Raw genomic sequence first — 55,481 nt, 5'->3', positions numbered from 1 at the left:
GCTCCTCGAGGATGTCTCGGACGCGCAAAGATGCGAGACGTACCGCGTCGACTGTCCACCGCCAGCCGAGGGCTGCCTCGGAGCACGGCCAGTGCCAGGCGAGCTCCAGGGGGTCCTCGACGCGTCCGGGCACGAACCGAGGGCGGAGGGGGCGCGTCCGGCGGGCGGCACCCGTCCGGGTGATCGCCGAGCCGGACGGGTCACGCGGGCGTCCGGTGCTCAGGTCGGGCCGGGGACGACCGATGATCAGGTGTGTCGTCAAGCCGGTGGTGCGAGCCGCGCGACCGGGTCGCCGCTGCCCGGTCCGCCGCGGTGCTCATCCTCGTCGGCGCCGTCGTCATCCTCACGTTCGCCGCGGTCGACCCGAGCATCGCGTCGGGCTGGGAGCGCGTCGCGGTCCTCGCGGCCGCCGCCACGGCCATCCCGCTCGCGGCGCTCCTGTACCGGCGCGGTCACCGCGCCCCGACCTGGCTGTGGGTCACGATGCCCGCCGGCGGGGTCGCCCTCATCACCGCGCTCGACTTCGCGACGCGCGACGCGAGCGCCGCCGGGCAGGTCTTCCTCGCGTTCCCCGTGCTGTTCGCCGCGTCGCAGCTCCGCCGGCGGGCCGCCGTCGGCATCACCGTGCTGACCGTCGCCGCCGACGCGGTGCTCGCCCTCGCGCTCCTGCCCGTCGAGCGCGCGGTCACGGACGTCGCGTTCGTCGGGGCGACGCTCGGGGTCATGACCGTGCTGCTCGTGGTCTCGGGCGAGCAGCGCGACGCGCTCGTCGCCCGGCTGACCCTGCTCGCCGCGATCGACCCCCTGACCGGCCTCGCGACCCGACGCGTGCTGGACGAGGCCGGGCACGCCGCGCTGGCCCGCGAGGGCGCGGGGACGGCGCTGCTCGTGCTCGACCTCGACCGGTTCAAGTCGATCAACGACAGCCGCGGGCACCCCGTCGGCGACGACGCGCTGGCCCACGTCGCGGCGCTCCTGCGCAGCCGCGAGCGCCCCGGGATGGTGCTGAGCCGGCTCGGCGGCGACGAGCTCGCGGTGCTCGTGACCGAGCGCGCGGGCGGGACCGCCGAGAAGCTCGCCGAGGAGGTCGTCGCGCTCGTCCGCACCCGCCCGCTGCCGACGCCCGAGGGGCCGCTGCCGCTGTCGGTGAGCATCGGCGTGGCGTACGCGCGGGAGGGCGTGACGACGCTGCGGGCGCTGTACGCCGCGGCGGACGAGGCGCTCTACCGGGCCAAGTCCGGCGGGCGCGACCGGGTCGCCGTCAACGCCGGCGCCGCGCCTGAGCTCTGAGCCAAGCCCGTCAGGACGCGATCGGGGTCCCCGGTTCGCCCGGGCCGCGCGTCGCGCGGTGCACGTGCTTGATCCGGTACATCGCGGTGTCCGCGCGCGTGAACAGCGTCGTGGGCTCGGTCGCCGGGTCGGTCGTCACGGCCGCGCCGATGCTGACGCCGACGCTGACGACGCCGCCGGTCACGCGGATCGGCCGGGCGACGGTCTCCTCGAGCCGCGCGACGAGCTCGGTGATCTCGATGTCGTCGCGCACCTCGACGAGCACGGCGCCGAACTCGTCGCCCCCGAGGCGCGCGAGCACGTCGCCGTGCCGCAGGTGCGTGCGCAGCCGCCGGCCGACCTCGATGAGGACCTCGTCGCCGGCGGCGTGCCCGTACGTGTCGTTGACCGCCTTGAACCGGTCCAGGTCGACGAAGAGCACCGCGAGCGCCGCCCCGGGCCCGACGGCGCGCAGCCCGAGCCCGAGCAGGCGCAGGAGCTCGCGCCGGTTGGGCAGCCCGGTGAGCTCGTCGTGCGACGCGGCGTGCGAGAGCTGCTCCTCCTGGTAGCGCCGGTCGGTCACGTCGCGCTGGTCGACGACGAGCCCCTGCACGAGCGGGTCGGCGAGGAGGTTGTGGACGTTCCACTCGTACCAGCGGGACTCGCCGTCGGCGTGGGTGAGCGGCACGTCGACGGTCCGGCGCGCACCGGGGACGGCCATGACGTCGCGGAGCTGGCGGGCGGCCTGGGCGCGGTGCTCGGGGCGGACGAGGTCGAGCAGGTAGGTGCCGGTGAGGCTCGCGGCGGGGTGGCCGGTCGTGCGCTCGGCGGCGGGGCTCACGTAGGTCAGCACGCCGTGCGCGTCGCTGACGGTGAGCACGTCGGTCGCGGAGTCCATGAGCGCGCGCAGGCGGGCCTCGGTGCGGGCGAGCGCGTCGGTCACGGACGCGTCGGCGGCGACCGAGAGCCCGACGTCGGCGAGGGTGAGCCACGCGACGAGCAGGAGCCAGCCCGCCGCGACGTGGCTCGCCCAGACCGGGAGCGTGCTCGCGACCCAGCCGAGCTGCGTCGCGCCCTGGCCGGCGAGCGTGAGGAGCGTGACGGCGGCCCCGGCGTGCGGCCACACCCGGCTGCCGGAGCGCTGGACGTGCGCGACCGCGACGAGCAGCGTCGTCGCGGGCACGAGCGCGCTCCAGCCCGCGGTCCACGCGAACGCCGCGATCAGCGTGAACGCGACGGCCAGGGTCAGGAGCGGGCGCGCGCCGGGTCCGGTCCGGCGCACGAGGCGCTCGACGCGGTCGCTCAGCAGGACGACCTGGAGCAGGACGAGGCCCGTGAGCACCCACGGGGAGCCGAGCACCCAGCCCTGCGCGTGGAGCGCGAGCAGGACGGGGAGCGCGACGACGAGCGTGCCGAGCACGGCGAGGGGGAGGGGGATCCGCGCGAGGACGCGCGACGCCGACGCGTTGGCCCGGCTGCGGCGCGACCCGGAGGCGCGGTGCGGGGAGGGCCCGGCGGGCTGACCCGGCGCGGGCGCAGGGACCGGCGAGCCGGCCGCGGGCTCCCCGCGGCGCGCGTCGTGCCCGTCCGTCGTCCGTTCCACCTGTCTGCCCTCGTCGTCCTGGTCCCGACCGACCCATCGGCTTTCGCGGGGCGGTGATGACGGGTTCGCGCGGGTGGAGCGCGGCGCGGTGCGGGGCCGGTCAGGCGTCGGCGTCGCGGTGCCGGCGGTAGTGCCGGGCGGCGCGTGCGCGGTTGCCGCACCCCGCGGAGCACCACTCGCGGCGGGGGTGGTCGCGGACGAAGTACAGGACGCAGCGCGGCCCCCCGCACGCCCGCAGGGCCGACGCCGCGGGCCCGGCGAGCAGGTCCGTGGCGTCGGCGCTGACCTGCGCGAGGCCGTCCGCGACGCCGTGCGCGGGCCGGGGCTCCTCGCGGCGCAGCCCGCCGTCCCCGAGGACGAGGCGGTCGGCCGGCGTGCTGACGCGGTGGGCGTTGACGACGTCGACGGCCCGGCCCAGGTCGTCCATCGGGGGGCGGGCGGCGGGGCGGGTGTCGCCGGTCACGAACGCGGCGAGCGTGCGCAGCGCGTCGCGCAGCTCGCGGGCGTCGCGCAGGTCGCCGGCGCCGGCCCGGACGGTGCCGAAGCCGGCCGAGGCGAGCCAGGCGGCCAGGTCCGCGGGGGTCCCGAGGTCGTCGTGCAGCGTGCCGCGCTCGGCCCGGAGGGTGTTCATGAGCCGCACGGGCAGGGGCTCCTCGGGCAGGACCCAGGAGCGGTCGTCGTCCGCCATGCCCCGGACGTTATCACGGTTGATGGGCCTTGCATCCGTTAGAGGCGGCTGCTAGACCTTCTAACGTCACAGTCCATTGGTTCCCGTTAGAACGACCCACCACCCGAGGAGCTCCCGTGTCTCTGACCCCGCACCGCACCACGCCCGTGACCCACCACCGCACGGCCACGATCGACGGCCGGACGGTCTTCTACCGCGAGGCCGGGCCCGCCGGCGCGCCCGTCGCCGTGCTGCTGCACGGCTACCCGTCCTCGTCGGCGATGTTCCGCGACCTCATCCCCCGGCTCGCGGAGCGGTACCACGTGCTCGCGCCGGACTACGTCGGCTTCGGGCACTCGGACGCACCGTCCGTCGACGACTTCGCGTACACGTTCGACCACCTCACCGACGTCGTCGAGGCGTTCCTCGCCGGGCTCGGGGTCGAGCGGTTCGCGATCTACGTGCACGACTACGGCGCGCCCGTCGGGTGGCGGCTGTACCTGCGGGCCCCCGAGCGCATCACCGCGGTGGTCTCGCAGAACGGCAACGCCTACGAGGAGGGGTTCGTGGAGACGTTCTGGGCGCCGCTGTGGCGCTGGTCCGCGGACGGCAACGCGGAGGACGAGGCGACCGTCCGCGAGGGCGTGACCGCCGAGGCGATCCGCTGGCAGTACACGCACGGCCTCGCCGACCCGAGCGTCGTCGACCCCGACACGTGGTCCCGCGACGCGGCCCAGGTCAACCGGCCCGGCCTGCCCGAGGTCCAGCTCGCGCTGTTCGCGGACTACCCGGGCAACCGGCCGCTCTACCCCGTGCTGCACAAGGCGTTCCGCGCCCACCCCGTCCCGCTGCTCGCGGTGTGGGGGGCGAACGACGAGATCTTCGGCCCCGACGGGGCGCGAGCCTTCGAGAAGGACCTGCCGGACGCGCGCATCGAGCTCGTCGAGGGCGGGCACTTCCTGCTCGAGTCGCACCTCGACGAGGTCGCGACCGCGATGCTCACGTTCCTCGACGAGCACCTCTGAGCGGTCCGGGCGCGACCCGGCCCCGCCGTGCGGGTGCACGACGGGGCCGGGTCGGTCCGGTCCGGGCGTCCGGCGCCGGGCGCTCGGCGCGGGCCCGGCGGCGGCTCAGGTGCGCCGGTGCGGGCTCACGCGAACGTGCGCAGCCGCAGCGAGTTGCCGACGACGAGCACCGACGAGAACGCCATCGCCGCGCCCGCGATCATCGGGTTGAGCAGCCCGAGCGCCGCGAGCGGGATCGCCGCGACGTTGTACGCGAAGGCCCAGAACAGGTTCTGCTGGATGACCCGCAGCGTCCGGCGGGACAGCCGGATCGCCTGCGCCGCCGAGCGGAGGTCGCCGCGCACGAGGGTCACGTCGGCCGCCTCGATCGCGACGTCCGTGCCGGTGCCCATCGCGAGCCCGAGGTCGGCGGCGGCGAGCGCGGCGGCGTCGTTCACGCCGTCCCCGACCATTGCGACCCGCCGACCCTCGGCCTGGAGCCGCTGCACCGCGCTGACCTTGTCGGCCGGCAGCACCTCGGCGACCACGTCGTCCTCGGGGATGCCGACCGTGCGGGCGACGGCGCGGGCGGCACCCGCGTTGTCGCCGGTGAGCAGCACGGGCCGCAGCCCGAGCGCCCGGAGCTGGCCGACCGCGTCGGCGGACGTGTCCTTGACGGGGTCGCGCAGCACGAGGACCCCGCGCGCCGAGCCGTCCCACGCGGCCATGACCGCGGTCGCGCCGTCCGCCTCGAACGCCGCGAACCGCTCCGCGAGCCCGTCGGTCCGCACGCCCTGCTCCGCGAGCCACACCGGGCGCCCGACGAGCACGCGCCGCGCGAGGCCGACCCCCGAGTGGGCGGTGCGGACGACGCCGGAGACGCCGCGGCCCGGCTCGTTGCGGAACTCGCGCACCTCGTCGGAGCCGATCTCGACCCCGTCCGCGCCGACCTCCGCCGAGCCGGCGGACGTCGTGCCGGACGCCGCTGCGGTGGTCGCCGCCTCGTCGGCCGCGTCCGCGACCGCGCGGGCGATCGGGTGCTCCGACATCCCCTCGACCGCACCCGCGTACCGCAGCACGTCCGCGGCGGACGTGCCCTCGGCGGGCACGACGTCGACGAGCCGCATGCGGCCCTGCGTGATGGTGCCGGTCTTGTCGAGCACCACGGTGTCGACCCGGCGGGTCTCCTCGAGGATCTGCGGGCCCTTGATGAGCACGCCGAGCTGCGCGCCGCGCCCGGTGCCGACCAGCAGTGCCGTCGGGGTCGCGAGGCCGAGCGCGCACGGGCACGCGATGATCAGCACCGCGACGGCCGCGGTGAACGCTGCCTGCACGCCGCCGCCGGTGGCGATCCACCCGACGAGCGTCGCGACGGCGAGCACGAGCACGATCGGCACGAACACCGCCGAGATCCGGTCGGCGAGCCGCTGCACGGGCGCCTTGCCGGTCTGCGCGGCGGCGACGAGCCGGCCGATCTGCGCGAGCTGCGTCTCCTCGCCGACCCGCGTCGCGCGCACCACGAGGTGCCCGGACGTGTTGACGGTCGCGCCGGTCACGGTGTCGCCGGGGCCGACGTCGACGGGTACGGGCTCGCCGGTCAGCAGCGAGGCGTCGACCGCGCTCGTGCCCGAGACCACGACGCCGTCGGTCGCGACCTTCTCGCCCGGCCGGACGGCGAACTCGTCGCCCGGGTGCAGGCGGTCGACCGGCACGCGCTGCTCGGTGCGCCGGCCGTCGGGGCCGGTCACGAGCAGCGCCACGTCCTTGGCGCCGAGGTCGAGCAGCGCACGCAGCGCGTCCCCGGCCCGGCGGCGCGAGCGGTGCTCGGCGTACCGGCCCGCGAGCAGGAACGTCGTGACGATCGCCGCCACCTCGAAGTACAGCTCGGGCATCGCCATGCCGTGCCCGGCCGCGTCGGCGGGGAACAGCGTCGGCTCCATGCGCATGCCGAGCGTTCCCGCGCCGCCGAGCAGCAGCGCCCACAGCGACCAGCCGGTCGCCGCGACGATGCCGATCGACACGAGCGTGTCCATGGTCGACGCGCCGTGCCGGGCGGCCTTCGCGGCGGCCCGGTGGAACGGCCACGCGGCCCAGGTGGCGACGGGCAGCGCGAGCGCCGCCACGACCCACTGCCAGCCGCGGAACTGCATCGCCGGGATCATCGAGAGCACGAGGACGGGGAGCGACAGGACGGCCGCGACGACGAGCCGGCGCCGCAGGTCGGCCCCGCGGTCCGGCGTCGGCGCGGACATGTCGGCGCCCGGGTCCATGTCGTGGCCGTCGCCCATCGCGTGGCCGGAGAGCGCGTGCTCGAACGGGTCCGTGCCGTGCGCGTCGTGCTGGGCGGGGGAGTCCGCGCCGCCGTCGTGCGCGGTGGCGTGCCCGCCGTCGTGCGCCGCGGCGTGCCCGCCGTGGTGCGCCGGTGCGGGGACGGTCTCCGCCGGCGGGACGGCGTCGTTGGCGGTGAGGGCGTCGTGCGCGACGGCGGCGGTGTGCCCGGCGGAGGTGCCGAGGGCGCCCGACGCGTTCGGTGCGTGCGCGTCCGTCGCGGAGGTGCCGGTCGCCGAGGTGCCGGTCGCCGAGGTGCCGGTCGCCGGCGCGCCTGTCGCGGGCTGCTCGGTCGCCTGCCCCGGACCCGGGCGCCGCCCGGTGACCCGCGCGTCGTACCCGGCCTTGCGCACGGCCTCGACCAGCGCGGCCTCGTCGGCGGCGGCACCGTCGTCGGGCACGCGGATCTCGACGTGCGCCGACTCTAGCGGCAGGTTCACGGTCGCGGAGACCCCGGGCAGCCGCCCGAGGCGCTTCTCGACGCGCGCGACGCACGACGCGCACGTCATGCCCTCGACCGCGAGGTCGACGGTCGCGACGGGCAGGTCGCGGGGCGCACCGGGGCGTGCGGTGCTGGGGGCGCTCACAGCAGCGACCCCCGCGGGGTCACCGCGTACCCCGCCTCCTCGACGGCCGCGCGCACGGCGTCGTCAGCGAGGGGCTCGTCGGACACCACGGTCACCGGGGAGGACGCGCCGGCGTGCAGGTCGACGGTCACGTCGCGGACCCCGGGGATGGTCTGGAGCTCCTCGGTCACGTGGCGGACGCAGTTGCCGCAGGTCATGCCGTCGACGGAGAAGGTGGTGGTCTGGCTCATGGGAGTGGTCCTCTCGGGGTGGTTCACGGTGGGTGGGTGGTCAGCTGCGGACGAGTCGGGCGATGGCGTCGGCGGCCTCCTTGACCTTCGCGGCGCCGTCCTCGGGGGACTGGCGGGCCGCGTCGACGACGCAGTGCGCGAGGTGGTCCTCGACGAGGCCGATGCTCACGGCCTGCAGCGCCTTGGTCACGGCGGCGACCTGCGTGAGGACGTCGATGCAGTAGACGTCCTCGTCGACCATGCGGGCGATGCCGCGGACCTGGCCCTCGATGCGCCGCAGCCGCTTGAGGTAGTCGTCCTTGTCTCCGGTGTAGCCGTGCACGATCGCTCCTCGGGTCGGTGCCGTGTCGTCCTGCCCAACACGGTACCCCCTGGGGGTATTCCCGACAGGGTCGGAGGTCCCGGCGCCCCCTCGGCCCGGCTGCCGAGGGCCGATGGGGCACGGATCGGTGGCCGCCCGGGCAGGACCGGCACACGCTCGCCGCCCTCGGCCGACACTGGTGAGGTCGCGAGCGAGTCACCCCCGGGAGGACCAGATGCGGGAACGGGAGACCGCCGGTGGGCGCCGGCCTCCGTCGCCCGAGCGCCCGGAGGAGGCCGAGTCGCCGGCCGCTCCGCGGTCCCTGCTGGCCCTGCAGACGACCGCGGGCAACCAGGCCACCGTCAGCTGGGTGCGGGGAGCCGAGCAGCGCACGCGACTGGTCCCGGTGGTGCAGAGGCTCGAGCCGGAGTGGACCGACGACACCGGTGACCAGGGCGAGGCCGGCGAGGCCCAGGAGCTCCAGGACCGTTCGCGGCCCCGGACCAAGGACCAGGCCCGCGCCATGGTCGACGGCCACGTCCAGCCCCGGAGCTGCTTCATCGAGTACGAGGGCTCACGGGCCGGGTGGAGGGCCATCCCGGGTACCGGGTGCGCCCACTGGGTGGCCCACCAGCGGGGCGGACCCACCGGCACCAGCAACGTGTGCGAGCTCGGTTTCAAGTACCGCGTGACGGAGCTCCTCGCCTCCCTGACACAGCGCTCGGCCGACCTCCAGAGCGCCCGGGTCGGTGACGTCTGGTCGGCGAGCGGCTCCTCCCACGTCGGGATCATCCGAGCCGTGACCCGGGAGGACGGGGGCGCGCGCGTCGTCTCGGTGAGCGTCGAGAACGACAGCTCGGCCAGCGGGGGAGTCGTCACCCAGACCAAGACCGACGGCTCCGTCTACGGCGGCGCGTGACCCACGTCCGGGCGGGGTCCCCGGGTCGGAGCGGACCGGCGAGCCGAGCCCGTCCTCAGAGGGCGATCCAGTAGCGGCGGACGTGGTCGTCGGGGCGGGGCGCGTCCTCGAGTGCCCCGCCGAGCGCCTGGATCGTGGCGGCGGAGGCGGTGTTGCCGACCTCGCACACCAGCAGGACCCGGTCCAGTCCCTGCGAGGCGGCCTCGGTGAGCATCTGGCCGAGGGCCCACGCGGCGACGCCCCGTCGTCGCGCGGAGGGCCGGATGCCGAAGCCGATGTGCCCCATCCGCAGCACGAGGTCGCGAGGTCCGGTGCGCAGGGCGATCCCGCCGAGCACCTGGTCGCCCTCTACGACCCAGCGGTACGTGGAGCTCGTCGCGCCGGGGCCGGCGACACCCGCGGGCGCGGAGCCGCTGGTCAACCGGGCCACCCAGGCGTGGAACCCGGCGGGGGACCGCACGTCGTCGGACGCCGTCAGCCCGAAGCCGTCCTCGTGCAGGCCCGGTCCCCACTCCTCGTGGGCGGCGAGCCACGGGGCGTGCAGCGCGGTCGTGGGCTCGATCAGCGCCGGCATCCGGCCACGGTAGTGGACCGGGTCCGGCGCCACCGACGTTCAGCCGTCGCCGTCGCCGTCGCCGTCGCCGTCGTCGTCGTCGTCCTCGTCCTCCGTCGCGAGCTCGAGCGCAGCGACGAAGGCGGCGAACGAGGGCGCGACCTCGCGCGGCACCCGGTCCTCGTCGACGTGCACGACGGCGGGCTCGCCGGTCGGGCCGCAGCGGCGGTAATCGAGCATCACGGTGTCGTGCCCGCCGGACGGGGTGTCGAGGAGGACGACGCCGACGTCCGGGTAGTCCCACTCAGCCACCATGTACGCGCTGCCGGACGCGGAGTCGATGCCGTCGTCACCCCGACGCCCAGGAGCCGGGACACCTCGACGTGGTCGTCCGGACCGGACGAGCACCACCGGCGGTCGGCGGCGCCGCCGGTCGGGTCGCTCGGCGGCCACGCGCGTACGGCTCCTGGCGTGCGGTGGCTGCTCCGAGTCGGGCTGCTGGCCCGGGGAGATGACCGTCTCGCGAGCGGACGGGGTGGTGGAGTGGGCCGACTTCCGCAACCCGCACCGCCGCGACCGGGACTACACCGGACTCGGGCCGTACACGTTCGACGAGCGGCAGGCCGTCGCCGCGATCAGCGAGCTGCGGCGCGCCCTCGTCGCCCACGGCACCTGAGCTCCCGGCGACCCTGCGCCGGAACGCTCGCCCCGGTCGAGGCACACGCGAGGGCAGGTCAGGTGCCCGCTCGCGGTCGTCGGCAGACCGCGTCCCAGAGCGCGTCCTCGAGCCCGGGCAACCGGCGAGCGACACCGGCGGCGGCCTGCACGAGCGCGACGTCGGAGCGGGCGTCGAACGGCGCACCTGGTCGTGTCGCGTTGTACGCGACCTTGCACGCCAGCTCTGCCAGAGCCAGAGGGCGTCCTCGTCCGTCCCTGCGTCGTCCAGGGCGAGGCGCAGCCCGCGGACCTCCTGGAACAGCCCGTGCGCACCCGCCGCGCTGCCGACGGCCAGCGCGGCCACGCGCTCGACGGTCGGCCTCAGGTCGCTCCGAGCGGCGAGTCCCGGGAGGACTGCTGCCGCGAGCGTGCTCGCCCACGCGACGCGCGCCGGCTCGGGGACCTGGGCGGCCGCCTGCTGGGCCACCTCCACCCGGCCCGCGCGCCAGGCGTCACGGGCGAGGGGATCCCGGTGGAACCTCACCGCGACGGTCGAGCGGCGGTCGGGAGCATCCTCGGGGCGAGCACGCCGCTCACGGTAGCGACCACGGCAGAGCCGGGCTCGGCGCGCCGACGCTGCTGCTCGCTACGGTGACCGCATGCAGACCACCAGGAGTCGCACGGCCCTCGCGCACGCCGTCGGGGCGTCTGCCGTCGTCGTGCTCGCCGCCGGTGGGTGCGCCGCACCCGAGCCGCCTCGCCTCGCGGTCTTCGACCGGCCGGCGGAGGCGCAGGACGCGCTCCCCCGCGGGATCGACGCGGGGCAGGGGCGCGGCGAGACGCGCTTCCTCGGCGAGGCCGGGGACGGTCTGGCGTACGTGGCGCGCGGCTCCGGCGACGAGCCCTGGTGCGTGCTGCTCGTGCTCCCCGCCGGCGAGGGTGCGGACGGGGCGGTGGGGTCGTCGTGCGCGGACGACGAGCAGTTCGCCGAGCGCGGGGTCTGGGTCTCGACGGGCGACCGGGACGGTCGCGGCGGCGCCGCACTCGTGCTCCCCGACGACTTCACCGGCCCGGTGGACGAGTCGGAGTGGCGGCTGGTGGGGGCGAACCTCGCGGTGGCGGCGCACTCGTCGCCCTGAGCGCACGGACCGCGAGCCGTGCGTGCGACGACGGACCCACGGCAACCCGCGCGTCCGTGCCAACGGGGAGCAGCGTCATGCGTCGGCGCGCGAGAGGGTCGACGACCCGGCGGTCGTGACGGCGACGACTTGTCCGTCCGGGCGGCGCATCCACCAGTTGTCCACGGAGTCGTCTGCGCTGCGCTGCGACTCGACGCCGAAGGTGCGCAGGAGGACACCGGAGAAGTCGAAGACCGTGTCCAGCGCCGGACCCGTCGCGACGATGGAGGACAGCGGGCGTCGATCGAGGAGGGACAGGGCGGCGCCGATCACCTGCCGGTCGTCCTCGCAGGCGGCCAGCACCCGGTGGGCGTCCTCGATCCGCCATGCGGCCATCTGCACCCACAGGTGCCACTCACCGTGCTCGTGGCCGTCCCTGTCGCGCCGCTCACCGAACTCGAACGTCAGGAAGCTGCCGTGCCCCTGGCGGGGGAGCCACGCCGGCAGACCGAGGACGCCCCGCACGTGCTCGACGAGCTCTCCCTCGCCGCCGTGCGCTGCCACGTGCCGACTCCCGGTGCCTCGGTCCGCTGCCACAGGTCGATGTGGCCGCACCTCGTGATCCCGGACCTGCACCCTCACCACAGGCCGGCGAGCCAGCGGACTACTGTGACGGCTCCGACGGCCACGAGCACCAGCAGGAGCGCGACGGCAGCGCACCCGAGCGCGAGCTGCCACGACACCGCGCTCGGATCGGGCTTCTCCCACGAGAGCCATCGCCCGGTGCGGTCGCGGGCCTGCACGCGCAGGGCCCGCAACTGTTCCTGCGCGAGCTCGGTGGCGGCGTCGTCCTCCGACCCCGTCCTGGCAGGACCGGGCGAAGGCACGGATCTCGGCCGGGTCGGTGTGCTCCGCGAGGTAGCTCCACCGGCCGGCCCGGGAGGCGTTGCCCTCCGCCCGGTACACGGCGGCGAGCTCCTCGCGCAGGTCGAGCCGTCGGGGGGTGGAGCGGACCTTGTCCTTGAGCCAGCGGCGTCGCCGCCGGAGCCGCTCCGGGTCGTCGCCGAGCGGCTCGGTGCTCTCGTGCTCGCCGTCCACGCGGGAAACCTACGGGCCGGGCCGGCGCACGGCGAGGACATTGCTCCGTCCGGGTGCGGCTGCAGCTGGAGTCGGGCTCGGACGGCGGTCCGGGTACCCGCGGAGGACGGCGGTCGAGCGGGCCGGGCACCCGCGGAGGTCGTCGGTCAGGCTGTCCGGGCGGCGGTGATCGCGTCGTCGAGCATCTCCTGCAGCTGTGTGCGGCCGCTCGTGAGCCCGGGGACGTCCGCCCGGTCGGCCCACCCGCCCTCTCGCAGGCGCAGCAGCGCCGGCAGGAGCGCGCGGTCGGGCAGGGGGCGCGCGACGCCGTAGACCCAGAGGTCCGCCACGTCGTCGTGCGCGAGCTTGCTCAGCGCGACGGGGATCACCCGCACGTCCCCGCGGTCGGCGAGCGCCGCGCCCGCCTGCCCAGCGGCCGGCTCCTCGGTGGTCGCGCACAGCGTCAGGAGCTCCGCACGGATGACCGGGGAGTCCATCGAGCAGATCGTGAACGCGAAGGACGCGAAGTCGCGGACGTCGGTGTCGGGGTCGTTCAGCAGCCGCACCAGCACCTCCGCGGCGGGGTCGTCCGGCGCCGCGTCGTCCCCGAGAGAGAAGGCCAGCGTGTACGACACCTGGAGGCGGACGTCGCCGTCCTCGTCGTCGGCGAAGCGCATCAGGAGCTCGATCGCCCGTCCGTCCTCGTCGAGCTCGGCCACCAGCCGCAGGGCTCGGGCCGCGATCCAGCGCAGGTACTCGTCCTCGTCGTCCGGCGAGACCGAGCCGGCCTGCTCGACGACGAGCCGGATCGTCCCGGCGTCGGGGCCGACGTCCGGCGACGCTTCCCAGGCCGCGTCCAGGACGGCGACCAGCAGGTCCAGGGCGGCGCACCGGACGTCCGGGTCGCTCGCCCGACCCCACGACACCGCGAGCTCGAGGGCTGCCCGCTCGCCCACAGCGGCCCGCACCTCCGCGGCAACGGCGTTGGGCTCGTCCGCCTCGACCAGGCGCGTCAGGTGCGTCTCCGCCGGGTCCACGGCACCAGTGTGCCGTGCGACCGAGCAGACCCCTCGACGGTCCCGGCGTCCGTGGCCGGCCCCTGAGCACCGTGGCGGTGCGTCTCTCGCGGGCGGAGCGGGTGACGTATGGTCCGGCGATGGCCGACGAGGCGCCCGTCGCGCGCTTCCGGGAACCGGACGCCCTGGCGTGGCGTGATCCGGTGCTCGTCGTGTGCCCTCGCTGCGGCGCGTGCGCGATCGCGCGGGAGACCGCGCGCGGAGCAGCGCGGCTGACGTGCCCAGCGTGCGCTCTCGTCCGGCGGTGGCGCGGCCGTGAGGCGTTCCCCGGCGACGGGGAACCCGACGGCCCGGAAGGGATGGATCCCCGGTTCGGCGTCCCGCTGTGGCTGCGAGGGGAGTGCTGCGGGGGTCGCCTGCTGTGGGCGCACAACGTCGCGCACCTGGACTACCTCGAGTCGTACGTCGGCGCGACGCTCCGAGAACGACCGGCCCCGCCGTCGCGGCTGGCGTGGTACCTCCCACGCTGGATGACGGCGGCCAAGAACCGCGACGAGGTCGTGCGCACGATCGCACGCCTGCGCGCGTCCCTGCCCGAGCAGCCGCCAGGCCGTGGACGCACCCCGGGCGAGGGACGGCGGGGGTGACCGGTGCGCGCCGCGCCGCGCACCGTCGTGTCCTCGTCGGCGGTGAAGGTCGACCCTCGGGGTCCGGCCGTGCTCGCGGTCGACGTGGGCGACCCGTGCGCGACGGGCCGAGTGTCCGGCGTCGTCCCCACGACGTGAGCCGACCCGACCGAGGCCGTCCCAGCGCGTGCCGTCCTCGCCGGCGATGTGGACCGCGACCGACCGGCCGAGGGCGCTGGGTCAGCGTCGCGCGTGGAGGACGACCTGGTCGACGCCCACCCACGCGTGCCAGGTCGGCCAGCCGTGGTCGCGGGCCTGGGCGACGAGGACGGCGCGGCGAGTGCGGCCGACGACGTCGAGCTCGAGCGTGACGGTCCGGCCGCGATAGGTGCGGGCGGTCACGTGCGCCCGTCGAGGTGGGGCCACGGGACGCCAGCGGCGCGCAGGCCGGTCGCTGTCGACCACGAGGTCGAGCCAGTCGTGCTCACGCGACGCGTCGACGATGTCGTCGTCGCCCGGGACCGTGCGCAGGGGGACGTGGTCGGCCGGTCGCTCACAGCAGACGGAGAAGCCGCTGTGCCGCGGGCACTCGACCGCTCCGGCGACGGGGCAGAAGCACAGGTCCGGGCACCCGCAGTCCAGGTAGTCGTCGCCGAACGCGTGCGCCGACGGGAGGCTGACGCCGTCGAGGTCGTGCACCCGCCACGCCGCGAGGTCGTCGCGTCCCCGGCGCACGCCCCGCAGCGCGACGACCGCCAGGACGAGGCCCAGGGCTCCGGTCGCCGCCGCCCACCTGGTCGCGATCCGCACGACGTCAGGGTGGCACACGCCCGAGCTGCGGCTGCGGGCCCGCGCACCCGGACACCGTGGGGCACCGACTTCCGGCCCGCGCGCGCCGAGCGGTGGTGGCCGTCCCGATGGCACGGCACGGCACGAGCGCCGACGATGGGATCGACCTGGTCCGCGAGGGTCCGGGCACGGCAGGGAGGACGACCATGAGCGACGCACCGCAGGACCCGGACGCCGGGACGCAGGAGAGCGGCTACGGATACCCGACCCTCGAGCAGGAGGTCACCCCGGAGGTGCTGGAGGGCGGTGCCGCGTCCGAGGGCTCGGGTGGCTCCCCGGAGGCGGGCGCCGGGTCCGCCGAGGACAGCGACGACCACGCTCCGACGCCCGGCGAGCTCGTGGAGGACCCGTCGGCGGTCGAGCCGACCGACTGAGCAGGTCGCACCGGGGCCACGTGGTGAGGGCGGCCCGGCAGAGGTGGCCGTCGGGCGCGGCGTCCGTGCGACGCTCACCCGGTGCGGAGCGACGAGCTGAACGAGCGGATGGCGCCGCTGCTGGCGACGGCGCGCGCTGGTGGAGCGGGGGACGGAGCTCGACCCGCGACTGGGTGCGTTCGTGCTGCCCGGCGTCGTGGTCGACGACGACCGCCTGTACCTGCGGGCGCTGCTCGAGCGGCGCGACGGCGAGCGTGAGCGGTTCGACAGGTCCGGTCACGAGTCGTGGGTGAACTCCCTGCACCTCGACGAGGTGGTCGACGACGGCGCCGACCAGTGGGGCGCCCTCTGCGTCGCGCAGGGTCTCCTGCTCGCGGAGCAGGTGCACCAGTCGATCCCGCAGCAGCGGGACAGCGTCGTCGTGGACTACGTCATCTCGGTCGACTTCGGCGAGGCGCGCGGCACCTACCCGTCGTCGTCGTTCCGCTTCTACCGGCACCGGCCCGACGAGCCGCCGATGCTCGCCGAGATCAGCACCTTCGCCCAGCCGCTGCTCCGGATCCGGCGCAGCCGGTAGCCCAGCGGCTCAGGCGCGTCCGACGTCATGACAGCATCCGCACATGACCGAGAGCAGCTCGAGCCCGTCCTGATCACGCCGAGCGTTGACGGTCGACCTCGGGTGAGGCGTACCGGGACGGTCGCTCAGGCGCGGCGGTGCGCCTGGCCCGCCCGGATGACGTCGTCCAGCTTGTCCCGCGTCGCGGTCAGCTCGTCGAGCTGGACCTGCACGCGCGCGCGCTCGGCGAGCAGCCGCTCGTGCATCTCGTCGGTGAGGACGCCGTGCTCCATGCACGGCAGGATCCGCAGGACGGCCTTGCTGCCGAGCCCGGCGGCGTACAGGTTCTGGATGAACCTGACCCGGTCGACCGCCCCGGGCGGGTAGTGGCGCTGCCCGCTGGCGCTGCGCTCGGCGACGAGCAGACCCTGCTCCTCGTAGTAGCGCAGCGCCCGGACGCTGACGCCCGCCCGTGCGGCGACCTCCCCGATGCGCACCCGTTCCTCCGACCGCTCGCCCTGCACTTGCCCCTGACGTCAACGTCAGGTTATAGCGTCCGGCGCATGACAACCGCACTCATCACCGGGGCCAACCGCGGCCTCGGCCGCCACTTCGCCGCCGAGCTGCTCGCCCGGGGGGCGACGGTCTACGCCGCCGCCCGCGACCCGCAGACCCTCGACCTGCCCGGCGTCCGCCCGGTCACCCTGGACATCACCGACCCCGACGCCGTCGCCGCGGCCGCCGCCCTGGCCGGCGACGTCGACCTGTTGATCAACAACGCCGGGATCTCCACCGGCGCGCCGCTGCTCGGCGACCTGGACGGCGTGCGCGCCGAAATGGACGTCAACTTCTGGGGCACGCTCGCGATGGTCCGCGCCTTCGCCCCCGTCCTCGCGGCCAACGGCGGCGGGACGATCGTCAACATCGCCTCCGCGCTGTCCTGGTTCTCCGCCCCGGGCGCCGGTGCGTACGCGGTGTCCAAGGCCGCGAACTGGAACATGAGCAACGCGCTGCGTCTGGAGCTCGCCGCGCAGGGTACCCAGGTCACGTCCGTCCACCTGGGCCTGGCGGACACGGACATGGCCCGCGGGATCCAGGGGCCCAAGACCGACCCGGCCGTGGTCGCCCGCAGGACGCTGGACGCCGTCGAGGCCGGTGACCTCGAGGTGGTCGTCGACGAGTGGAGCGCGATGGTCAAGGCCTCGCTGGCCGAGGACCCCCGCGCCTTCTACGACCGCTTCCTCACCGTGTAGGGCCGCACGGTCACGGTCATGGGCCGGCACCGCCCGGCGGGCGCCGCCGGGCGGCACGGTCAGGCCGCGTCGCGCGAGCGCAGCGCCTCCGGCAGCGGCTCGTGGCGCACGACGACGAGCCGCGACACCGCGCGCGTCAGCACCACGTACAGCCGGTGCAGCCCGCGGGCCTCCTCGGCGACGACCCGCGCGGGCTCGACCGCGACGACGTGGTCGTACTCGAGGCCCTTCGCCAGGGACGCGGGCACGAGCGTGACCCGCCCGGTCGGCACCTCGGCGTCGGTCCCGTCCCACGCGAGCCCCGCGGCGTCGAGCGCCGCCGCAGCGTCCTCGACGAGCGAGTCGGGCACGATCAGCCCGACCGACCCCTCGAACGCCAGCGCGGCCCGGCATTCCTCGGCGGCCCCGGCCACGAGGTCGTCGGCCTGCCGCACCCGCAGCGAGCCGTCCCGCCGCAGCGAGGACGTGACCGGCAGGTCGAGGCCGAGCGACGGGACGAGCCCGTTCGCGTACTCCATGACGACGCGCGGCACGCGGAACCCGGTCGTCAGCGGGACGACCTGCGCGTCGGCCTTGCCGAGGTGCCCGAGCGTGTGGTGCCAGCTGGGCGCGGCCCACGGCGTCGTCCCCTGCGCGAGGTCGCCCAGCACGGTCACCGACCCGTGCGTGCTCCGGCGGGCGAGGGCACGGCACTGCATCGGGGACAGGTCCTGCGCCTCGTCGACGATGAGGTGGCTGTACGCGCGCGGCCGGTTCAGCAGCCCCGCGACCTCGTCGAGCAGCACCGCGTCGTGCTCGCTCCACCGCACGGCCCGCGGCGACCGGGCCGGCCTCGTCCAGAGCAACAGCTCCTGCTCCGCCTCGTCGAGCACGCCGTCGACCGCCGCGGCGAGCGCCGCACGGTCGGAGAGCAGCCCGTGCACGAGCGCCTCCGGGGTCGTCGGTGGCCACACCGCGTCGAGCGCCTGGGTGACCGGGCGGCTGCGGCTCGTGCTGCGGAACCACGACTCGCTCGGTGCCTCGGCGCTGCGGTTCTCGACCGTCCGCATCAGGGCGGCCGCGATCCGCGACCGCAGCCGCTCCCGGCCGCCGCCGTAGGTCGTCGCCTGCGCGCGTGCCTCGGCGACGAGCTCGTCGAGCGCGTCCGGGGAGAGCGTGTAGCGGTAGGAGCCGTGCGGGACGGTCACCGGCGCCGCCGCGGGCGTGATCCGCGACCACAGCGCGCGGTGCAGCACGGCCGCCATGCGCGCGTCGTGCTTGAGCACGGCCACGTCCGGCGCGTCGGTCGCCCGGACGTCGAGCGGGTACAGGTCGCCGACGCTGACCTGCTCGGCGTCGAGCTCACCGAGGGAGGGCAGGACCTGCGCGATGTAGCGGATGAGCGTGCGGTTGGGCCCGACGATGAGAACGCCCGCGTGCTGCAGCCGCTGGCGGTGCGTGTAGAAGAGGTACGCGGCGCGGTGCAGGCCCACAGCCGTCTTGCCGGTGCCCGGGCCGCCCTGGACGCACAGCGACACCGACAGGTCGGCGCGCACGAGCTCGTCCTGCTCGGGCTGGATCGTCGCGACGATGTCGCGCATGGGCCCGACGCGGGCGCGCTCGATCTCGGCGGTGAGGATGCTGCTCGGCCCGCCGGCCCCGTCCCCGGCCGCGCCGGCACCCGCGTCCGCCCCCGCCCGGTCGAGGTGCTCGTCCTCGAAGCTCGTGAGCGCGCCGCCCGACGAGCCGAACCGCCGACGCGTCACCACGCCCTGCGGCTCGCGGGCGCTGGCCCGGTAGAACGCGCGCGACACCGGCGCACGCCAGTCCAGCACCAGCGGGTGGCTCACGTCGTCGGTCACGTGCCGGCGGCCGACGTAGAACCGCGTGGAGTCGTCGTCCGGGTCGTCGTCGGCCGGCTCCGCGAGGTCGAGCCGCCCGAAGAACAGGGGCGTGTCGTCGTCGACGGTGAGCTCCCGGACGCGCCGGACGAGCGCGACGCCGAGCCGCTCGGCGGCGTAGGCGTCCCCGACGGTGCCGGCCCCGACCTCGAGCAGCGCCTCGGCGCGGTCCCGCATCCGCCCGAGCGCGGCCCGGGCGTCCGCGAGGTACCGGCGCTCGTCCTCGAGCTCGTCGACCAGGGCCGTCTGCGCGTCGGTCCCGGGCGTTTTCACGTCCGGCAGGCTACCGCCCTGCGCCGCTGGGTCCCGGACCGCTGCGCGCCCCGCCCGGGCCCCGTCGCCGGGCGGGCCGGAACCTCAGCGCGCCGGCGGGGTCGCCGCCGCGGCCGCCTTCGCCGCCGCGGGCAGCGCGTCGATGACCCGGTTGACCGCGTCGTCGTCGTGCGCGGCCGAGACGAAGAACGCCTCGAAGCCCGACGGCGGCGCGTACACCCCGTGGTCGAGCAGCGCGTGGAAGAACGCCGGGTAGCGCCACGACTCGCTCGCCTGGACCTGGGCGTAGTCGCGCGCGCCGTGCTGGGCGGCGTCCTCGCCGAAGAACGTGCTGAACAGGTTCCCGGCCCACTGCACGACGTGCGGGACCCCCTCGGCGGCGAGCGCCTGCGTGAACGCGCCGCGCAGCACGCCCGCGACGGTGTCGACCCGGCCGTAGACCGCGGTGTCGGCCGCCCGCAGCGTCGCGAGCCCGGCGGCGGTGGCGACCGGGTTCCCCGAGAGCGTGCCCGCCTGGTAGACGGGGCCCATGGGCGCGAGGCCCTCCATGACGTCGCGCCGGCCGCCGACCGCGGCGACGGGCAGCCCGCCGCCGACGACCTTGCCGAACGTGAGCAGGTCCGGGTCCCAGCCCTCGACCGAGCCCTCGAGCCCCCACCAGCCCGACGGGCCGACGCGGAAGCCGGTCAGCACCTCGTCCTGGATGAGCAGCGCGCCGTGCTCGTGCGCGATCCGCGACAGCGCCTTGTTGAAGCCGGGCAGCGGCGGGACGACGCCCATGTTCGCGGGCGCCGCCTCGGTGATGACCGCGGCGATGGTGTCGCCGTGCTCGGCGAACGCGGCCTCGACCGCGGCGAGGTCGTTGTAGGGCAGCACGATCGTCTCGGCGGCGACCGCGGCGGTGACGCCGGCCGAGCCGGGCAGCGCGAGCGTCGCGAGGCCGGACCCGGCGGACGCCAGCAGCGCGTCGACGTGCCCGTGGTAGCAGCCGGCGAACTTGATGATGCGGTCGCGGCCGGTCGCGCCGCGGGCGAGGCGGATCGCCGTCATCGTCGCCTCGGTGCCGGTCGAGACGAGCCGCAGCCGCTCGACGGCGGGCACCCGGTTGCGGATCTCCTCGGCGAGCTCGACCTCGGTGAGCGTCGGGGCGCCGAACGACAGCGCGCGGTCGGCGGCGGCGTGCACCGCGTCGAGCACGGCCGGGTGGGCGTGGCCCAGGATCGCCGGACCCCACGAGCACACGAGGTCGACGTACTCGCGCCCGTCGACGTCCGTGATGTGCGGGCCCTTGGCCGACGCGATGAACCGCGGCGTGCCGCCGACGACGCCGTACGCGCGCACCGGGGAGTTCACGCCGCCCGGGATGACGCCGCGTGCACGCGCGAAGTACCGCTCGGAGGTCTCCGGCGTGTGCCCGCTCATCTGTTCTCCTCCTGCAGCCATCCGGCCAGCTCCACCGCCCAGTACGTCAGGACATGATCGGCACCCGCACGCCGGATGCTGAGCACCGACTCGGTCACGGCGCGCCGACGGTCGATCCAGCCGTTCGCCGCAGCGGCCTCGACCATCGCGTACTCGCCGGACACCTGGTACGCCGCGACCGGGACGGTCGACATCGCGGCGACGTCCGCGAGCACGTCGAGGTAGGCCAGCGCGGGCTTGACCATGACGACGTCGGCGCCCTCGGCGATGTCGACCATGACCTCGCGCGCGGCCTCCCGGCGGTTCGCCGGGTCCATCTGGTACGTCCGGCGGTCGCCCTCGAGCGTCGACTCGACGGCCTCCCGGAACGGTCCGTAGAACGCCGACGCGTACTTCGCGGCGTACGCGAGCACCGCGGTGTCGAGGAACCCCTCGCCGTCGAGCGCGTCCCGCACGACCGCGACCTGCCCGTCCATCATCCCGCTGAGCCCGACGAGGTGGGCGCCGGCCCGGGCCTGCGCGAGCGCCATCTCCGCGTAGCGCACGAGCGTCGCGTCGTTGTCCACGGCGCCCGACGCGGTCAGCACGCCGCAGTGCCCGTGGTCGGTGAACTCGTCGAGGCACAGGTCGGCCTGCACGACAAGTGCGTCGCCCACCTCGGCGACGACGTCCGCGATCGCGAGGTTGAGGATGCCGTCGGGGTCGGTCGCCCCGGTGCCCGTCGCGTCGCGGCGCTCGGGGACGCCGAACAGCATCACGCCGCCCAGCCCGGCCTCGGCGGCCTCGACCGCGGCGCGGCGCAGCGAGTCGCGCGTGTGCTGCAGGACGCCGGGCATCGAGGTGATGGGCCGCGGCTCGGCCAGGCCCTCCTTGACGAAGGCGGGCAGCACGAGCTCGGCGGGGTGCACGCGCGTTTCGGCGGCCAGGCGGCGCATCGCCGGGCTCTGGCGCAGGCGGCGCAGGCGCGTGCGGCCGGGGGTCGGGACGGCGCGCGGGGTGGTCGACTGGGTCATGCGGGTCACCTCGGGTGACGGGGGGCCGGCAGGGCGGACGGGTCGGGCTGGGGTGCGTCGGTGGTCGGTGCGTCGCCGGCGGGCGAGCCGCTGACGTGCTCGGCCGCGGGATGGTCCGACGCGGGGCCGTCCGACGCGGGTTGGGCCGACGCCGGGTGGGCCGACGCCGGGTGGTCCGGTGCGGGCGGTGCGGGGACGTGCGGGTCGCCGGCCCGGGCGGCGAGCACGCCCGCCAGGGACGTCACCAGCCCGGCGGGCGTCTGCTGCTCCGCGACCGCGTCGACGTGCAGCCCGACGCGCGCGGCCTCGGCGGCCGTCGACGGCCCGATGCAGCACACGAGAGTGCCCGCGGGCGGCGCACCGAGCAGGTCGAGCAGGTTGCGGGCGGTGCTGCCGGACGTCAGCAGCACCGCGTCGATGCGGCCCGCTGTCCAGTCCTCGTGCACCACGGGGTCGGGGTCGGGACCGCGCACCGTCCGGTACGCGACGACGTCGTCGACCTCCCACCCGCGGGCGCGGAGCCCGGTCGTGAGCGTCGGCGCGGCGAGGTCGGCGTGCGGGACGAGGACGCGACCGGGGTCGTGCTCGGCGGCGTGGGGGTCGGACGAGCCGCCGTCGGGCGCGTCGGCGGCAGGCGCGTCGGCGGCGGCCGACGGCAGGGCCGGCCAGACGGCGAGCAGCGTCGCGGCCGACGAGGCGCCCGACGGCACGAGGTCCACCTCGACGCCCTCGGCACGCAGCGCCCGCGCGGTGGCGGGACCGACGGCGGCGACGCGGGTGCCCCGGACGAGCTCCGCGAGCGGTGTGCCGACCTCCTCGGCGCGGTCCACGAGCACCGGCACGGCAGCCGCGCTCGTGATCGCGAGCCACGTGTACCAGCCCGACCCGAGCGCGAGCAGCAGGTCGTCGAGGTCGGTCGGGTCCTCGGGCGGGACGGTCTGGATGAGCGCGACCGGCACGGGCTCGGCGCCCGCCGCGGTCAGGGCGATGACGAGCGGGTCGGCGCCGTCGTCCGCGCGCGGCACGAGCACCCGGGAGCCCGTGAGCGGGCCGGCGAGGCGCGCCGGGTCGACGTCGGTGCGCAGGACCCCGTCGGGGATGCGGCCCGGCATCAGCGGGGCCCGAGCTCGGCGAGGCCGGCCGCGCCCGCGTCCAGGAGCTCCTCGGCGAGCGTCCGGCCCAGCGTCTCCGCCGCGGCGTGGCGCTCGGGGTCGACGTGCCCGACGAGGCGCCCGGTGCCGCGCGGGTCGGCGGGGACGTCGGTCACCGAGTCGACGGTCGGCTGCTCCGGCGCGAGCGCCGTGCGGGCCGAGCGGCGCAGCTGCTGGGAGCCGTCGGTGCGGACCACGACGGCGTCGAGCGTGAGCACGTGCCCGGGCGCCCCGTCGAGCCGGGAGTCCGCCGCGGCGGGGTCGTCGGTGGGGGCGGCGTCGAGGCGGGCGAGCGCGCCGACCGGGGCCGCGCAGCCGGCCTCGAGGTGCCCGAGCAGCGCGCGCTCGGCGGCGACGGCGAGGCGCGAGGCCGGGTCATCGAGCGCGGCGAGGGCGGCGGCGAGCTGCGGGTCGGTCACGCCCGCGCGGACCTCGACCGCGAGCGCGCCCTGACCCGCGGCGGACGTCATGACCGCGGGGTCGAGCTCCTGCGTGACCGCGTCGAGCCGGCCGAGGCGCGCGAGCCCGGCGCGCGCGAGGACCACGGCGTCGAGGTCGCCGGGCGCGACGCGGCGCAGCCGGGTGTCGACGTTCCCGCGGATGTCGACGACGTCGAGGTCGGGCCGGGCGGCCCGGAGCTGCGCGGCGCGGCGCGGGGACCCGGTGCCGACGCGGGCGCCGGGCGGCAGGGTCGTGAGCGTCCAGCCCTCGCGCGCGCACAGCACGTCGCGCGGGTCCTCGCGGGGCGGGACGGCGCCGAGCACGAGCCCCTCGGCCGGGCCGGTCGGGAGGTCCTTGAGCGAGTGGACGGCGACGTCGCACCGGTCGTCGAGCAGCGCGTCGCGCAGCGCGGTGACGAAGACGCCCGTCCCCCCGAGCGTCGCGAGCGAGCCGGTGAGCCGGTCGCCCTCGGTGCGGACGTGCACGATCTCGACGTCGAAGCCGCCGAGCCGGGCCAGCGCGTCGGCGACGTGGCCGGTCTGGGTCAGCGCCAGGGTGCTCGCGCGCGTGCCGATACGAACGGTCGAGGGCATGGCTCCAGTGTCGTCCACCCGGCGGGGGTTGTCGAAAAGTGGGAGGGGCCGTGCGCTGCGGGCGAAATACCGGGGAGCGGTCGCGGCGGCATTCCTGCAGGAAATGTGACGGGTTCGTGACCGACTGTCAGAACAATTCCCGGACGAGCCAGTGTGGCACGCGTCACGCCTTTTCCGGGAGCCCATTCCCGAGCAGCGAGCGGGCGGCCCGGCGGGCGTCGGGCACGACCGACGCGAGCCCGTTCCCCGCGACCCACGCCCCGCACACCGCGAGGCCCGGGAGCTCCTCGACGGCGACCCGCACGCGCGTGACCACGTCCCGGTGCCCGGCGCTCGGCCGCGGCAACGACTGCGACCACGCGACCCGGGCCGTCCCCAGGACCTGCTCGGGCCGCAGCGGGACGCCGAGCAGCGTCGCGGCGTCCCGCAGCGCGAGGGTGGTGAGGGCGGCGGGGTCGAGGTCGCGCGGGTCGTCCGCCACCGTGCCGGCCGGCCGGTCGGCGACCCCGTAGGACAGCCGGACGACGTGCCGCCCCGGACCGGCCGCGCGCGCGACCCACGCCCACTTCGCCGACGCGTGCGTGAGCGCCTTGGCGCGCACCCCCGGCACGTCCGGGGTCACGAGGACGCCCGTGCCGCGCGGCGCGGCGTCGAGCTCCGGGGCGTCGAGCACGAGCGTCGCGAGCACGACGTCGGCGCCCGGGTCGGGTCGGTGGCCCGCGAGCCCGGGCGCCAGTCCGGCCGCCAGCAGCTCGGGGGCGGCGGGCGTCGCGAGCACGAGCCGCTCCGTGGTCACCGGCGGCTCCCCGCGCAGCGCGACCTCGAACGCCGTGCCTCCGGAGCCGGCGTCGCCGCCGGAGGTGACTCCGCGTCCCCGGGTCGCCGACGGGTCCGGGTCGAGCGCGTTGGTGCCCGTCACCTCGGTGCCCCCCGCACCGACGCCCCGCACCGCCGTCACGTCCGCCCGGGTCCGCACGACCCCGCCGTGCGCGACGACGTCCGCCACGAGCGCGTCGACCAGCACGTGCATGCCGCCGTCGAACGACGCGACCGCCGACCCCGCCGGTGCGAGCGCCCGCAGCGACCGCACCGCGCCGCCGAGCGACCCCTCGCGGGCGAGCGCCGCGCGCAGCCCGGGCGACGCGGCGTCGGCCGCGAGGTCGTCGGGGTCGGCCGCCATCACGCCCGCGACGACGGGCCGCACGAGGCGGTCCAGCACCCGGCGGCCGAACCGCACCCGCACGAGCGCACCGAGCGTCGCGCCGTCGCCCCGTGGCGCCCACCACGCGGGCAGGACCCGGTCGAGGCTCGCCCGCAGGGCGCCCGCCCGGCCGATCGTGCGCCGCACGTCCTCGGCCCACGGGTCGGCCGGGATGCCGAGGTGCCCCGCGCGCGGCAGCGGGCCGGCGAGCCCCGGGAGCTGCACCCACGCACCGAGCGGCTCCGGCAGCACGACGCGCGCGGCCAGCCCGAGCTCGCCGGCCAGCTCCGCGACCGAGCCCCCGCGCGTCGCGAACGACTCGGCCCCGGTGTCGAGCGTCAGCCCCGCGACCTCGTGCGCGCCGACCGCACCCCCGGGCGCCGGACCGCGCTCGAGGACGAGGACGGCGACGCCGGCGCGCGCGAGCTCCCGCGCGGCGACCAGCCCGGCGACGCCCCCGCCGACGACGACGGCGCCCCAGGTCGCGGAGTCCGCCGCGGCCACGGCACGCAGGCCGGTGGGGTGCGGCGCGGCGCCGTCCCCGCCGATGGTCGCCCGCCCGTCGGCGTCGGCGACGCCGGCCCGGGCCGCGGTCGCGTCGCGCTCCACGTCGGGGCCGGTCAGAGGGAGTGCACGAGCTCGACGACCCGGGTCAGCACGTCCGGGTCCGTCTCGGGCGGCACGCCGTGCCCGAGGTTGACCACGTGCGCGGGCGCCGCGGAGCCGCGGGCGACGACGTCGCGCACGTGCGCCTCGAGCGCCGGCCACGGCGCACCGAGCAGCGCCGGGTCGATGTTGCCCTGGAGCGGCGTCCGGCCCCCGAGGCGGCGGTTGGCCTCGTCGAGCGGGATCCGGTAGTCGACGCCCACGACGTCCGCGCCGACGTCCCGCATCGCCGCCAGCAGCTCGCCGGTCCCCGTGCCGAAGTGCACGGTCCGCACGCCGAGCCCGCTGACGTAGGCGAGCGCGCGGGCCGACGACGGCGCCGCGTGCCGGGTGTAGTCGGCGAGCGAGAGCGACCCCGCCCAGGAGTCGAACAGCTGCGCCGCGCTGGCCCCCGCGAGCACCTGCGCGCGCAGGAACGCGCCCGTGACGTCCGCGGCCCACTCGGTGAGCTCGCGCCACGTGTCGGGGTCCGCGTGCATGAGCGTGCGGGCGCCAAGGTGGTCGCGCGACGGGCGGCCCTCGACGAGGTAGGCGGCGAGCGTGAACGGCGCGCCCGCGAAGCCGATGAGCGGCGTCGACCCGAGCTCGGCGACCGTCAGCGCGACGCCCTCGCTCACGGGCGCGAGCGCCTCGGGGGTCAGCGGGCCGACGTCCCGGAGGCGCGCGACGTCGTCGGCGGTGCGCACGGGCGAGCCGAGCACCGGCCCGACGCCGGGCTCGATGTCGACGTCGACCCCCGCGAGGCGCAACGGCACGACGATGTCGGAGAAGAAGATCCCCGCGTCGACCCCGTGCCGCCGGACCGGCTGGAGCGTGATCTCCGAGGCCAGCTCGGGGCGCAGGCACGCGTCGAGCATCGCGACGCCCTCGCGCACCCGCAGGTACTCGGGCAGCGAGCGGCCGGCCTGCCGCATGAACCACACCGGCCGGCGCTCGGGGCGGCGCCCCGAGAATGCGCTCACGAGCGCAGAATTCGTGGTCCGGCCGTCCACGAGCGGGTGTGTCGAGGGGAGAGTCACCCCTCGATTGTGCCGGACATTCCCGAGGGTGATTCAATCGTGACTCGTGGTGCTGCTGTCATTGATCGCCAGCCACCACGACCTCGACCTCTCGGTGCTGGAACGGCTCTCAGCCGACACGCATGCGGTCGGACGCGAGATCGTGGCCGGCTGCCCCGCCGTGTCCGGTGCCGTCGTGCTCGCGACGTGCAACCGGTTCGAGCTGTACCTCGACGTCGACGACGCCGAGGCGCTCGACCACGCCCGCTCGGGCGCCGCCCACGTCGTCGCGGCCCGCTCGGGGTACGCGCCCGAGCGCGTCGCGGACCAGGTCCACGCCGCGACGGGCGCCGAGGTCGCCGAGCACCTGTTCTCGGTCGCGTCCGGCCTGGAGTCGATGGTCGTCGGTGAGCGGGAGATCGCCGGGCAGGTCCGCCGTGCGCTCACGGCGGCCCGGCGCGACGGCACCACGACCTCGGCGCTCGAGGCCCTCTTCCAGGCGGCCTCGCGGGCGTCCCGCGCCGTCGGCGCGACCACCGGCCTGGGCGCCGCCGGGCGGTCGGTCGTCTCCGTCGCGCTCGACCTCGTCGAGGACGGCCTCCCGGCCTGGCCCGACGTGCGGTGCGTGCTCATCGGCACCGGCTCCTACGCGGGCGCGAGCCTCGCGGCCCTCAAGGCCCGCGGCTGCGGCGAGGTCCGGGTGTACTCCGCGAGCGGCCGGGCCCGCGCGTTCGCGACCGCCCGCGGCGTGCGCGCCGTCACCAGCGAGGACCTGCACGCCGAGCTCGCGGACGTCGACCTCGTCGTCGCGTGCAGCGGCGCGGCCGGGGCCGTCCTCGAGGTCGAGGCGCTCGCCGCGGCGCGGGCGGGCGTCGAGCGTCCGCTCGCGGTCGTCGACCTCGCGCTGCGCCACGACGTCGACCCCGGCGTGGGTGAGCTGCCGGGCGTCCGGCTCGTCGGCCTGACCACCGTCGCCGAGTACGCGCCGGGCGAGCACTCCGCGCCGGTCGAGGCCGCGCGCGCGATCGTCGAGCGGACCGCCGCGGAGTTCGACGCCGAGCGGCGCGTGCGCGAGTGGAACCCCGCGGTGGTCGCCGAGCGCCGGCGGGTGCTGGGCGGGCTCGACCAGGCCCTCGTGGACGGCGCGGAGCAGGCCGAGGCGATGGCGGCGGCGTGGGCCCTGGCCCGGGCGGCCGTGCGGCTCGACGCTCGGTCGCGGGCTGCTGCTGCTGCGGCGTCCGCCCCCGGGGAGTCGGACGCGTCCGGCGACGGTGAGCCCGACGTCGCACCGTTCGTCGCGGTGGCGCTCGACGAGCGGGCCGCGCGCTCGCTGCGCCGGCGGACCCGGGCCGCGCTGCACGGGCCGACCGTCCGCGCGCGCGAGGCCGCACGTGCGGGCGACGAGGTGGCGTACCGGGCGGCGCTGGCCGAGCTCGCGGCGATCCCGGTGCCGGACGTGTCCGGTGTCTTCCGGCCGCAGGCCGCGTCGGCCTGAGCCGGTGCTCCCGATGGCGCCGGCGTGAGCCGGCGGGACCTCCCGGCGACGTCCACGTGCGGTGACGTGGGTCGCGGGGTCCCGGACAACGAGGTGCGCGCCGGGCCTGAACGGGGGGGAGTCAGGCCCGGCGCGCGGTTCGGGGGTGCGGCGTGAGCCGCTAGACGAACGCTCTCATGCCCACGCGCGCTGTGCGGGGCCGGGCGCCCAGGTCGCGGGGACGACCTGGTTTGTCTGGATATCTGTCAGTTCAGCAGCATAGACGATCGCCTCGTAGACGCCAGCCTCGATGCGGTCGAGTCGCAGACGCTCGGCGCGCTCGATGTCGTCGCCGAGGTGCGAGATGCGGGCGACGACGTAGCGCTGGGCGTCCTGCCACTGGTCGACGACGCGGACCTCGAGCCCGTTCCAGCGGGCCGTCAGGTCGAGCTCGAACAGCTCGCTGACGTCCTCGCGGGGGACCCGGCGGAACCAGCGGCCCGAGGGCGCCTGCTGGAAACCGGTCTCGGAGAGCGGCGGGTTCGCGAGCGCCAGGGTGACCGTGCGGCCCTCGTCGATCACGTCGGCCTCGAGGTAGGCGCCGTGCCACTTTGCGACGGGGCCGACGCAGCGGGACAGCGACGCGAGCGCGGGGCGGTGGGCGCCGATCTGCGTGACGCTCCACCCGGTGCCGACGTCGCCGTAGCGGCCGAGGAGGATCGAGGTGCCGTCGGCGAAGACCCGGACGAGCTCCGCGCCCGGGGGGATGCGGGAGTGGCGGAGCCACCACAGCGGGACGATGTAGCCCGGCACGTCGCGGTACTGGAGCTGCGGCGAGGACTCGAACCGCAGGACGTCGATCGACGGTGCGTACGGGCTGAACGGGGTGCCCGGGTAGCCGAGGCCGTGGACCTCGAACAGCTGGGCGGGGGTCGTGGCGAACGCCACGTCGTCGGCGCGGACCACGTAGCCAGCCACCCGGTCGTGACCGACGCTCAGGTGAGCGCGGGTCAGAGCGGGGGTGATCGCCTTCTGCATGAGCGTCACGTGGGCAACCTCGCCGGGAATCGGATGTAACCGGACGAACCGGATCGAGTCACGATTGTGCAGGCGAACCGGTCGGTTGTCCAGGTTTCACCCATTCGCCCTAGCCCGTCCGGTGGCGCTCCGGCGGGCCGTCTGATCATGCGCGACGGGTCGAACACCAGGTGAGAGGGCTCTCACATGCCCTGACCTGCGGCGATACGAACCGTTCGGTCAGTCCTCGAGATAGGCGACGAGCTGCGCGGCCAGGCCGGTGTACGTCGCGGGGGTGAGCGCGGCGAGGCGCGCGGCCACGTCGTCGGGCAGCCCGAGGCCCGCGACGAAGGTCCGCATGTCCTCCGCGGTGAGCCGGCGACCCCGCGTGAGGTCCTTGAGGCGCTCGTACGGGTTCTCCATCCCGGCGACCCCGGCGACCGCCGCGGCACGCATCGCGGACTGCACGGGCTCCCCCAGGACCTCCCAGTTGGCGTCGAGCTCGCGCTCGAGGCGCTCCCGGTCCACCGCGAGGCCGCCGAGGCCGCGGCGCACGTTGTCGATCGCCAGCAGCGAGTGCCCGAACGCGGGGCCGATGTTGCGCTGCGTCGTGGAGTCGGTGAGGTCGCGCTGCAGCCGCGACGTGACGAGCGTCGAGGCGAGCGTGTCGAGCAGCGCGCTCGACAGCTCGAGGTTCGCCTCGGCGTTCTCGAAGCGGATCGGGTTGACCTTGTGCGGCATCGTCGAGGACCCCGTGGCGCCCGCGACGGGGATCTGCACGAAGACCCCGTTCGAGATGTACGTCCACACGTCGGTCGCCAGGTTGTGCAGCACGCGGTTGAACCGCGCGAGGTCGCTGTACAGCTCGGCCTGCCAGTCGTGCGACTCGATCTGCGTCGTCAGCGGGTTCCAGGTCAGGCCCAGGTGCTCGACGAACGTGCGGCTCACCTCGGGCCAGTCCGCGCCGGGGACGGCGACGACGTGCGCGCCGAACGTGCCGGTCGCGCCGTTGAGCTTGCCCAGGAACTCGGCGCCCTCGATGCGGCGGAGCTGGCGGCGCAGGCGGTGCGCGAGCACGGCGAGCTCCTTGCCGAGCGTCGTCGGCGTCGCGGGCTGGCCGTGGGTCAGCGCGAGCAGCGGGACCTCGGCGTGCTCGCGCGCCAGGGCGGTGAGCTGGTCGACGAGCGCGCGGGCGGCCGGCAGCCACACGTGCTGGACGGCGCCCCGGACCATGAGCGCGTAGCTCAGGTTGTTGACGTCCTCGCTCGTGCAGCCGAAGTGCACGAGCTCGCTCAGCGCCGGCAGCACCGTGCCCTCGCCCAGCACCGACGGCGCCGCGGCGATGCGCTCCTTGAGGAAGTACTCGACGGCCTTGACGTCGTGGACCGTCACGCGCTCGATCGCGGCGAGCTCCTTGACGTCCTGCGCGCCGAAGTCCGTCACGACCGCGCGCAGGTAGGCGACGTCCGCGGCCGACGGCACCGGGGCGCCCGGCAGGACCCGCTGCGTCGCGAGGTGCACGAGCCACTCGACCTCGACGTGCACCCGCTCGCGGTTGAGCGCCGCCTCGGACAGGTGGTCGACGAGCGGGGAGACCGCCGCGCGGTAGCGGCCGTCGAGCGGCCCGAGCGCGATCGGCGGCTGCACCTCGGCGAGCGAGGTCCGGGCGTGAGGCGTCGAGGCGTCAGCGGGCATGGCACCCATCATCCCAGAGCAGCGCGGTGGCGGACGGCCGCATCCGCTCCCAGAGACACGTCAGTAGGGTGGGCGCCGCACCGCCCGCGCGAGGCCGAGGAGGGTCATGGGGACGACGCCGACGCGGCTCGCCGTCCGCCGCGTCGCACCGGTCGCGGTGCTCGTCGTCGGCGTGGTGCTCGCGGCGGCCGCCGCCGGGCCCTGGACCGTGACGGGCCGGCCCACGGCGTGGGAGCTGTTCCCGCCGCCCGCGCTGCCGCCCGACCGGCCGCTCCCCACGACGCCGCCGGTCGACCTGCGGCCCGGCGCCCTCCCGCCGGCGCTCGTGACCGGCGCCGGGTGGGTCGTCGCGGCGCTCGGGGTGCTCGTGCTGCTCGTCGCGCTGGCGCTGCTCGTGCGGTACGCGCTCGCGGCCCTCGCCCGGCGGGGTGCGGTGCCCGAGGGGGACGCGCCGACGGTGGGCGCGGTGGACCTCGTCGAGGGCCTGACCGTGCCGCAGCTGCGCGAGGGGGTCGCGGCCGCGGGCCGCCGGCTCGACGAGGACGTGCCGCCGGGGGACGCGGTCGTCGCCGCGTGGGTCGCGCTCGAGCAGGCGGCCGCCGCGACCGGGATCGTGCGGGAGCGCTCGACGACCGCGACGGAGCTCACGGTCGAGGTGCTCGGCGCGACGCGGGCCGACCCCGCCGCGACCCGCGCGCTGCTCGACCTCTACCTCGCCGCACGGTTCAGCGAGCACCCGGTGACCGCCGCGGACGTCGTGGCGGCGCGGCGCTGCCTCGACGTGCTCGCGGACGGGCTGGCGCGGGACGTCGCAGGGCACGTCAGCGGGCGCGGCACGGGGAGCGGACCTGTGACGCGCGGGACCGGGCACGGGCCCGAGGTGCGCCCGTGAACGACGTGCACGCCGGGCTGCTCGGCGACGACCGGGCAGCGCGTGCCGCCCGCGCCGCGCGCCGCCGGGCCGTGGCTGAGAGCGTGCGTCGTCCGGTCCTGAGGGCGCTCGCGTGCGGCCTGGTCGTGGGGGCGGTCGGGTGGTTCCTCGGGATGCACACCCACCACGCGGTGCTCACCGGCCTGGGCGTGGTCGGGCTCGTCCTCGTCGCCGTGACGTTCGACCCGCGGCCCGACGAGCGCTGGTCGCGCGAGCCCTCGCCCGACCGGCACGGCGCCCGCACCGAGCTCGCGCACCTGTCCTGGACGATGCGCGGGCGCGACGGCCGGGTCGGCGAGCGCGTCGTGCAGCGCCTGCTCCGGACGGCGACGAGCCGCCTCGCGCGCGTCGGGCTCCGGCTCGACGACCCGGACGACGCCGCGCGCGCCGCCGAGCTGCTCGGGCCGCGCGCGTGGTCGACCCTGCACCCGGGCGGCGGGCGGATGCCCCGGCTCGCGGACGTCGAGCACACGGTCGCGCGCCTCGAGGCGCTCGTGCCCGCCGTCCCGCCCGACCCGACGACCCGCACCGGCACGTCGTGGACCGCCGCCGACCCGGCCGCTGCCGTCGCCCTGCCCGCGGCCCCCGACCCCGAGGCCGGCCGCTCCGCTGTCACCGACCCGCCCCCCGCCACCCGCCCGTGACCCGCCCCCCGACGTCGGAGGACCCATGACCACGCCCGCCCCGCTGTCCGTCACCGAGGTCGCCGCACGCAGCGACGCCGTCCTCGCGGAGGTCGGGACCGTCGTCGTCGGCATGCAGGACGCGCTGCGCACCGCGCTCGCGGCCGTCCTCGCGGGCGGCCACGTGCTGTTCGAGGACGTCCCCGGCCTCGGCAAGACGCTCGCGGCGCGCAGCCTCGCGAGCGCGCTCGGCCTCGACTTCCGGCGCGTGCAGTGCACGCCGGACCTGCTGCCGTCGGACATCACGGGGTCGAGCGTGTTCGACCCGGCGACGGCGTCGTTCGCGTTCCGGCCCGGGCCGGTGTTCGCGGGCCTGCTGCTCGCCGACGAGATCAACCGCACCGCGCCCAAGACGCAGTCGGCGCTGCTCGAGGCGATGGCCGAGCGGCAGGTCACCGTCGACGGCGAGACGTACCGGCTGCCCGAGCCGTTCCACGTCATGGCGACGTCCAACCCGGTCGAGTACGAGGGCACGTACCCGCTGCCCGAGGCGCAGCTCGACCGGTTCATGGTGCGCCTCGCGGTGGGCTACCCGGGGCGCGACGGCGAGACCGACGTGCTGCTGCGCCGGCTCGACCGCCGCCACGAGGCCGCGCCCGTGCGCACCGTCGTCGACGCCCCGACGCTGCTCGCGATGCAGGCCGGGGTCGAGGCCGTCCCGGTCGACGCCGACGTCGTGCGCTACTGCGTCGACCTCGCCGCGGCGACGCGCGAGCACGCCGCGGTCGAGGTCGGGGCGTCGCCGCGCGGCTCGCAGGCGCTGCTGCTCGTCGCGCGCGCGCTCGCGGTGCTGTCCGGCCGGGACTTCGTCGCGCCCGAGGACGTCAAGGCCGTCGCGGTGCCCGCGCTCGCGCACCGGCTGACCCTCACGCCGCAGACGTGGGCCGCCGGGGTGCAGCCGCAGGACGTCGTGCGGGACCTGCTCGACCGGGTCCCGGGGCCGACGACGGCGCGCGCGGGGGCGGGGGCGGGGGCGGTGCGCTCGGGCGTGGGGACGGCGTGAGCGAGCCGACCGGGTCCCGCCCTCGGGCGGCGGCGGACCCGCCCGCGCTCGACCCGTGGCCCCGCACGAGCGCGTGCGCCATCGCCCTGACCGCCGGGTTGCTCCTGCTGCTCGTCGGGGCGCTCGGCGGCCGGCCCGACGTGGCGCTGGTCGCCGCGGCACCGGTGGTGGGCGCGGCGTGGGACCTCGCGCGTCGGCCCGCGGGCTCCGTGCGCGCGAGCGTCCGGCCGGCCGACGAGGGGCAGACCGGCGGCGAGCTGCGTTCGGTGCTGCGCGTCGAGGGGCCGCCGGGGACCGACGCGGCGCTGCTGCGCGTGCGACGCCCGGGGTCGGGGACCGTCGAGGTGCTCGTCCGCGTGACCGGGACCCGCGAGCTCCCGGTCACGGTGCGCACGGTGCGGACCGGCCCGCAGGACCTCGTGCACGCCGACGTCCAGGCGCTCGGGGCCGGGCTCGCGACGATCGCCGAGCCGGTGCGCACCGAGCCGCACAGCGTGATGGTCCTGCCCGCGCCCCGACCGCTCGGCGCGCTCCCGCTGCCGTGGCGCCTGCGCGGGCTCACCGGGGCGCACGAGTCCCGGCGACCCGGCGACGGCGGCGGGCTCCGCGACGTGCACCCGTTCTCCGCGGGCGACCGGCTGCGGCGCATCGACTGGCGGGTCACCGCCCGGCGCGCGCCCGACCTGTCCGAGCTCTACGTCCGGCGCGCCTACGCGCTCGCCGACGCGGTCGTGGTGCTCGTGGTGGACTCGCGCGACGACGTCGGCCCCGACCCGGCGACGTGGGGCGGGATGCGTCCGGTGCGCCCCGAGGACGCCACGTCGCTCGACGTCGCGCGGGAGGCCGCCGCGTCCGTCGCGCAGCAGCTCGTGGCCGTGGGGGACCGGGTCGGGCTCGACGACCTCGGGGCCCGCCGCCGGCCCGTCGCACCGGGCGGGGGCCGGCGCCAGCTCGCGCGGATCGTGCACAGCCTCGCGCTCACGCGGCCCGAGGGGGAGGTGCGCACCCGGGTCCGCCCGCCGCAGCTGCCGTCGGGCGCGCTCGTCGTGGTGTTCTCCACGTTCCTCGACGACGACGCCGCGCAGGCCGCCGGGTCGTGGCGGCGCTCGGGGCACCGGGTCGTCGCCGTCGACGTGCTGCCGCGCGTGCGGGACACCACGCTGAGCGACCAGGAGCGCCTCGCGCTGCGGCTCGTCAGCATCGAGCGGGCCGACCGGCTCGCCGCGCTGACCGCCGCCGGCGTCGAGCTCGTGGCGTGGGCCACGGGCGACCCGTGGGTCGACCTCGGGCAGCTCGCCCGGCAGTCCCACCGGCGCCCGGGCGTGGGGGCCGGGCGGTGAGCCGGCTCGTGGAGACGCTGACGACCGGCTGGCGCCGACCCGTCACGCCGCGCGCCGGGCTGGCCGCGTGGCGCTCGTCGCGGCGCGAGCGCGTGCTCGTCGAGGTCGGGGCCACCGTGCCCGGGGGAGTGCTGCGCGGCGCGGTCGCGCTGCTCGGGGTGCTCGTGCTCCTCCTGTCGGGGCTCACCGACGTCGGGCCGGGCGGCTCGGGCGCGCTGCGTCCGCTCCTGCTCGCCGGCGGGGTCGCGGCCCTCGCTGTCGCGGTCGCGCGGCCGGGCGGCGTCGCGACGGGCGCGCTGCTCGTCGTCGTCGGCGTGCGGCTGCTGCAGGACGAGGTCGCGGTCGACCTGCGCACGTGCGGGCTCGTGCTCGTGGTCCACCTGCTCGTGCGGACCGCCGCGCTCGCCGCCCAGGCGCGCTGGGGCACCCGCGTCGAGGTGGCTCTCGTCGCCGCGGAGCTGCGCGCGCTCGCGGTGCTGCAGCTCGGGGCGCAGGCGCTCACGCTGACCGCGGCCGCGGTGCTCGCGTCGGGGGTCCCCGGAGCGGGCGCGTCGTGGTTCCGGCTCGGGGCCGTGCTCGCGGCGCTCGCGGCCGTCGCGGTGCTCGGGCTCGGGCGGTGGCGTCCGGCGGAGGCGGGCCCGACCTGAGCCGGCAAGCCGGCGAGTTCGCGGACCACCCGGTGACGCGGCGAGGCGTCAGGAGAGAGCGGCGAGGACAGCTCGGAGCTGGACGAGCAGGCCCGGCACCACATCGTGCGCGGTGGACACGAGTACGTCGGTGTCCGTCGACCAGTAGCCGTGCACGATCCGGTTGCGCAGGCCGGCTGCGCGGCGCCAGGGGATCTCCGGGTAGGTCACCCGTGTCTCCTCCGACACCTGGGTAGCGGCTTCGCCGAGCACGGTGAAGTTCCACAGCAAGGCGTCGCGGACCGTCGGGTCGTCGTCGACGGCCGCTGCGTCACGCCCGGCTGCGAGCGTGGCGATGCGCGTAGCCGCGTCGGTCATCTCGGCGACGAACAGCAGATCAGGCCGCATAGAGCGCCTGAGCCTCCGACTCGATCCGTTCCCGGAGCAAGGGGTGCACTCCACGGCGTGACACGAGGTCCACCGGTCGCCCGAGAATGACCGACATCTCCTCGGCCGCGTCCACGACCTCCCACGTGATGTGCCGGCCCGGGAGGAGGTCGTAGAGCACGTCAAGGTCCGATTCCGCGCGTTCCTCGCCCCGGGCCACCGACCCGAAGACCTCGAGCCGGGCGAAGCCGTACCGAGCGCACAGGTCGACCAGCTCGCGCCGCTGGCGCTCGTCGACGTGGATCATGCGGTCAGGGTAGCCGCAGCCCACGGATGACGGCAGGCAGGCGCGGAGGCGCGACCGGGTCGGGCAACGTGACAAGTCGTTGATCGACCCGGTCAATCGGACGTCCATGTCGCTGGCGTGGCGCCTGACCCGTCGGGCGTTCGGGCGCAATATCGTCGTGAGCACCCGGCGGGTCGAGGCTGAGTAGGAGTGGTGGCGGTGGAGGTCGAGATCTTCAGTGACCCTTTATGGGGCGTCGGCGGACAGCCTGGAGTCACCTCAGCGGACATACCGAAATTACCGCGCTACGACGAGCAACTTGTCAAGCCGGCGCTCCTCTTGGGTGATCACGTGACGCTTCGGACGTGGCGACTGGACCTGCGTTATGGTGAGGTGCTGGAAGGCAACATCGTAAAGTTCGGAGTACCCTTGTCGGCCAATGTTGGCGGGGTGGTGACGCGACATTCGCCGCATGAGATGCAGTTGCTCGGCATCGATGAAGGCCTATACTTCAGGCTGAAGAGTGCTTGGAATCGGCACCTTGAGGCGGGAGCGCCGACTTTCGATCCGGATTTGCTGGACGATGGGGCGGTTCGAGAGTGTGCCGTGCTCAAGCACGGGTTCCATCGGCGTCAGTTCATGGGACTCGATTCGCCGGCGTTGCGTGCGGTTTCCGATCGGGGGCTTCTCGCGGTTGAGCCGTGGGACGACCGGGAAGCCTCATCCTGGATTCAGGCGGACTGGGATCACCACCACACGTCCTTCGATCACGGTTGGTCGCGCATGGAAGCGGCGCTGGAGTCGAGCAGCGGCGCGCTCTTGCTGGATGAGGGCGTTGGGGAGCGGCTCGTCGCGACGGAGTTGAGCACTGACTACCCATCCGTTCAGACACTCAACAATGCCGTCGAGCTGCTCAGGATGATCGACGGTCTCTCGGACGCGACGCTCGACGAGGTCGTGGACATCAGGGCAGATCTTGCCCCATACCTGATCCCGTTTCGCGGTTTCGTGCTTCAACGCAGCGCAGCGATCGATCTCGACCCGGGCGCACCGATTGCGGAGAAGCGGCGTCAGGTTGCACTGGCGTGGGAATCGGAAGTCGCGCCTGCGGTCCGCGAACTCGAACATCACGTGAATTCAAGCAAGTTTCTGTCCACGCTCGCGAAAACGGCTGGCGACGGCCCGGAAGCGGCGATCGGCATCGGGTTAGGCCTGGCGACGGCATTAGGTTCGGGCGCGATCGGAGTTACCGCGCTGGCTGGTGTGGGTGTCGCGGCCTTGCCGACGCTCATCAAAGCGGCTGGGCGGACTCTTGATGCGCGAAGGCAGGTTCGCCGCGACGGTGCGTACCTAATCTACGACGTGAAGCGCCGCCTCCGGAGGAGGCGGCGCTCTTGACGTGAAGTAGCAACGTAACTCGGCGCCATCCAGGCTCGATGAGGTGAGGCGTCCATCCGATAGCGGAGCCCACGCCCGTAGCGCCTGGGGGTCAACCGCCGCGCCGGACACAGTGGCTTGGACCCTGGTGCGGAGCACCGTCGCAGACCACAGGCGGACTGGCGGTTGACGCGCGGGCGCGCAGGGCCAGGCTCGGCTGTCGGATGGAGGCCGGAGGCGAGGGGCAAGCTCGACGCCCGCCCGCCCGCCCGGCCCGCCGGCTCGATACACCTGGTCGGCAAGCGACGCCGGTCCACCGATCCGATCCGATCCGATCCGCCAGGCCCAGGGCCCCGGGCTGTGGCGAGCGCCGGTGAAGCGTGCCGCTGGACCCTCTGCGTGGCCTCTCGTCTCCAGCCCGACGGCGAGAACACTCTCATCCGGAACCGTCCCCGGCCGTCCCCGGGGTCGCCTAACGTCGCCGTGCACCGTCCTTCTGCATCGTCGTACAACGACGCACCCGCAGCCCGCGGGGACGTCGGCGCCGCGGAGGTGACCCGTCCCCGGTGCGCGCCGACACCGGCACCCGCACGGCCGTGCCCCCGCCCGGCCGACGGCCTGGAGGAGAACCCATGTCCCTGACGCACCTGCCACACCAGGCACGGCGACGACGCCGTCCCCTGTCGAGGGCCCTGCCCGTCGCCCTCGCCGCCGCGCTCGTCGCTGGCGCGCTCGCCCCGCTCGCCGCCGCCGCCCCCGCGGCCGCCGCGGGAAGCCCGAAGCAGCTCGAGAACCTCGGCCGCGGCGCCGTGAGCGTCCGCTCCGGCAGCGGCACCCTCGTGACCTGGCGCCTGCTCGGCACCGACCCGAAGGACGTCGCGTTCCACGTCTACCGCGACGGCACGCGGGTCACGTCGTCCCCGGTCACGGGCGCGACGAACTACCTGCACGCCGGCTCGACGGGCGGCACCTACACCGTCCGCGCGGTCGTGAACGGCGCCGAGCAGGCGGCCTCGACGGCGCTCGACTTCGGCCCCGGCTACCGCGACGTGAGGATCAGCCCGCCGGGGTCGCAGTACGCCGCGAACGACGCCTCGGTCGGCGACCTCGACGGGGACGGCGACCTCGACATCGTGCTCAAGTGGGACCCGGCGAACGCGAAGGACAACTCGCAGTCCGGCGTCACGGACCCGGTCTACGTCGACGGGTACACGCTCGAGGGCACGCGCCTGTGGCGGATCAACCTGGGCAAGAACATCCGGGCGGGTGCGCACTACACGCAGTTCCAGGTGTGGGACTACGACGGCGACGGCCGCGCCGAGGTGGTCATGAAGACGGCCGACGGCACGGTCGACGGCAAGGGCACGACGATCGGCAGCGCGTCGGCCGACCACCGGAACTCCGGCGGCTACGTCCTCACCGGCCCCGAGTACCTCACCGTCTTCGACGGCCGCACCGGCGCCGCCCGGGCCACCGCGAGCTACGAGCCGCCGCGCGGCACCGTCTCGTCGTGGGGCGACTCGTACGGCAACCGCGTCGACCGCTTCCTCGCGGCGACCGCCTACCTCGACGGCACCCGGCCCTCGATCGTGATGGCCCGCGGGTACTACACGCGCTCGGTGCTCGTGGCGTGGGACTTCCGCGACGGGAAGCTCACGAAGCGGTGGACGTTCGACTCGAACGCCCACAGCGGGTACGCCGGCCAGGGCAACCACAACCTCTCGGTCGCGGACGTCGACGCCGACGGGCGCGACGAGATCGTCTACGGCGCGATGGCGGTCGACGACACCGGCAAGCCGCTGTGGAACACGAGGATGGGCCACGGCGACGCGATGCACGTCGGCGACCTCGACCCGTCGCGCCCGGGCCTCGAGCTGTTCAAGGTCGACGAGGACAAGGTCAAGCCCGGCTCCTTCCTGGCCGACGCGCGCACCGGACAGGTCCTGTGGCAGACCCCGAGCGGCACCGACAACGGCCGCGGCGTCTCCGCGGACGTCTGGGCGGGCAGCCCGGGCGCCGAGTCGTGGTCGTCGGCCGTGAGCCAGCTGAAGAACACGAAGGGCGTGGACGTCGGCCGTAAGCCGTCGGCGCACAACTTCCTCGCGTGGTGGGACGGCGACGCGGTCCGGGAGCTCGTCGACGGCACGCGCGTCGACAAGTACACGCCGACCGGCGACACCCGCCTGCTCACCGCGTCGGGCGTGCACTCCAACAACTCCACGAAGCAGACGCCCTCGCTCTCGGGCGACATCCTCGGCGACTGGCGCGAGGAGATCATCTGGCCGACGACCGACAACACGGCGCTGCGGATCTACACGACGTCGGCGCCGACCGACCTGCGCATCCCGACGCTGCTGCACGACCTGCATTACCGCGAGGCGCTGGCCTGGCAGAACACCGCGTACAACCAGCCGCCGCACCCGTCGTTCTTCCTCGGCGACAGGATGGCCCCCGCGCCGTGGCCGAACATCACGGTCCCGGGCGGGACGACGCCCCCGGTGGCCCCGGTACCGGCCCCGACGCCGACGGCGGCACCGACGACGGCTCCGACCGCCGCCCCGAGCCCGGCCCCGACCGGGACGGTCCAGCTCGTCGGCGTGCAGTCGGGCCGCTGCCTCGACGTCGCGGGGAACTCCGCCGCGCACGGCACGGGCGTCCAGGTGTGGGACTGCAGCGGCGCCGCGAACCAGGCGTGGACGTTCACGGCCGCGGGCGAGCTCCGCACGTTCGGCGGGACGATGTGCCTCGACGCCAAGGACGGCGGCACGACCGCGGGCACCGCGCTCGTCATCTGGGGCTGCAGCGGAGCGGCGAACCAGAAGTTCGTGCGGGGCGCGAACGGCTCGGTCGTGGCGCAGCAGTCGGGCCTGTGCCTCGACGTCAACGCCAAGGGCACCGCGAACGGCACGCGCGTCGTGCTGTGGACGTGCAACGCGGGGACCAACCAGCAGTGGACGACGCGCTGACGCGCTGAACCCGACCCGGAGGGCGTGCGGCCACGGCTGCGCGCCCTCCGGCCGTTCCGGGGTGGTGCGCCTACCGCGAGCGGTCCGGCGCGTCCCAGCCCTTCGGCGAGCCCGCCGGCGCGTCGTCGTCCTGGGCGGCCCCCAGCCCGGGCAGGAACCGCGCGGGCAGGTCCTCGACGGGCACGACGACCATGTCCTGCACCTTCCAGTCGAGCCGGATCGCGCGCTCCCGGGCCTCGCGCAGCTCGGCGAGCGTCACCTGGTGGCCCTCGACGGGCACGACGAACGACTCGACGTGGAACACGTGCCCCTCGTCGCGCACGCGCGAGCCGACCTCGTCGACCCAGGGGAGGGAGCCGAGCGCCGCGTCGACCTGGCCCATCAGCGGGTGCTCGTCCTTGCCGTCGACCGTCATCGCGCGGGAGTCCATGAGTGCCGCGACGGCGACCCGCATGTTCCGCACCCCGTCGTGCAGGATGCTGCCCGAGATGAACAGGGCCGCGACCGCGTCGGCCCACCACAGCCCGACCCCGATGCCGAGGATCCCGACGATCCCCCCCGCGGCGGTCATCCAGTCGGCCTTGTTCATGTCCGCGTCGGCGAACAGCACGCGGTCGTGCAGCTTCTCCGCGAGCGGCAGCTTGGCCCGGCCGAGCAGCACCGGCGGGATCCCGGTGTAGACCATCGCCGCGATCATGAGCCAGCCCGACCACACCGGCTGACCGAGGACGACCATCGTGCCGACCGGCGGGTGCTCGGCCTTGAGCAGCCCCGACCCCGAGTCCCACACGAGGAACGCGCCCATCGTGACGAGCGCCGTCGACGCGACGACGTGCCCGACGCCGACCGCCCGGTGGAAGCCGTAGGGGTGCGTGTCGCTCGGCGGCCGGCTCGCGAGGTGCGTCGCGACGAGGAACGAGATCGGCGGGATGAACGAGAGCAGGTCCTCGGCCCACGCCGCCTTCATCGCCTGCGAGCTGCCCATCGTCACGTACACGACCGTCACGGCGGTCACGAGGAAGCCGATCGTCAGCCATGCGAGCCGCACGGCCCGGCGCAGCGCCCGCTCCTGCTCGTCGGGGAGCTCGGTGTGCCCGAAGCGCGTCATGGCTGCTGCACCTCCTGGTCGAGCAGGAACCGCTCGAGCGCGGTCATGAGCGCGTTCTCCCCGGACGGGACGGCCATCACGTGCAGCTCCTTCTCGCCCTCCGGCCCGGTCGTCGTCAGGTAGGGGTAGGTCAGCGCCACCTTGTCGGCCCAGGGGGACGTCGCGGTGAGGCCGCCGACGAGGACGTCGAGCTCGCCGCGCTCCATCTCGGCGACGAGCTCCTCCTCGCCCGCGACCGTCCACTCGACCTGCGCGTCGAGCGTCTCGGCGAAGTCCTCGACGAGGTCGACCTCGGCGCCGCTCGGCGCACCGGCCTCGGCGTCGGTCCACGGCGGGTTGACCGACGCGCCCGCGCGCACGACGCCGCCGCGCAGCTCGTCGAGCGTCCCGTCGGGGTCGGTCGGGATGGTCACGGAGCAGCCCCCGAGCACGATCCCGAGCCCGACGGCGACCGCGGCGGCGGCGAAGTTCCTGGTCACAGCCCCATCCAACCTCGGCCCCAGGTTTCCGCACGTCGAGCGCGTCAGGGGACGACGTGCTCCGGCAGCACCGTGCCGTCCTCGCGCGCGTCCGCCTCGACCGCCCGCGGGCGCGCCGTCTCGGCCAGGACGATTCCCCCGAGCACGACCGCGCCGCCGAGGAGCTGGACCGCCGTCATCGCCTCGCCGAGCACGAGCCACGCCGCCGCCGACGCCGCCACGGGCTCGGTCATCCCGAGCAGCCCGGCCCGCGCCGCGCCGAGCATGCGGATGCCCCACAGGAAGAGCAGGTACGGCGTGACGGTGCCGAGCAGCACGATCCACGCGACGAGCAGCCACATCGGCGGCTCGGCGCCCGCGAGCGGACCGGGCAGCGCGACGGCCTCGCCGAGCGTCCCGACGGGGAACGTCCACAGCGGCTGCAGCACGATCCAGAACAGCGCCGCGAACCCCATCGACCACGCGTGCGTCGAGAGCGGGTCGCGCTTCGACAGCAGGCGCTCGCCGAGCAGGTAGTAGCACGCGAGGGACACCGCGGCGCCGACGGCGGCGAGCAGCCCGAGCACGTCGAGCACGACGCCGTCGCCGACCTGCGCGACGAGCGCGAGCCCGCCCAGGCACGCCGCGAGCGCCCACCACACGCGCGCCCGCACCTGCTCGTGCAGCACGAACCGCGCCCACAGCGCGACGAGCAGGGGAGCGGTGTACTCGATGAGCAGCGCGAGCCCGACGGGCAGCCGGGAGATCGCCACGAGGTAGAACCACTGCACGAGCGCCACGCCGACGACGCCGAGCACCGCCATGACCGCGAGCTCCCGGCCGCGCAGCCGCAGCGACCCGCGCGAGAGGAGCAGCGCCGCGGCGACGAGCACGACCGCGGAGCCGAGCGACCGGATCTCGACGAGCCGCGTCGGGCTGAGGCCGGCCTGCATGGCGATCTTGGCGACGGTGCCGTTGACCGCGAAGAGCAACGAGCCGACGACGACGGCGAGGACGCCGAGCGGCGCCGAGGGACGGGACACCGGCCGAGGGTAACCGGGGAGCGCGTCAGCCACCCCCAGCCTTTCCGCGCGGCGATCCCTCGCGGTCGGCGGGAGGGGGAGCGGGAGCGTCCGGCCGCGTCGACCTAGCGTCCCGCGCATGGCAGAGGCATGGGGCGGGAGCGGGTGGAGCGGCGGGCCGCCGGCCGGGTGGACCGGCGGCGGAGCGGGGGCCGTCGCGCCGTTCGTGGCGCGCGCGGCCGGGACGGTGCACGACGCCGCGCGCCGGCTCGTCGCCGCGCAGCACGTCGACTGGGTCTCGGACGCCGCGACGCGGTACCGCGAGGCGCTCGACGAGGCCCACCGCCAGGTGCTCGCGACCGCCGCGCTCGTCGAGGCCGCGCTCGAGGACGTCCGGGCGGCCGACCGCGCGGCGGCGCTGCACGCGATCGGGCTCGCGCGGGCCGCGGCCGGTGTGCCCGGCGGGGCGTCGTGACCGTCGCGGAGCGGGGCGCGCGGGCGCCCGGCTGCGCGGCGGACCCTGCCGGCATCCGCGTCTCGGGCGGCCGCGGCGGGACGGCGGCCCGGCTCGAGGACCTGCGGCGCGCCGCGCTCGAGCTCCGGGCCGCGGCCGACCTGCTCGACGACGCCACCGCGACCCTCGCGACCGCCGAGCGCGTGACCTGGGCGGGTGCCGACGCGCTCACGGCGGGCCAGCACGCCCGCGTGGCGCTCGCACCGCTGCGGCGCGGACCGACGACCACGGCGGCGACGGCCGTCCGCGTGCGGGACCTCGCCCGAGCGCTCGACCGGACCGCCGAGACGTACGCCGCCGCGGAGCACGGCGCCGAGCGCCTCGTGCGGGGGCTCACCGCGGTGGGGGCGACGCTCCTGGCCGAGACCCCGCTGCGGTTCCTCGCCGGTCACGTGGTCGTCGGCGGCCTCGCCGGCGGGCTGCTCCTCGAGGGTGCGGTGCACCGGGCGACGGGACGGTGGGTCGGGCCCGCCGACCTCGTGCGCTCGGGCGCGGCGGAGGCGATGCTCCACGGCGCCGCGACGTTCCTGCGGGCGCTGCAGCCGGGTCTGCAGCTCCCGGTCCGGGCACCCGTCGGCGAGGCGGTCGCCCCGCTGGCCCGCCACCTCGGCACCGGGGAGGTGCGCGTCAGGCCCCTCCTCCCGTCGCTCGCGCAGCGGCTCGGCGTCGCGCCCGCGCCGCCACCGATCGTCGTGCCCCTGGTCGGTGCCGGGCTCCCCACCGCCCACGCCGCTCCCCGCAGCATCGGCGCGGTGCTGCGGGACGTGGACACCGGCTACGACGGCGCGCTCGGCACCGTCGCGGTCACCCGGCTCGACCACCCCGACGGCACGCGGTCCTGGGTCGTCGCGATCCCCGGGACGGAGGACCACCGGCTTGTGACGTCCAACCCGCTCAACCACCCGTCGAACCTCCGGCTCATGGCGGAGCAGGCTGCCGCGTCCGCGGCGCTCGTCGCCCGCGCGCTCGCCCAGGCCGGCGTGCGTCCCGGCGAGCCCGTGATGCTCGCGGGGCACAGTCAGGGCGGGATGGCGGCGATGCAGGTCGCGGCCGACCCGGCCGTGCGGTCGCGCTACAGCATCACGCACGTCCTGACCGCCGGGTCTCCGATCGCGGGGATGGCCGTACCCCCCGACGTGCGGGTGCTGAGCATCGAGCACACCACCGACCCCGTGCCGATCACCGACGGGGCACCGAACCCGGACGCGCCCCACCGCACCACGGTGCGTGTCGAGCTCGCGCAGTCACCCGACGTCGACGACCGCCTCGCGGCGCGAGGGGTCATGGACGCGCACGGGAGCGAGGTGTACGTCCGGTCGGCGGAGCGGATCGCGGAGCGGGCGTCCGCCCACCCGTCGCTGCAGGACTGGGACGCGTCGGCCCGCGCGCAGATCTACGGCGCGGGAGCGACGACGGCGACCACCACCGAGTACCAGGGGACGAACGTGCTGCACCGTGACCCGGAACCGCCTGCCGACGCCCGGCGTCGAGCGGCCCCCGCCGGGGCGAGTGGTCCGTGAGCGTCAGTCCCGGCTCTTCGGCACCACGACGCTGAGCACGAAGCTCACGACCGCGATGACGAGCGCCCCGATCAGGGCGGTCCAGAAGTCGTCGATCCGCAGGCCCCAGTCGGCGCGCTCCGTGATCCACGCCGTGAGCATGAGCATCAGGGCGTTGACCACGAGCGTGAAGAGCCCGAGCGTCAGGATGTAGAGCGGGAAGGACAGGAACGCCACGAGCGGCTTCACGACCGCGTTGACGATCCCGAAGATCAGGGCCACGAGCAGGACGATCCCCGCGCGCTCGGCGGTGCTGTCACCTCCGACGACCGTCAGCCCGGACAGCACGAGCGTCGCGAGCCAGATCGCGACGCCGTTGATGAGGACCCGCAGCACGAAACCCATGGTCGCGATCCTGCCACCGCGTGCGGGGGCGCAGGACGGTAACCCGGCCGGGCCTGCACGGAGGTGCGTCGGCGCCTGCTGGCATGCTGGGCACCGTGACCCAGGTCCCGCTCCGTCCCGCCGTCGCCCACCTCCCCGCGTACGTCCCCGGTGCGCGCGTGCCGGTCGGCGCGGCCGCGTTCAAGCTCTCGTCCAACGAGAACCCGTTCCCGCCGCTCGCGTCGGTCGTCGCCGCGATCTGCGACGCCGCGCAGGACGTCAACCGGTACCCCGACATGTACGCGACCGAGCTCACCGAGGCCATCGCCGCCGACCTGGGCGTCGACCCCGCCCAGGTCGTCACGGGCACCGGCTCGGTCGCGGTGCTCAACCACGTCCTCAACGCCGTCGTGAACGCGAAGGACGAGGTCGTCTACCCGTGGCGGTCGTTCGAGGCGTACCCGATCGCCGTCGCGCTCGCGCACGCCGAGGGAGTCCCGGTCCCCGTGCGCGCCGACGGCCGGCTCGACCTGCCCGCGATGGCCGCGGCCGTCACGCCGCGCACCCGCGCCGTCCTCGTCTGCACCCCGAACAACCCGACGGGCCCGGCGGTGCGCGCCGACGAGCTCAGGCACCTGCTCGAGCAGGTCCCGGGCAACGTGCTCGTCGTGCTCGACGAGGCCTACGTCGAGTTCGTGCGCGACCCCGACGTGCCCGACGCGCTCGCGGTCCTCGCGAAGCACCCGAACGTCGTGGTGCTGCGCACGTTCTCCAAGGCGTACGGGCTCGCGGGCCTGCGCGTCGGGTTCGCCGTCGCGCGCCCCCGGCTCGCCGCGGGCATCCGGGCCGCGTCGACGCCGTTCGGGGTGTCCCACGTCGGGCAGATGGCGGCGCTCGCGTCGCTGCGCGCGAAGGACGAGCTCCTGGAGCGCGTCGAGACCGTCGTGCAGGAGCGTGCCCGCATGCTCGCCGGCCTGCGCGTGCAGGGCTGGACCGTCCCCGACAGCGAGGCGAACTTCGTGTGGCTGCCGCTCGGGGAGCGCGCTGCGGCGTTCGCGCAGGAGGCGACGCGGGCCGGCGTGCTCGTGCGGCCCTTCGCGGGCGACGGGGTGCGGGTCAGCGTCGGCGAGCCCGAGGCGACCGCGGTGCTGCTCGAGGTCACGGAGTCGTTCCGGCGCTGACGGCCCCCGGACGGCCCTCCGACGGCCCCCGGACGGCCGATGTGGTCGCCGCCGACCCGTCCCTACGCTGGGGCGGTGGAGGCTGAGTACGCGCTGGGGACGCTCCCGCGCGCGCTCCGCGTCCGGCTCGCGCTCGTCTCGACGGCCGGCGGGCTGCTCGTGCTCCTCCTCGCGGCCGTCGGCACGGCGCTGGCGATGCGGCTGCGGCCGGGCGGGTCCCTGGCCGCGACCGTCCTCGTGGTGGCGGCTGCGCTCGCGGCCGTGGCGATCGTCGGCCGGCAGACGCTGACGCCCCACGAGCGGCACCTCGTCCGCGAGTCGAGGCGACGCGTGCTCGGCCCGCTCGACGCGGCCGGCCGGTCTCCCGAGCTGCGGGTCGCCCTGCGTCCGGGCCCGATCAACCGGCGCCGGCTGCGGCAGGCGCCGCCCGAGCTGGTGTGCCTGACGGCCGACGCGCAGGGATTGCGGGTGCCCGGCTGGCTGCTCGAGGGGCGCCCGCGAGGGCTCGGGCCGACGGACTCGGTGCTGCTGCCGTGGCACGCGGTGCGGCGCTGGCGGGTGCGGGCGGACAGCGAGGGGCCGGACCTGTGGGTCGTCGACTGCGTGCGGGTGCCCGGCGCTCCCGCGCGGTGGCGCGTGCGCCGGCCGGAGATCACCGACGAGGTGGCCGTGCTCGACTTCGCGCGGGCGTTCGGGCAGGTCACGGTCGAGCTCGAGACGTCGGTGGGCTGACCGGAGTCCGCGGGGGAGGGGTGGACGGAGCGGCGTGCTTCCACCGCAGGAGGCGCGCGCTCCTGGTCGGAGCCGATCCCGGACCGGACCGGACCCTGGTGCGCCGGACGGCGCCGGCCTGGCACGGACCGGGGCGGGGGCGTGTCGGTGGCCGGTCCTACCGTGGGGGGGCGACCACAGGCGCGCGTCCGAGGAGATGCCATGACCACGTTCACCGACCGGCCGGGCACCGCCCTGGTCGTCATCGACGTCCAGAAGGGCGTCGTCGCGGAGGCGCACGAGCGCGACGCGGTCGTCGGGCGGATCGCCACGCTCGTCGACAAGGCCCGTGACGAGGGCGTCCCCGTCGTCTGGGTCCAGCACTCCGACGAGGAGCTGGCCCTCGGGAGCGAGTCCTGGGAGTACGTGCCGGAGCTCGTGCGCGACGAGGCGGAGCCGCTCGTGCACAAGCTCTACGGCGACTCGTTCGAGGGCACGCAGCTCGAGGAGGTGCTCGCCGCCGCGCGCGTCGGGCGGCTCGTCGTCGCGGGTGCGCAGACCGACGCCTGCATCCGCTCGACCATCCACGGGGCGCTCACCCGCGGGTACGACGTGACGCTCGTCGGCGACGCGCACACGACCGACGACCAGAGCGAGTGGGGTGCGCCGCCGCCCGCGCAGGTCATCGCGCACACCAACCTGTACTGGCGCTTCCAGTCGGCCCCCGGGCGCTCGGGCGGGGTCGTCGACACGGCGGACGTCACCTTCGCGGGCTGACGCCGCCGCGCCGCGCCGCGGACGGGGCCCGACGACGGCCGGCTGACGGGCGTCGCGCCGACGCCGCGCCCGAGGCTCGGGTGTGCCCGCGGCGGTCGCTCCGCCGCGCCGGTCGCGTCAGGGCGCCGTCCGGAACGTCTTCGTCGGGCCGACGAGCGTGCCGTGCTCGTTCGTCGCGACGACCCGGAACCAGTACGTCGTCCCGCGCGCGAGCCCGGTCAGCGGGTACCGCAGCGTCTTCTCGTACGTGAGCGCTGTGAGCTCCTGCGTCGGCGTGACCTGACCGAGCGCCGCGGTCGGGCCCCACTCGAGGTACGCGGAGGTCGCGGCCCGGTGCGGGTGCACGCCGGCGTACGGCTCGGCCGACCCGGTCGTGATCAGCGTCGCGCCCGCCCACGTGGTCGTCGGGGGTCCCGCGGTGTACGTCGTCAGGTCCAGCACCGTCGTGCCCACGGCGGTCGTCACGGTCAGGCGCCAGTAGTACGTCGTGCCCGGCTGCAGGTTCGCGACCGTGACGGCGACGTTCGTCTTGGTGACCACGGCGGCGAGGTCCATCACGGGGCTCGTGCTGCCGTAGGCGGTCGTCGGGCCCCACTCCATCTGGGCGTGCCCGACGATCCCGCCGGTCTCGACCCAGGCGTTGAGCTCGAGCGAGGTCGTCGTGACGTTCCGGACCGCGGTCGACGCCTTCGGTGCGGCCGCCGACGTGATCGTGTGCCGGTCGACGTTCGTCGTGCCCGCGGCGTCCGTCACCGTCAGGACGGCCCGGAACGACCCGGCGGCGTAGGTGTGCGGGACGGCCGCGGGCGGCTGACCCGCACCGCTCGTCGACGTGCCGTCCCCGAAGTCGAGGGTCCAGCGCGTCACGCCGGTCCCGTTCGCGTGCCCGCTCCCGGTGCTGCGCGACGCGTCGAACGTCACCGTCAGCGGCGACGGGCCGGTCACCGCCGACGGCTCGAGCCACGCGGAGGCCCGCCCGTGCGCCGAGGGGCGCGCGCCCGCGTCGACGAAGCCTGCGACGGACCGCGGCGAGGACGTGATCCACCAGTCGCAGGTGCCGGTCGTGTTGAACACCGCGACCGCCTTGACCTCGGGCCACGAGGCGAGCGTCGACATGGTCTCCCGGTACCAGGCCGCCTTGCGCTCGGGGTCCAGGGCGTCCTCGAACGAGTTCCACTCGGCGAGCATGAGCGGCTTGCCGTGCGCGACGCCCCACGTGCGGAACGGGGTCGCGATCTCGGCCATCGTGCGCCACCGCTGCGGGACGTTCGCCGCGCAGCCGTTCCAGTTGTACGGGTCGAGCGCCGCCCAGTCGACGACGTCGTCCCCGGGGTAGAGGGCGTCGGCGCCGACCTTCGTCGGGGTCGTCGGCGGGTTGTTGAACGCCGCCGGTGTCATGACCCACGTCCACGCGACGTTCGTCACGCCCTCGGTGCGGAACACCTCGACGTAGTGCCGGTACGCGGCGCGGTAGTCGGCCGGCGAGCCGTACTCGGGGGAGTAGTCGGGCTCGTGGTGGAAGACGAGGAACAGCGGGACCTCGAGCGACCGGACCCCGGCCGCCTGCTCGCGGATCCGCGCGTCGTGCACGCCGCTCGCGACCTCGGCCCACGGCAGCTTCGAGCCGTCGCGGAGCTTGGGCAGGATCGACAGGACCGGGGTGCGGCCGCGCTCGACCGACTGCCGCACCGACACCGGGGGCATGGGGTCGTCCCAGATGGCATACCAGCGGTGCAGGTCGAGCTTGCGGCCGATCGTGCTCTCGAGGTCGCGCAGCGCGGTGTCGGCGTCCGGCGCGTCACGCGTCCCCGCGAACGCGCCGAACAGCAGGCCCTCCGCGGGCGTGAGCTGCTGCGACGCGGTCAGGACCGGGGCCGGGGTGGGGGTCAGCGCCGGGCCGGTGCTCGGGGTCGGGGCGGGCTCCGTGGGCGGCGGCACGGGTGCGGGCGTCGGGGTGGGGCTGGTGGTCGCGGTGGGCGTGGGCGTGGCCGACGGGGTCGGCGTCTGTGTGGGCGTGGGGGAGGCGGTGGCCGACGCGGTAGGTGTCGGTGTCGCGGTGAGCTTGGGGGTGGCTGACGGGGTCGGGGTCGCCGTGGGAGTCGACGTGGCGGTCGGCCTCGGGGTGCTCGTCGGGGTGGTCGTCGGGGACGGGCTGGCCGTCGGGTTCGCGGTCGTCGCCGGGGTGGGGGTGGCGGTCGGGGAGGCCGTCGGCGTCGCGGTGGCGGTCGGGCTGGGACTCGCCGAGGGGCTCGGGCTCGCCGACGGGCTCGGGCTGGGTGACGGGCTGGGGCTGGGTGACGGGCTGGGGCTGGGTGACGGGCTGGGGCTGGGGCTGGGTGACGGGCTCGGGCTGGGGCTGGGCGCCGGGTTCGGGCTCGCCGACGGGCTCGGGCTCGCCGACGGGCTCGGGTTCGCCGTGGGCGTCGCGGTCGTGGACGGCCTCGGGGTGGCCGACGCCGTGGAGGTCGGCGTGGCGGTCGGCTGGGGGCCGGCCGTCGGTGTCGCCGAGATGGACGGCGTCGCCGTCGGGGCGGCCGTGGGCGTCACCGTCGGCCTCGGGGTGGTCGTCGGCGTGGGCGTCGCCGACGGGGACGTGGTCGCGGAGGCGGTCGGCTTCGCGGTGGCGGTCGGGCCGGGGGTCGCCGACGGGCTGGTCGCGGGCGTCGGGGTGGACGACTGCGTCGGGGTCGCGGTCGGCTTGATGACGGGCGCCGACGTCGGGGCTGCCGTGGGGGTTGCCGTCGGCTTCGGGCTGGTCGTCGGTGTGGGGCCGGCAGACGGTGTCGGGGTGGCCGACGGGGTGGGCGTGACCGACGGCGTCGGTGTGGCGGACGGCGTCGGGGTCGGGCGGGGCTTGGCGGTGGGGGTCGGGCGCGTGACCGAGCTCGTCGGCGGGATCGCCTGGCGGAGGTCGGCGGTCCGCGGGCTCACCCGGGTGCGGCCCTCGAGCGAGACGAGCGACGGGTCGGGGCCGCCGACCGGTCGGACGGTCGTGCGGACGAGGTCCGCGGCGCGGGGGACTCCGGCGGCTGGGACGCCGAGGGCCGTCGACCCCGTGACGGTGGGCGAGAGCGCCGCCAGCGCCGACGGGAGCGACGCGGCGGACGTCGCAGGCGCGCCGCCAGGCGCGCCCGGGCCCGACGACACCGCGTGGAGCAGCGAGGCGGCGTCGGCCGGAGGCTCGATCGCGTCCGGCACCTGGCCACCGGTGAGCGGGTCGGGGAGCGCACCCGTGAGCCGGGTGCTGATTGCGGCATCACCGAGTGCGCCAGCCGTCCGGGCCGACCGTGACGCCGTGCCCGCCGGGGACGCCCCGGTGGTCGCGGTGGTCGCGGTGGCTGCAGCGACGCCGTCCGGGTGCCCGGCGGCGGGTGCGGACGTCAGGGCGGTCGCGACGAGCGCCGGGGCCAGCAGGAGGGTCGCGAGCGCGCGCAGGGCTCGACGGGCGGGCGTCCGGACGCTCGACCGGGCGGTGAGCGCGTCGGGCGCGGCGCGTCCGGGTGTGCGCGGTCGACGTGCCGACGGCGAGCCGGCAGGGCTGATGTGCACGTGTGCTCCGTGGTTCGGTGGCCTGGCTGACCGCGGGGGTCCCATGGCTTTGCGTCCCCGCCTCGCGACGGGTTTGCCTTTGTCGTCCGCCCGCGCGCCGGTGGGGCGCACGGGATCCTGCACCTTCGTCATCGGCTCGGGTGGGCGGCTCGTGAGCGCACCCGGGGGAGACGCACGTCTCGTGCGGGGTGAGATCGCGTGGGAACGAGAGAGGCGGGCCCGCGCTCCGGATCTCCGGTGGCACGTGCCCGCCTCTTCGCTGTGCGGGCCGGCACCCCGGGGTGTGGGATACCGACAAACCGGCACGGCGACGGTTGTCGAGGGGTCCCCCGCCAACCTACGGTTACGTAGCCTACGCTGACGTAGGTTGCTACGACCAGCGCTCGTGCCCCCGTCTCGCCCCGCACGAAGGAGTCACCGCGTGAGCCCGAACGGCCCTCTGACGGATGACGGACTCGTCCAGCTGCTGACCCCCACCGGGGCGCGCGTCCACGACACGACCTACGACCCCCTCGTCGCGCACGTCACGCCCGAGGACCTGCGCGGCATGTACCGCGACATGGTGCTCGTGCGGCGGTTCGACTCGGAGGCGACCGCGCTGCAGCGCCAGGGCGAGCTCGGCCTGTGGGCCCAGAGCCTCGGGCAGGAAGCCGCGCAGGTCGGCTCGGGCCGCGCGCTGCGCCCGCAGGACTACGTGTTCCCGTCGTACCGCGAGCACGGCGTCGCGCACGTGCGGGGCCTGGACCTGACGGACATCCTGCGGCAGTTCCGCGGCATCGACCACGGCGGCTGGGACACCGAGGCGCACAACTTCCACCTGTACACGCTGGTCATCGGCTCGCACACCCTGCACGCGACCGGGTACGCGATGGGCGTCCAGCGCGACGGCGCGGTCGGTACCGGCGACCCCGAGCGCGACACCGCCGTCGTCACCTACTTCGGGGACGGCGCGACCGCGCAGGGCGACGTCAACGAGGCGCTCGTGTTCGCCGCGGTCAACAACGCGCCGCTCGTGCTGTTCTGCCAGAACAACCAGTGGGCCATCTCGGAGCCGACGACGCACCAGGCGCGCGTCCCGATCGCCGACCGCGGCAAGGGGTTCGGGGTGCCGAGCGTGCGGGTCGACGGCAACGACGTGCTCGCGTCGTACGCGGTGACCCTGCAGGCGCTCGAGCGCGCCCGGTCCGGCGGCGGCCCGACCCTCGTCGAGGCGTTCACGTACCGGATGGGCGCGCACACGACGTCCGACGACCCGACCCGGTACCGCTCCGCCGCGGAGGAGGAGTACTGGCGCCAGCGCGACCCGATCGACCGCCTGCGCCTGCACCTGACCGCGATCGACGAGCTCCCGCAGGAGTTCCTCGACGAGGTCGACGCCGAGGCCGCCGCGCTCGGCGAGCACGTCCGGCGCACGGTGCACGGGTTCACGGCGCCGCCGACGTCGAGCATGTTCGAGCACGTGTACTCGACCCCGCACGCCGTCGTCGACGCCGAGCGTGCGTGGTTCGAGGGGTACGAGGCGTCGTTCGTGACCGGTGCGGCCGAGGGGAGCGCGCGATGAGCGCCGACGTCCAGAAGATCTCGCTCGCGAAGGCGATCAACGTCGGGCTGCGCCGCGCGCTCGAGCAGGACCCCAAGGTGCTGCTCATGGGCGAGGACATCGGGGCGCTCGGGGGCGTGTTCCGGGTGACCGACGGGCTGCAGAAGGACTTCGGCAAGGACCGGGTCGTCGACACCCCGCTCGCGGAGTCCGGGATCGTCGGCACGGCGATCGGGCTCGCGCTGCGCGGCTACCGCCCGGTGTGCGAGATCCAGTTCGACGGGTTCATCTTCCCGGCGTTCGACCAGATCACGACGCAGCTCGCGAAGATGCACTACCGCTCGCGCGGCCGGCTGAACCTGCCCGTCGTCATCCGCGTGCCGTACGGCGGCGGGATCGGTGCGATCGAGCACCACAGCGAGTCGCCCGAGGCGCTGTTCGCGCACACCGCCGGGCTCCGGGTCGTCAGCCCGTCGAACCCGGCGGACGCGTTCACGATGATCCAGCAGGCCATCGCGTCGCCCGACCCGGTGCTGTTCTTCGAGCCGAAGGGCCGGTACTGGGACAAGGCCGAGGTCGACCTCGCCGCCGGGGTGGCAGCGCCGCACGACGCGTCGGCGCCCACCGGCCTGGACCGCGCGCAGGTCGTGCGGACCGGGACGGACGTGACGCTCGTCGCCTACGGGCCGACGGTCGCCGTCGCGCTCAAGGCCGCCGCCGCGGCGCAGGCCGAGGGCACGAGCGTCGAGGTCGTGGACCTGCGCACGATCTCCCCGCTCGACACCGCGACCGTCGTCGAGTCGGTCCGCCGGACCCGGCGCTGCGTCGTCGTGCACGAGGCGCCGACGCTCTACGGCAGCGGCGCCGAGGTCGCGGCGCGGGTCACCGAGGAGTGCTTCTACCACCTCGAGGCGCCCGTGCTCCGGGTCGGGGGCTTCCACAGCCCGTACCCGGTGTCGAAGCTCGAGCACGAGTACCTGCCCGGGCTCGATCGCGTGCTCGACGCCGTCGACCGCACCCTCGCGTTCTGACCGCCCGGCGTCCCTGAGGAGACCGACGTGCCCACGCACCAGACGTTCCACCTGCCCGACGCCGGCGAGGGCCTGACCGAGGCCGAGATCGTCGAGTGGCACGTCGCCGTCGGCGACACCGTCGAGCTCAACCAGACGATCGTCGAGATCGAGACCGCGAAGTCCCTGGTCGAGCTGCCGAGCCCCTACGCGGGCGTGGTCGTCGACATCCTCGTGCAGCCCGGGACGACCGTGGACGTCGGGGCGCCGATCATCGTCGTCGACGTCGACCCGTCGGGTGCTGCGGCGCCCGCGCCGGTCCCGGCCGACGACGCCGGGGCCGCGGCCGCCGGTGCCGACGCCGCCGCGCCCGAGGGCAAGCAGGCCGTGCTCGTCGGCTACGGCGTCGCGGATGCGTCGAGCGCCCGCCGCCCACGCGTCGCGCAGGGTGCCGCCCGCCCGACGGACGGTCCCCGTGCGACGGCCGCGGCGCCGGCCGCCCCGGCGGCTCCGGTGGCCGCAGCCGCTCCCGCTCCCGCCGCCGCTCCCGCCGCCTCGCCTGCGGCGACCTCGGCGTCGGCCGCGTCGTCGGCCCCCACCCCTGCTCCCGCGGCGCCCCCCGCGTCCGCGCAGCGCCCGGCACCGGCCGCGCCGACCCGCACCGCGCCGGTCGCCCCCGCCCCCACGGCACCGAACGGCGCGACCGCCGCCCGGGTCGCCGCGTCCGAGCGTGCCCTCGCCAAGCCGCCCGTCCGCAAGCTCGCGCGCGACCTCGGGATCGACCTCGGCTCGGTCAACCCGACGGGACCGGGCGGCATCGTCACGCGCGAGGACGTCGTCGCCTACCAGGCGAGCGCCCAGCCGCAGGCTCTCGCGACGTACGCCGGCGACGACGCGCCGTGGCTCGCGCAGGGCACCGTCTCGCACGACGGCCGCCAGACGCGCGTGCCGGTCAAGTCGGTGCGCAAGCGGACCGCCGAGGCGATGGTGGCGAGCGCGTTCACGGCGCCGCACGTCACGGTGTTCCACACGGTCGACGTCACGCGCACCATGAAGCTCGTCGCCCGCCTGCGCGAGGACCGCGAGTTCACCGACGTGCGCGTCACGCCGCTGCTCGTCGCGGCGAAGGCCCTGATCCTGGCGGTCGACCGGCACCCCGAGATCAACGCGAGCTGGGACGACGCGGCGCAGGAGATCGTCTACAAGCACTACGTGCACCTCGGCATCGCCGCTGCGACGCCGCGCGGGCTCGTGGTGCCGAACATCAAGGACGCGCACCGCATGGGGCTCAAGGAGCTCGCCGTCGGGATCGCCGAGC

Annotated in this window: 54 protein-coding genes, 1 pseudogene and 1 riboswitch (2 of these 56 running past the window's edge); of the genes and pseudogenes, 25 read left to right on the top strand and 30 right to left on the bottom strand. The window is 75.8% G+C overall.

Going from position 1 to position 55,481, the window contains the following annotated elements:
* Window positions 1-133: the 5' portion of a recombinase family protein gene (locus CCE01nite_RS21730; RefSeq protein ID WP_211254596.1), read on the bottom strand. It extends 1,226 nt beyond the left edge of the window; 133 of the gene's 1,359 nt are visible here — the first part of the coding sequence; its start codon is at window positions 131-133; the stop codon falls past the left edge of the window.
* Window positions 134-252: 119 nt separating this feature from the next.
* Here CCE01nite_RS21730 and CCE01nite_RS04820 point away from each other — a divergent pair, with 119 nt between their 5' ends.
* A complete protein-coding gene (locus tag CCE01nite_RS04820) occupies window positions 253-1,290 on the top strand; it encodes a GGDEF domain-containing protein (protein WP_052104414.1) in 1,038 nt (345 codons plus the stop codon).
* A 10-nt stretch (window positions 1,291-1,300) separates the two neighbouring features.
* On the opposite strand, the gene CCE01nite_RS22340 is transcribed toward CCE01nite_RS04820, so the two are convergent.
* Together CCE01nite_RS22340 and CCE01nite_RS04810 are read right to left on the bottom strand one after the other, a co-directional pair.
* Complete coding sequence (locus tag CCE01nite_RS22340) at window positions 1,301-2,872, bottom strand: sensor domain-containing diguanylate cyclase (RefSeq protein WP_052104413.1); 1,572 nt, start codon at window positions 2,870-2,872, stop codon at window positions 1,301-1,303.
* Window positions 2,873-2,972: 100 nt separating this feature from the next.
* Window positions 2,973-3,560: a CGNR zinc finger domain-containing protein gene (locus CCE01nite_RS04810; RefSeq protein WP_141372028.1), complete on the bottom strand. Its 588-nt coding sequence runs from the start codon at window positions 3,558-3,560 to the stop codon at window positions 2,973-2,975.
* A 116-nt stretch (window positions 3,561-3,676) separates the two neighbouring features.
* Between CCE01nite_RS04810 and CCE01nite_RS04805 the strand changes: the two genes are divergently transcribed.
* Window positions 3,677-4,564 carry an alpha/beta fold hydrolase gene (locus CCE01nite_RS04805; protein WP_246056328.1) on the top strand — a complete coding sequence of 296 codons (888 nt, stop codon included), beginning with the start codon at window positions 3,677-3,679 and terminating at the stop codon, window positions 4,562-4,564.
* Window positions 4,565-4,689: 125 nt separating this feature from the next.
* Here CCE01nite_RS04805 and CCE01nite_RS04800 read toward each other — a convergent pair whose 3' ends face one another.
* From CCE01nite_RS04800 to CCE01nite_RS04790, 3 genes are read right to left on the bottom strand one after another with little or no spacing between them, the layout of a single operon-like run.
* Window positions 4,690-7,458 carry a heavy metal translocating P-type ATPase gene (locus tag CCE01nite_RS04800; protein ID WP_034631439.1) on the bottom strand — a complete coding sequence of 923 codons (2,769 nt, stop codon included), beginning with the start codon at window positions 7,456-7,458 and terminating at the stop codon, window positions 4,690-4,692.
* A complete protein-coding gene (locus CCE01nite_RS04795) occupies window positions 7,455-7,688 on the bottom strand; it encodes a heavy-metal-associated domain-containing protein (RefSeq protein ID WP_034631436.1) in 234 nt (77 codons plus the stop codon). Before CCE01nite_RS04795 ends, CCE01nite_RS04800 begins: the two co-directional genes overlap by 4 nt.
* A 40-nt stretch (window positions 7,689-7,728) precedes the next feature.
* Window positions 7,729-8,010, bottom strand: coding sequence for a metal-sensitive transcriptional regulator (locus CCE01nite_RS04790; RefSeq protein WP_034631433.1), 282 nt, complete (start codon window positions 8,008-8,010; stop codon window positions 7,729-7,731).
* Between the two features lie 214 nt (window positions 8,011-8,224).
* On the opposite strand from CCE01nite_RS04790, the gene CCE01nite_RS04785 reads away from it, so the two are divergent.
* The gene (locus CCE01nite_RS04785) at window positions 8,225-8,908 is read left to right on the top strand and encodes a hypothetical protein (protein ID WP_034631430.1); all 684 of its coding nucleotides are present in this window, start codon (window positions 8,225-8,227) and stop codon (window positions 8,906-8,908) included.
* A 55-nt stretch (window positions 8,909-8,963) separates the two neighbouring features.
* Here CCE01nite_RS04785 and CCE01nite_RS04780 read toward each other — a convergent pair whose 3' ends face one another.
* The gene (locus CCE01nite_RS04780) at window positions 8,964-9,482 is read right to left on the bottom strand and encodes a GNAT family N-acetyltransferase (protein WP_034631427.1); all 519 of its coding nucleotides are present in this window, start codon (window positions 9,480-9,482) and stop codon (window positions 8,964-8,966) included.
* 39 nt (window positions 9,483-9,521) lie between these two features.
* Window positions 9,522-9,776, bottom strand: coding sequence for a hypothetical protein (locus tag CCE01nite_RS04775; RefSeq protein ID WP_052104226.1), 255 nt, complete (start codon window positions 9,774-9,776; stop codon window positions 9,522-9,524).
* A 196-nt stretch (window positions 9,777-9,972) separates the two neighbouring features.
* Here CCE01nite_RS04775 and CCE01nite_RS21195 point away from each other — a divergent pair, with 196 nt between their 5' ends.
* Window positions 9,973-10,137 carry a hypothetical protein gene (locus CCE01nite_RS21195; protein WP_157464198.1) on the top strand — a complete coding sequence of 55 codons (165 nt, stop codon included), beginning with the start codon at window positions 9,973-9,975 and terminating at the stop codon, window positions 10,135-10,137.
* Window positions 10,138-10,777: 640 nt separating this feature from the next.
* Window positions 10,778-11,257 (top strand): hypothetical protein, encoded by a 480-nt coding sequence (locus CCE01nite_RS04770; protein WP_034631424.1) that lies wholly within the window; start codon window positions 10,778-10,780, stop codon window positions 11,255-11,257.
* A 75-nt stretch (window positions 11,258-11,332) separates the two neighbouring features.
* Here CCE01nite_RS04770 and CCE01nite_RS04765 read toward each other — a convergent pair whose 3' ends face one another.
* The 4 genes and pseudogenes from CCE01nite_RS04765 to CCE01nite_RS04755 all read right to left on the bottom strand — a co-directional run bounded on the left by CCE01nite_RS04765 (window position 11,333) and on the right by CCE01nite_RS04755 (window position 13,350).
* Window positions 11,333-11,800 (bottom strand): hypothetical protein, encoded by a 468-nt coding sequence (locus tag CCE01nite_RS04765; protein WP_034631419.1) that lies wholly within the window; start codon window positions 11,798-11,800, stop codon window positions 11,333-11,335.
* A 74-nt stretch (window positions 11,801-11,874) separates the two neighbouring features.
* Window positions 11,875-12,039 carry a hypothetical protein gene (locus tag CCE01nite_RS04760; RefSeq protein WP_170223934.1) on the bottom strand — a complete coding sequence of 55 codons (165 nt, stop codon included), beginning with the start codon at window positions 12,037-12,039 and terminating at the stop codon, window positions 11,875-11,877.
* Window positions 12,040-12,109: 70 nt separating this feature from the next.
* Window positions 12,110-12,334 (bottom strand): annotated as a pseudogene (locus CCE01nite_RS22585) (DUF6584 family protein); the annotation flags it as partial.
* 146 nt (window positions 12,335-12,480) lie between these two features.
* The gene (locus CCE01nite_RS04755; RefSeq protein ID WP_034631413.1) at window positions 12,481-13,350 is read right to left on the bottom strand and encodes a HEAT repeat domain-containing protein; all 870 of its coding nucleotides are present in this window, start codon (window positions 13,348-13,350) and stop codon (window positions 12,481-12,483) included.
* A 338-nt stretch (window positions 13,351-13,688) separates the two neighbouring features.
* Between CCE01nite_RS04755 and CCE01nite_RS21725 the strand changes: the two genes are divergently transcribed.
* On the top strand, window positions 13,689-13,976 hold the full coding sequence (locus CCE01nite_RS21725; RefSeq protein WP_211254568.1) for a hypothetical protein: 288 nt from the start codon (window positions 13,689-13,691) through the stop codon (window positions 13,974-13,976).
* Window positions 13,977-14,195: 219 nt separating this feature from the next.
* Here CCE01nite_RS21725 and CCE01nite_RS04745 read toward each other — a convergent pair whose 3' ends face one another.
* Entirely contained in the window at window positions 14,196-14,765 is a 570-nt protein-coding gene (locus tag CCE01nite_RS04745) for a hypothetical protein (protein ID WP_034631410.1), read from the bottom strand.
* 185 nt (window positions 14,766-14,950) lie between these two features.
* Between CCE01nite_RS04745 and CCE01nite_RS04740 the strand changes: the two genes are divergently transcribed.
* Both CCE01nite_RS04740 and CCE01nite_RS04735 read left to right on the top strand, forming a co-directional pair.
* Complete coding sequence (locus CCE01nite_RS04740; protein ID WP_141372027.1) at window positions 14,951-15,178, top strand: hypothetical protein; 228 nt, start codon at window positions 14,951-14,953, stop codon at window positions 15,176-15,178.
* A 139-nt stretch (window positions 15,179-15,317) separates the two neighbouring features.
* The gene (locus CCE01nite_RS04735; RefSeq protein WP_034631405.1) at window positions 15,318-15,755 is read left to right on the top strand and encodes a PM0498 family protein; all 438 of its coding nucleotides are present in this window, start codon (window positions 15,318-15,320) and stop codon (window positions 15,753-15,755) included.
* A 125-nt stretch (window positions 15,756-15,880) separates the two neighbouring features.
* Here CCE01nite_RS04735 and CCE01nite_RS04730 read toward each other — a convergent pair whose 3' ends face one another.
* Window positions 15,881-16,231, bottom strand: a complete 351-nt coding sequence (locus CCE01nite_RS04730; protein ID WP_034631451.1) for a MerR family transcriptional regulator — start codon at window positions 16,229-16,231, stop codon at window positions 15,881-15,883.
* Window positions 16,232-16,297: 66 nt separating this feature from the next.
* Between CCE01nite_RS04730 and CCE01nite_RS04725 the strand changes: the two genes are divergently transcribed.
* The gene (locus tag CCE01nite_RS04725; protein WP_034631401.1) at window positions 16,298-16,987 is read left to right on the top strand and encodes an SDR family oxidoreductase; all 690 of its coding nucleotides are present in this window, start codon (window positions 16,298-16,300) and stop codon (window positions 16,985-16,987) included.
* A gap of 59 nt (window positions 16,988-17,046) precedes the next feature.
* Here CCE01nite_RS04725 and CCE01nite_RS04720 read toward each other — a convergent pair whose 3' ends face one another.
* The 7 genes from CCE01nite_RS04720 to hemE all read right to left on the bottom strand — a co-directional run bounded on the left by CCE01nite_RS04720 (window position 17,047) and on the right by hemE (window position 26,646).
* Entirely contained in the window at window positions 17,047-19,140 is a 2,094-nt protein-coding gene (locus CCE01nite_RS04720) for a HelD family protein (protein WP_052104224.1), read from the bottom strand.
* A gap of 84 nt (window positions 19,141-19,224) precedes the next feature.
* Window positions 19,225-20,562 (bottom strand): glutamate-1-semialdehyde 2,1-aminomutase, encoded by a 1,338-nt coding sequence (gene hemL, locus CCE01nite_RS04715; protein ID WP_034631397.1) that lies wholly within the window; start codon window positions 20,560-20,562, stop codon window positions 19,225-19,227.
* Complete coding sequence (gene hemB / locus CCE01nite_RS04710) at window positions 20,559-21,575, bottom strand: porphobilinogen synthase (RefSeq protein ID WP_052104223.1); 1,017 nt, start codon at window positions 21,573-21,575, stop codon at window positions 20,559-20,561. The genes hemL and hemB overlap by 4 nt, the downstream gene beginning before the upstream one ends.
* A 5-nt stretch (window positions 21,576-21,580) precedes the next feature.
* On the bottom strand, window positions 21,581-22,687 hold the full coding sequence (locus tag CCE01nite_RS04705; RefSeq protein WP_052104222.1) for a uroporphyrinogen-III synthase: 1,107 nt from the start codon (window positions 22,685-22,687) through the stop codon (window positions 21,581-21,583).
* Entirely contained in the window at window positions 22,687-23,760 is a 1,074-nt protein-coding gene (gene hemC / locus CCE01nite_RS04700) for a hydroxymethylbilane synthase (RefSeq protein WP_141372026.1), read from the bottom strand. Before hemC ends, CCE01nite_RS04705 begins: the two co-directional genes overlap by 1 nt.
* Window positions 23,761-23,923: 163 nt before the next feature.
* The gene (locus CCE01nite_RS04695; protein WP_307722719.1) at window positions 23,924-25,570 is read right to left on the bottom strand and encodes a protoporphyrinogen/coproporphyrinogen oxidase; all 1,647 of its coding nucleotides are present in this window, start codon (window positions 25,568-25,570) and stop codon (window positions 23,924-23,926) included.
* A gap of 11 nt (window positions 25,571-25,581) precedes the next feature.
* Window positions 25,582-26,646, bottom strand: coding sequence for a uroporphyrinogen decarboxylase (hemE, locus tag CCE01nite_RS04690; protein WP_141372025.1), 1,065 nt, complete (start codon window positions 26,644-26,646; stop codon window positions 25,582-25,584).
* 49 nt (window positions 26,647-26,695) lie between these two features.
* Here hemE and CCE01nite_RS04685 point away from each other — a divergent pair, with 49 nt between their 5' ends.
* Complete coding sequence (locus CCE01nite_RS04685; RefSeq protein ID WP_246056327.1) at window positions 26,696-28,120, top strand: glutamyl-tRNA reductase; 1,425 nt, start codon at window positions 26,696-26,698, stop codon at window positions 28,118-28,120.
* Window positions 28,121-28,294: 174 nt separating this feature from the next.
* Here CCE01nite_RS04685 and CCE01nite_RS04680 read toward each other — a convergent pair whose 3' ends face one another.
* Window positions 28,295-29,137 carry a UCP033725 family protein gene (locus CCE01nite_RS04680; protein WP_221196469.1) on the bottom strand — a complete coding sequence of 281 codons (843 nt, stop codon included), beginning with the start codon at window positions 29,135-29,137 and terminating at the stop codon, window positions 28,295-28,297.
* A gap of 219 nt (window positions 29,138-29,356) precedes the next feature.
* Window positions 29,357-30,811, bottom strand: coding sequence for an adenylosuccinate lyase (gene purB, locus CCE01nite_RS04675; protein WP_246056326.1), 1,455 nt, complete (start codon window positions 30,809-30,811; stop codon window positions 29,357-29,359).
* Between the two features lie 106 nt (window positions 30,812-30,917).
* Here purB and CCE01nite_RS04670 point away from each other — a divergent pair, with 106 nt between their 5' ends.
* The 5 genes from CCE01nite_RS04670 to CCE01nite_RS04650 are packed head-to-tail and all read left to right on the top strand — an operon-like array spanning window position 30,918 to window position 35,415.
* A complete protein-coding gene (locus CCE01nite_RS04670; RefSeq protein ID WP_141372021.1) occupies window positions 30,918-31,703 on the top strand; it encodes a DUF4129 domain-containing protein in 786 nt (261 codons plus the stop codon).
* Window positions 31,700-32,386: a hypothetical protein gene (locus tag CCE01nite_RS04665; protein WP_141372020.1), complete on the top strand. Its 687-nt coding sequence runs from the start codon at window positions 31,700-31,702 to the stop codon at window positions 32,384-32,386. The genes CCE01nite_RS04670 and CCE01nite_RS04665 overlap by 4 nt, the downstream gene beginning before the upstream one ends.
* A gap of 25 nt (window positions 32,387-32,411) precedes the next feature.
* Window positions 32,412-33,428: an AAA family ATPase gene (locus CCE01nite_RS04660; RefSeq protein ID WP_141372019.1), complete on the top strand. Its 1,017-nt coding sequence runs from the start codon at window positions 32,412-32,414 to the stop codon at window positions 33,426-33,428.
* Entirely contained in the window at window positions 33,425-34,768 is a 1,344-nt protein-coding gene (locus CCE01nite_RS04655; protein WP_141372018.1) for a DUF58 domain-containing protein, read from the top strand. The genes CCE01nite_RS04660 and CCE01nite_RS04655 overlap by 4 nt, the downstream gene beginning before the upstream one ends.
* Before the next feature lie 8 nt (window positions 34,769-34,776).
* Window positions 34,777-35,415: a hypothetical protein gene (locus tag CCE01nite_RS04650; protein ID WP_141372017.1), complete on the top strand. Its 639-nt coding sequence runs from the start codon at window positions 34,777-34,779 to the stop codon at window positions 35,413-35,415.
* Between the two features lie 48 nt (window positions 35,416-35,463).
* On the opposite strand, the gene CCE01nite_RS04645 is transcribed toward CCE01nite_RS04650, so the two are convergent.
* Window positions 35,464-35,802: a HepT-like ribonuclease domain-containing protein gene (locus CCE01nite_RS04645; RefSeq protein WP_034635064.1), complete on the bottom strand. Its 339-nt coding sequence runs from the start codon at window positions 35,800-35,802 to the stop codon at window positions 35,464-35,466.
* Window positions 35,792-36,088 carry a nucleotidyltransferase family protein gene (locus CCE01nite_RS04640; RefSeq protein ID WP_052104490.1) on the bottom strand — a complete coding sequence of 99 codons (297 nt, stop codon included), beginning with the start codon at window positions 36,086-36,088 and terminating at the stop codon, window positions 35,792-35,794. The genes CCE01nite_RS04645 and CCE01nite_RS04640 overlap by 11 nt, the downstream gene beginning before the upstream one ends.
* A 198-nt stretch (window positions 36,089-36,286) precedes the next feature.
* Here CCE01nite_RS04640 and CCE01nite_RS04635 point away from each other — a divergent pair, with 198 nt between their 5' ends.
* Window positions 36,287-37,465, top strand: a complete 1,179-nt coding sequence (locus tag CCE01nite_RS04635) for a hypothetical protein (protein WP_141372016.1) — start codon at window positions 36,287-36,289, stop codon at window positions 37,463-37,465.
* A 611-nt stretch (window positions 37,466-38,076) separates the two neighbouring features.
* The gene (locus tag CCE01nite_RS04630; RefSeq protein ID WP_141372015.1) at window positions 38,077-40,410 is read left to right on the top strand and encodes a rhamnogalacturonan lyase family protein; all 2,334 of its coding nucleotides are present in this window, start codon (window positions 38,077-38,079) and stop codon (window positions 40,408-40,410) included.
* Between the two features lie 70 nt (window positions 40,411-40,480).
* On the opposite strand, the gene CCE01nite_RS04625 is transcribed toward CCE01nite_RS04630, so the two are convergent.
* From CCE01nite_RS04625 to CCE01nite_RS04615, 3 genes are read right to left on the bottom strand one after another with little or no spacing between them, the layout of a single operon-like run.
* On the bottom strand, window positions 40,481-41,518 hold the full coding sequence (locus CCE01nite_RS04625; RefSeq protein ID WP_084142987.1) for a cation efflux transmembrane domain-containing protein: 1,038 nt from the start codon (window positions 41,516-41,518) through the stop codon (window positions 40,481-40,483).
* Window positions 41,515-41,997, bottom strand: a complete 483-nt coding sequence (locus CCE01nite_RS04620; RefSeq protein WP_034635069.1) for a transporter substrate-binding domain-containing protein — start codon at window positions 41,995-41,997, stop codon at window positions 41,515-41,517. Before CCE01nite_RS04620 ends, CCE01nite_RS04625 begins: the two co-directional genes overlap by 4 nt.
* Before the next feature lie 44 nt (window positions 41,998-42,041).
* Entirely contained in the window at window positions 42,042-43,019 is a 978-nt protein-coding gene (locus CCE01nite_RS04615; RefSeq protein WP_211254612.1) for an EamA family transporter, read from the bottom strand.
* Between the two features lie 118 nt (window positions 43,020-43,137).
* Between CCE01nite_RS04615 and CCE01nite_RS04610 the strand changes: the two genes are divergently transcribed.
* Window positions 43,138-43,473: a hypothetical protein gene (locus tag CCE01nite_RS04610; RefSeq protein WP_141372014.1), complete on the top strand. Its 336-nt coding sequence runs from the start codon at window positions 43,138-43,140 to the stop codon at window positions 43,471-43,473.
* Window positions 43,470-45,032 carry an alpha/beta hydrolase family protein gene (locus tag CCE01nite_RS04605; protein ID WP_141372013.1) on the top strand — a complete coding sequence of 521 codons (1,563 nt, stop codon included), beginning with the start codon at window positions 43,470-43,472 and terminating at the stop codon, window positions 45,030-45,032. The genes CCE01nite_RS04610 and CCE01nite_RS04605 overlap by 4 nt, the downstream gene beginning before the upstream one ends.
* Before the next feature lie 3 nt (window positions 45,033-45,035).
* On the opposite strand, the gene CCE01nite_RS04600 is transcribed toward CCE01nite_RS04605, so the two are convergent.
* The gene (locus CCE01nite_RS04600; protein ID WP_034634677.1) at window positions 45,036-45,416 is read right to left on the bottom strand and encodes a phage holin family protein; all 381 of its coding nucleotides are present in this window, start codon (window positions 45,414-45,416) and stop codon (window positions 45,036-45,038) included.
* An 83-nt stretch (window positions 45,417-45,499) separates the two neighbouring features.
* Between CCE01nite_RS04600 and hisC the strand changes: the two genes are divergently transcribed.
* The 3 genes from hisC (at window position 45,500) to CCE01nite_RS04585 (ending at window position 48,064) form a co-directional block, all read left to right on the top strand.
* On the top strand, window positions 45,500-46,576 hold the full coding sequence (hisC, locus tag CCE01nite_RS04595; RefSeq protein WP_034634679.1) for a histidinol-phosphate transaminase: 1,077 nt from the start codon (window positions 45,500-45,502) through the stop codon (window positions 46,574-46,576).
* A gap of 75 nt (window positions 46,577-46,651) precedes the next feature.
* Window positions 46,652-47,308: a hypothetical protein gene (locus tag CCE01nite_RS04590; protein WP_034634680.1), complete on the top strand. Its 657-nt coding sequence runs from the start codon at window positions 46,652-46,654 to the stop codon at window positions 47,306-47,308.
* Between the two features lie 201 nt (window positions 47,309-47,509).
* Window positions 47,510-48,064 (top strand): isochorismatase family protein, encoded by a 555-nt coding sequence (locus CCE01nite_RS04585; protein ID WP_034634682.1) that lies wholly within the window; start codon window positions 47,510-47,512, stop codon window positions 48,062-48,064.
* 117 nt (window positions 48,065-48,181) lie between these two features.
* Here CCE01nite_RS04585 and CCE01nite_RS04580 read toward each other — a convergent pair whose 3' ends face one another.
* A complete protein-coding gene (locus CCE01nite_RS04580) occupies window positions 48,182-50,002 on the bottom strand; it encodes a PKD domain-containing protein (protein ID WP_052104466.1) in 1,821 nt (606 codons plus the stop codon).
* A 1,624-nt stretch (window positions 50,003-51,626) separates the two neighbouring features.
* A riboswitch (cyclic di-GMP riboswitch) is annotated at window positions 51,627-51,701 on the bottom strand.
* 333 nt (window positions 51,702-52,034) lie between these two features.
* Here CCE01nite_RS04580 and pdhA point away from each other — a divergent pair.
* The 3 genes in view from pdhA to CCE01nite_RS04565 are tightly spaced (at most 27 nt apart) and all read left to right on the top strand, a layout consistent with a single transcriptional unit that may run on beyond the window.
* Window positions 52,035-53,174: a pyruvate dehydrogenase (acetyl-transferring) E1 component subunit alpha gene (gene pdhA, locus CCE01nite_RS04575; protein WP_034634685.1), complete on the top strand. Its 1,140-nt coding sequence runs from the start codon at window positions 52,035-52,037 to the stop codon at window positions 53,172-53,174.
* The gene (locus CCE01nite_RS04570; protein ID WP_052104467.1) at window positions 53,171-54,184 is read left to right on the top strand and encodes an alpha-ketoacid dehydrogenase subunit beta; all 1,014 of its coding nucleotides are present in this window, start codon (window positions 53,171-53,173) and stop codon (window positions 54,182-54,184) included. The genes pdhA and CCE01nite_RS04570 overlap by 4 nt, the downstream gene beginning before the upstream one ends.
* 27 nt (window positions 54,185-54,211) lie before the next feature.
* Window positions 54,212-55,481, top strand: the 5' portion of a protein-coding gene (locus CCE01nite_RS04565; protein ID WP_141372012.1) for a dihydrolipoamide acetyltransferase family protein. The gene runs 314 nt beyond the window's last position; 1,270 of the gene's 1,584 nt are visible here — the first part of the coding sequence; the start codon lies at window positions 54,212-54,214; the stop codon falls past the right edge of the window.

The organism is Cellulomonas cellasea (assembly GCF_006538745.1).
Classification (GTDB): domain Bacteria; phylum Actinomycetota; class Actinomycetes; order Actinomycetales; family Cellulomonadaceae; genus Cellulomonas_A; species Cellulomonas_A cellasea.
This window is presented reverse-complemented; position numbering and strand designations above follow the sequence as displayed.

Coding starts and splice junctions, on each gene's coding strand:
- CCE01nite_RS04810 (WP_141372028.1), bottom strand. CDS start 3,560: ATGGCGGACGACGACCGCTCCTGGGTCCTGCCCGAGGAGCCCCTGCCC.
- CCE01nite_RS04795 (WP_034631436.1), bottom strand. CDS start 7,688: ATGAGCCAGACCACCACCTTCTCCGTCGACGGCATGACCTGCGGCAAC.
- CCE01nite_RS04785 (WP_034631430.1), top strand. CDS start 8,225: ATGCGGGAACGGGAGACCGCCGGTGGGCGCCGGCCTCCGTCGCCCGAG.
- CCE01nite_RS04780 (WP_034631427.1), bottom strand. CDS start 9,482: ATGCCGGCGCTGATCGAGCCCACGACCGCGCTGCACGCCCCGTGGCTC.
- CCE01nite_RS04775 (WP_052104226.1), bottom strand. CDS start 9,776: ATGGTGGCTGAGTGGGACTACCCGGACGTCGGCGTCGTCCTCCTCGAC.
- CCE01nite_RS21195 (WP_157464198.1), top strand. CDS start 9,973: ATGACCGTCTCGCGAGCGGACGGGGTGGTGGAGTGGGCCGACTTCCGC.
- CCE01nite_RS04770 (WP_034631424.1), top strand. CDS start 10,778: ATGCAGACCACCAGGAGTCGCACGGCCCTCGCGCACGCCGTCGGGGCG.
- CCE01nite_RS21725 (WP_211254568.1), top strand. CDS start 13,689: ATGGATCCCCGGTTCGGCGTCCCGCTGTGGCTGCGAGGGGAGTGCTGC.
- CCE01nite_RS04740 (WP_141372027.1), top strand. CDS start 14,951: ATGAGCGACGCACCGCAGGACCCGGACGCCGGGACGCAGGAGAGCGGC.
- CCE01nite_RS04725 (WP_034631401.1), top strand. CDS start 16,298: ATGACAACCGCACTCATCACCGGGGCCAACCGCGGCCTCGGCCGCCAC.
- hemL (WP_034631397.1), bottom strand. CDS start 20,562: ATGAGCGGGCACACGCCGGAGACCTCCGAGCGGTACTTCGCGCGTGCA.
- hemB (WP_052104223.1), bottom strand. CDS start 21,575: ATGACCCAGTCGACCACCCCGCGCGCCGTCCCGACCCCCGGCCGCACG.
- CCE01nite_RS04705 (WP_052104222.1), bottom strand. CDS start 22,687: ATGCCGGGCCGCATCCCCGACGGGGTCCTGCGCACCGACGTCGACCCG.
- hemC (WP_141372026.1), bottom strand. CDS start 23,760: ATGCCCTCGACCGTTCGTATCGGCACGCGCGCGAGCACCCTGGCGCTG.
- CCE01nite_RS04680 (WP_221196469.1), bottom strand. CDS start 29,137: ATGCAGAAGGCGATCACCCCCGCTCTGACCCGCGCTCACCTGAGCGTC.
- purB (WP_246056326.1), bottom strand. CDS start 30,811: ATGCCCGCTGACGCCTCGACGCCTCACGCCCGGACCTCGCTCGCCGAG.
- CCE01nite_RS04670 (WP_141372021.1), top strand. CDS start 30,918: ATGGGGACGACGCCGACGCGGCTCGCCGTCCGCCGCGTCGCACCGGTC.
- CCE01nite_RS04660 (WP_141372019.1), top strand. CDS start 32,412: ATGACCACGCCCGCCCCGCTGTCCGTCACCGAGGTCGCCGCACGCAGC.
- CCE01nite_RS04645 (WP_034635064.1), bottom strand. CDS start 35,802: ATGCGGCCTGATCTGCTGTTCGTCGCCGAGATGACCGACGCGGCTACG.
- CCE01nite_RS04640 (WP_052104490.1), bottom strand. CDS start 36,088: ATGATCCACGTCGACGAGCGCCAGCGGCGCGAGCTGGTCGACCTGTGC.
- CCE01nite_RS04630 (WP_141372015.1), top strand. CDS start 38,077: ATGTCCCTGACGCACCTGCCACACCAGGCACGGCGACGACGCCGTCCC.
- CCE01nite_RS04625 (WP_084142987.1), bottom strand. CDS start 41,518: ATGACGCGCTTCGGGCACACCGAGCTCCCCGACGAGCAGGAGCGGGCG.
- CCE01nite_RS04610 (WP_141372014.1), top strand. CDS start 43,138: ATGGCAGAGGCATGGGGCGGGAGCGGGTGGAGCGGCGGGCCGCCGGCC.
- CCE01nite_RS04600 (WP_034634677.1), bottom strand. CDS start 45,416: ATGGGTTTCGTGCTGCGGGTCCTCATCAACGGCGTCGCGATCTGGCTC.
- hisC (WP_034634679.1), top strand. CDS start 45,500: ATGCTGGGCACCGTGACCCAGGTCCCGCTCCGTCCCGCCGTCGCCCAC.
- CCE01nite_RS04585 (WP_034634682.1), top strand. CDS start 47,510: ATGACCACGTTCACCGACCGGCCGGGCACCGCCCTGGTCGTCATCGAC.
- CCE01nite_RS04570 (WP_052104467.1), top strand. CDS start 53,171: ATGAGCGCCGACGTCCAGAAGATCTCGCTCGCGAAGGCGATCAACGTC.